At 42.1% G+C, this 57,671-nt stretch carries 37 protein-coding genes (1 of these 37 running past the window's edge); 13 read left to right on the top strand and 24 right to left on the bottom strand.

The genetic code is table 11. The annotated features are described in order from the left end of the window. Positions 1 to 111: 111 nt before the first annotated feature. Positions 112 to 1,434 carry an NYN domain-containing protein gene (locus B3H30_RS22640; protein ID WP_070569629.1) on the top strand — a complete coding sequence of 441 codons (1,323 nt, stop codon included), beginning with the start codon at positions 112 to 114 and terminating at the stop codon, positions 1,432 to 1,434. A gap of 110 nt (positions 1,435 to 1,544) precedes the next feature. Here B3H30_RS22640 and B3H30_RS22635 read toward each other — a convergent pair whose 3' ends face one another. Continuing rightward, a complete protein-coding gene (locus tag B3H30_RS22635) occupies positions 1,545 to 2,210 on the bottom strand; it encodes a DUF2625 domain-containing protein (protein WP_070569625.1) in 666 nt (221 codons plus the stop codon). A gap of 201 nt (positions 2,211 to 2,411) precedes the next feature. Here B3H30_RS22635 and B3H30_RS22630 point away from each other — a divergent pair, with 201 nt between their 5' ends. Then, positions 2,412 to 2,942, top strand: coding sequence for a YfiT family bacillithiol transferase (locus B3H30_RS22630; RefSeq protein ID WP_070569622.1), 531 nt, complete (start codon positions 2,412 to 2,414; stop codon positions 2,940 to 2,942). A gap of 78 nt (positions 2,943 to 3,020) precedes the next feature. On the opposite strand, the gene B3H30_RS22625 is transcribed toward B3H30_RS22630, so the two are convergent. The 4 genes from B3H30_RS22625 to B3H30_RS22610 are packed head-to-tail and all read right to left on the bottom strand — an operon-like array spanning position 3,021 to position 8,298. Further along, positions 3,021 to 3,248, bottom strand: coding sequence for a hypothetical protein (locus B3H30_RS22625; RefSeq protein ID WP_070569618.1), 228 nt, complete (start codon positions 3,246 to 3,248; stop codon positions 3,021 to 3,023). A gap of 3 nt (positions 3,249 to 3,251) precedes the next feature. After that, entirely contained in the window at positions 3,252 to 4,586 is a 1,335-nt protein-coding gene (locus tag B3H30_RS22620) for a tetratricopeptide repeat protein (protein WP_070569612.1), read from the bottom strand. Between the two features lie 36 nt (positions 4,587 to 4,622). Then, positions 4,623 to 5,801, bottom strand: a complete 1,179-nt coding sequence (locus B3H30_RS22615; RefSeq protein WP_070569609.1) for a WG repeat-containing protein — start codon at positions 5,799 to 5,801, stop codon at positions 4,623 to 4,625. Between the two features lie 19 nt (positions 5,802 to 5,820). Next, on the bottom strand, positions 5,821 to 8,298 hold the full coding sequence (locus B3H30_RS22610; protein WP_070569605.1) for an SEL1-like repeat protein: 2,478 nt from the start codon (positions 8,296 to 8,298) through the stop codon (positions 5,821 to 5,823). Between the two features lie 174 nt (positions 8,299 to 8,472). On the opposite strand from B3H30_RS22610, the gene B3H30_RS22605 reads away from it, so the two are divergent. Then, positions 8,473 to 9,030 carry a hypothetical protein gene (locus B3H30_RS22605; protein ID WP_070569602.1) on the top strand — a complete coding sequence of 186 codons (558 nt, stop codon included), beginning with the start codon at positions 8,473 to 8,475 and terminating at the stop codon, positions 9,028 to 9,030. 60 nt (positions 9,031 to 9,090) lie between these two features. Then, the gene (locus tag B3H30_RS22600) at positions 9,091 to 9,651 is read left to right on the top strand and encodes a hypothetical protein (RefSeq protein ID WP_139145084.1); all 561 of its coding nucleotides are present in this window, start codon (positions 9,091 to 9,093) and stop codon (positions 9,649 to 9,651) included. Positions 9,652 to 9,787: 136 nt separating this feature from the next. On the opposite strand, the gene B3H30_RS22595 is transcribed toward B3H30_RS22600, so the two are convergent. The 5 genes from B3H30_RS22595 to B3H30_RS22575 all read right to left on the bottom strand — a co-directional run bounded on the left by B3H30_RS22595 (position 9,788) and on the right by B3H30_RS22575 (position 14,662). Continuing rightward, positions 9,788 to 10,492, bottom strand: a complete 705-nt coding sequence (locus B3H30_RS22595) for an NUDIX hydrolase (protein ID WP_070569595.1) — start codon at positions 10,490 to 10,492, stop codon at positions 9,788 to 9,790. 3 nt (positions 10,493 to 10,495) lie between these two features. Further along, positions 10,496 to 11,422 (bottom strand): hypothetical protein, encoded by a 927-nt coding sequence (locus tag B3H30_RS22590; RefSeq protein ID WP_201303504.1) that lies wholly within the window; start codon positions 11,420 to 11,422, stop codon positions 10,496 to 10,498. A gap of 154 nt (positions 11,423 to 11,576) precedes the next feature. Beyond that, positions 11,577 to 12,359 (bottom strand): NAD(+) synthase, encoded by a 783-nt coding sequence (gene nadE, locus B3H30_RS22585; RefSeq protein WP_070569592.1) that lies wholly within the window; start codon positions 12,357 to 12,359, stop codon positions 11,577 to 11,579. After that, a complete protein-coding gene (locus tag B3H30_RS22580) occupies positions 12,349 to 13,845 on the bottom strand; it encodes a nicotinate phosphoribosyltransferase (RefSeq protein WP_201649465.1) in 1,497 nt (498 codons plus the stop codon). The genes nadE and B3H30_RS22580 overlap by 11 nt, the downstream gene beginning before the upstream one ends. 4 nt (positions 13,846 to 13,849) lie before the next feature. Beyond that, a complete protein-coding gene (locus tag B3H30_RS22575; protein ID WP_070569587.1) occupies positions 13,850 to 14,662 on the bottom strand; it encodes a ribose-phosphate pyrophosphokinase in 813 nt (270 codons plus the stop codon). Between the two features lie 689 nt (positions 14,663 to 15,351). Between B3H30_RS22575 and B3H30_RS22570 the strand changes: the two genes are divergently transcribed. Genes B3H30_RS22570 through B3H30_RS22560 form a run of 3 tightly spaced genes read left to right on the top strand, consistent with a single transcriptional unit; the run spans position 15,352 to position 17,495 of the window. Then, complete coding sequence (locus tag B3H30_RS22570; protein ID WP_070569584.1) at positions 15,352 to 15,843, top strand: hypothetical protein; 492 nt, start codon at positions 15,352 to 15,354, stop codon at positions 15,841 to 15,843. Positions 15,844 to 15,896: 53 nt separating this feature from the next. After that, a complete protein-coding gene (locus B3H30_RS22565) occupies positions 15,897 to 16,802 on the top strand; it encodes a hypothetical protein (protein WP_139145083.1) in 906 nt (301 codons plus the stop codon). A gap of 15 nt (positions 16,803 to 16,817) precedes the next feature. Beyond that, positions 16,818 to 17,495 (top strand): YiiX family permuted papain-like enzyme, encoded by a 678-nt coding sequence (locus B3H30_RS22560; RefSeq protein ID WP_070569578.1) that lies wholly within the window; start codon positions 16,818 to 16,820, stop codon positions 17,493 to 17,495. 18 nt (positions 17,496 to 17,513) lie between these two features. On the opposite strand, the gene B3H30_RS22555 is transcribed toward B3H30_RS22560, so the two are convergent. Genes B3H30_RS22555 through B3H30_RS22545 form a run of 3 tightly spaced genes read right to left on the bottom strand, consistent with a single transcriptional unit; the run spans position 17,514 to position 20,167 of the window. Further along, the gene (locus B3H30_RS22555) at positions 17,514 to 18,485 is read right to left on the bottom strand and encodes a Gfo/Idh/MocA family protein (protein ID WP_236560163.1); all 972 of its coding nucleotides are present in this window, start codon (positions 18,483 to 18,485) and stop codon (positions 17,514 to 17,516) included. Then, a complete protein-coding gene (locus B3H30_RS22550) occupies positions 18,478 to 19,689 on the bottom strand; it encodes a M20 metallopeptidase family protein (RefSeq protein WP_070569572.1) in 1,212 nt (403 codons plus the stop codon). Before B3H30_RS22550 ends, B3H30_RS22555 begins: the two co-directional genes overlap by 8 nt. Before the next feature lie 40 nt (positions 19,690 to 19,729). Further along, positions 19,730 to 20,167, bottom strand: a complete 438-nt coding sequence (locus B3H30_RS22545) for a sodium:solute symporter family transporter (protein ID WP_070569570.1) — start codon at positions 20,165 to 20,167, stop codon at positions 19,730 to 19,732. Between the two features lie 225 nt (positions 20,168 to 20,392). Between B3H30_RS22545 and B3H30_RS22540 the strand changes: the two genes are divergently transcribed. After that, a complete protein-coding gene (locus tag B3H30_RS22540; protein WP_070569565.1) occupies positions 20,393 to 21,586 on the top strand; it encodes an MFS transporter in 1,194 nt (397 codons plus the stop codon). Between the two features lie 249 nt (positions 21,587 to 21,835). On the opposite strand, the gene B3H30_RS22535 is transcribed toward B3H30_RS22540, so the two are convergent. The 8 genes from B3H30_RS22535 to B3H30_RS22500 form a co-directional block, all read right to left on the bottom strand. Next, on the bottom strand, positions 21,836 to 26,020 hold the full coding sequence (locus tag B3H30_RS22535) for a hybrid sensor histidine kinase/response regulator transcription factor (RefSeq protein ID WP_083296097.1): 4,185 nt from the start codon (positions 26,018 to 26,020) through the stop codon (positions 21,836 to 21,838). Between the two features lie 62 nt (positions 26,021 to 26,082). After that, the gene (locus tag B3H30_RS24805) at positions 26,083 to 28,782 is read right to left on the bottom strand and encodes a glycoside hydrolase family 88 protein (protein ID WP_349682249.1); all 2,700 of its coding nucleotides are present in this window, start codon (positions 28,780 to 28,782) and stop codon (positions 26,083 to 26,085) included. A gap of 58 nt (positions 28,783 to 28,840) precedes the next feature. Next, on the bottom strand, positions 28,841 to 30,028 hold the full coding sequence (locus B3H30_RS22525; protein WP_070569556.1) for an alginate lyase family protein: 1,188 nt from the start codon (positions 30,026 to 30,028) through the stop codon (positions 28,841 to 28,843). 17 nt (positions 30,029 to 30,045) lie between these two features. Beyond that, positions 30,046 to 32,616 (bottom strand): glycoside hydrolase family 95 protein, encoded by a 2,571-nt coding sequence (locus B3H30_RS22520; protein WP_286710324.1) that lies wholly within the window; start codon positions 32,614 to 32,616, stop codon positions 30,046 to 30,048. A gap of 6 nt (positions 32,617 to 32,622) precedes the next feature. Further along, positions 32,623 to 35,094 (bottom strand): glycoside hydrolase family 2 TIM barrel-domain containing protein, encoded by a 2,472-nt coding sequence (locus B3H30_RS22515; RefSeq protein WP_070569553.1) that lies wholly within the window; start codon positions 35,092 to 35,094, stop codon positions 32,623 to 32,625. 37 nt (positions 35,095 to 35,131) lie between these two features. Beyond that, positions 35,132 to 36,577 carry an alpha-L-fucosidase gene (locus B3H30_RS22510; protein ID WP_070569969.1) on the bottom strand — a complete coding sequence of 482 codons (1,446 nt, stop codon included), beginning with the start codon at positions 36,575 to 36,577 and terminating at the stop codon, positions 35,132 to 35,134. Between the two features lie 24 nt (positions 36,578 to 36,601). Beyond that, positions 36,602 to 38,170 carry a RagB/SusD family nutrient uptake outer membrane protein gene (locus tag B3H30_RS22505; RefSeq protein ID WP_070569550.1) on the bottom strand — a complete coding sequence of 523 codons (1,569 nt, stop codon included), beginning with the start codon at positions 38,168 to 38,170 and terminating at the stop codon, positions 36,602 to 36,604. A 28-nt stretch (positions 38,171 to 38,198) separates the two neighbouring features. Continuing rightward, positions 38,199 to 41,288: a SusC/RagA family TonB-linked outer membrane protein gene (locus tag B3H30_RS22500; protein WP_286710323.1), complete on the bottom strand. Its 3,090-nt coding sequence runs from the start codon at positions 41,286 to 41,288 to the stop codon at positions 38,199 to 38,201. Positions 41,289 to 41,653: 365 nt separating this feature from the next. Between B3H30_RS22500 and B3H30_RS22495 the strand changes: the two genes are divergently transcribed. The 5 genes from B3H30_RS22495 (at position 41,654) to bglX (ending at position 53,213) form a co-directional block, all read left to right on the top strand. Then, on the top strand, positions 41,654 to 44,491 hold the full coding sequence (locus tag B3H30_RS22495) for a helix-turn-helix and ligand-binding sensor domain-containing protein (protein WP_175442036.1): 2,838 nt from the start codon (positions 41,654 to 41,656) through the stop codon (positions 44,489 to 44,491). A gap of 265 nt (positions 44,492 to 44,756) precedes the next feature. Next, complete coding sequence (locus B3H30_RS22490) at positions 44,757 to 47,858, top strand: SusC/RagA family TonB-linked outer membrane protein (RefSeq protein ID WP_070569539.1); 3,102 nt, start codon at positions 44,757 to 44,759, stop codon at positions 47,856 to 47,858. A 20-nt stretch (positions 47,859 to 47,878) separates the two neighbouring features. Beyond that, the gene (locus tag B3H30_RS22485; RefSeq protein ID WP_070569536.1) at positions 47,879 to 49,309 is read left to right on the top strand and encodes a RagB/SusD family nutrient uptake outer membrane protein; all 1,431 of its coding nucleotides are present in this window, start codon (positions 47,879 to 47,881) and stop codon (positions 49,307 to 49,309) included. Positions 49,310 to 49,385: 76 nt separating this feature from the next. Beyond that, complete coding sequence (locus B3H30_RS22480; protein WP_070569531.1) at positions 49,386 to 50,771, top strand: glucoamylase family protein; 1,386 nt, start codon at positions 49,386 to 49,388, stop codon at positions 50,769 to 50,771. A 165-nt stretch (positions 50,772 to 50,936) separates the two neighbouring features. Further along, complete coding sequence (gene bglX / locus B3H30_RS22475) at positions 50,937 to 53,213, top strand: beta-glucosidase BglX (protein ID WP_286834860.1); 2,277 nt, start codon at positions 50,937 to 50,939, stop codon at positions 53,211 to 53,213. Positions 53,214 to 53,313: 100 nt separating this feature from the next. Here the strand turns inward: bglX and B3H30_RS22470 are convergent, their stop codons facing one another. The 3 genes from B3H30_RS22470 to B3H30_RS22460 form a co-directional block, all read right to left on the bottom strand. Further along, the gene (locus tag B3H30_RS22470; protein ID WP_254667765.1) at positions 53,314 to 54,648 is read right to left on the bottom strand and encodes a sulfatase-like hydrolase/transferase; all 1,335 of its coding nucleotides are present in this window, start codon (positions 54,646 to 54,648) and stop codon (positions 53,314 to 53,316) included. Positions 54,649 to 54,721: 73 nt separating this feature from the next. Then, a complete protein-coding gene (locus tag B3H30_RS22465) occupies positions 54,722 to 56,332 on the bottom strand; it encodes a RagB/SusD family nutrient uptake outer membrane protein (protein WP_070569525.1) in 1,611 nt (536 codons plus the stop codon). A gap of 32 nt (positions 56,333 to 56,364) precedes the next feature. Next, a protein-coding gene (locus B3H30_RS22460; protein ID WP_070569522.1) for a SusC/RagA family TonB-linked outer membrane protein crosses the window boundary here: on the bottom strand, positions 56,365 to 57,671 show its end. 1,789 nt of this gene lie beyond the right edge of the window; the window shows 1,307 of its 3,096 coding nt (coding positions 1,790-3,096); the start codon falls outside the window, past its right edge — the gene reads right to left on this strand; it ends in the stop codon at positions 56,365 to 56,367.

The raw sequence follows: 57,671 nt of genomic DNA, 5'->3' as shown, positions 1-57,671 counted from the left end.
TCAAGATATTCTTTAACAATACTGTATTTTTAACGAATATATTCGGATGAGAAAGGTCACGCGAATAGAAAAGAGTTCAAATATTATATTGAAAAAATAATCTAAACATATATGGCAGAACATGGGGATTTGCAAATCGCAATACTAATCGATGCGGACAATGTATCTTATCGAAAGATCGAAGAGATTTTGAATGAAGTCAAAAGATATGGAATTCCGACCATCAAACGCATCTACGGAGACTGGACCAACCCATATGTTGAAAAATGGAAGGATAAACTCCTTACCCATGCAATTACCCCCATACAACAATACAGTTATACACAAGGCAAAAATTCTACTGACTCGGCATTAATTATTGATGCCATGGATATTCTGCATTCAGACCGAGTTGATGGGTTTTGTATTGTATCCAGCGACAGCGATTTCACCCGACTGGCTACACGTCTTCGAGAATCCGGTAAACTGGTCATCGGTATCGGCGAGAAAAAGACCCCCAAACCCTTTATTGCCTCCTGCGACAAGTTCATCTACGTCGAAATTTTTGAGAAAAATCAAAAGAAAGAAACGGTCGCAAAGAAAAAGCAACAAAATCAGCCCAAACCTGCTCCCGTTGACAATCCAACAAGTATTGCCGTATTGGACGAGGAGACTTTGGAACTTTTAAAGGACACGGTGGATGATACTGCAGATGAAAATGGCTGGGCATTCCTGGGTGAGATCGGAAGTCTTTTCAACAAAAGAAAGCCTGATTTTGATGCGCGCAACTATGGATACGACAAGATGTCTCATCTTTTCAAAGCTTACAAAGAAGATTTTGAAATTGAGGAACGAAACACCGACAAATCGCGCATAAAACACTATTACATCCGTAATATTATTAAACGGCCTTTAGCAATGGCCAGCCCAGCTACAGCAGTGGACACCGAGCACAAAACTCCTGCTACTCCTACTCCTTCCGTACCCTCTACAGAAACTACGGAAAAAACTGCAAATCAAAACACCAGAAAGAAAGGGCGGCAAGATAAGAAACGTCAGGATAAAACAAACTCTGAGCCGATACAAAACGAGGCTCCAAAAGTTCAGGAAATTCAGGAACAAAAAACAGAAACGCCCCCCCCTACAGCTGACACTCCGCCCACGAACATGTTGTTTCCTTCTGAAGGTAACAAGATCACTACAGATGACGTAAAAAAATCGCAAATACGGATCACGAAAGAATTTAAACCCCTATTCCCAACCAAATCCCAAAAATTAAGGATTATGATCAACGCTGGAGAATATGAATGTAATTTTACCTATCGCGGCAGAGGGTTTCATGTGCTTAAATTAGGAAAAGATGCGGCGACCAAACTTGGCCTTTCCGAGGGGATACAAATACAAATAGTCAGACTGAACGAAGTTAGCTTTAGCCTTCAAAATAAATCAGTTTAATATCATTCAGCGGAATTATCTTCTGTATCATACGATAATAGGACAACAATACATTGTCCTATTATCGTATTAAAGCCTTATGCAGGAGGTTTGTCGTATTGAAATAACAATTAGCGTCCACCAGCAAATTCCATCGTAAAATGGTAGTTCTCATCGATGGCCATTGGCTTACGATCCACTTTACGAAAATCGCGTGCTTCTTCAGTCCACAGGAAAGGGTAAAATGAAAAAACTTGATTGCCGCTCAGGAGTTTGACCTCTTCGCTCCAGTCTTTCCATTTAAATGTTTCGTAAAACTGTCTAATATCCCCTTTCAATGCCCAAAAAACAAAATCTGAATAACCACATTCCAAACTTTCCCATTGTAAGGTATCTTGTGCGAAATAATAGACCTGTCCAATAGCATCTCCCAGCGCACCAGCATTAATAGCGAAATAACCACCTAGAACATCGTCTGCAATCAGCAAAAAACCACCTTTTTCGCCTTCCTTGTCAAAACTTTTCCCTTTATTCCATTCCATAATCCCTCGGTCCAACTGCGACGAGCCAGAGCCTAAAATACGTAACCAGCCCCCATCGATTAAAATACCACCAGTTTGATGAATAATGGCTCCCATAGGCGATTTTGTGGTAATTTGGGCCCTTAAAAGTTCCTCATCAGCCCGCTTAGGGTTTCGAGGAAGCACTTCATAAGCATTCGTCGCTTCTTTCATCCAACTTTCTACCAACTTCCATCCTGAATTACTTGTATCAATCAGTTCTTTTAGACTTTTCATTTCCTATGTGTTTTATGCAGCGACCAGCTAGTCTACCGGTCGAATTCGAACGCTATCCAGCTATTCATTGTGCCGAAATTACCATAATTCTTTATCGCATCCAAATTACAGCAGACCCAAGAGCAAATCGAAGAAAATATTCTTCGAAAACATACACCTAAAGATTAGGAACCTTGTGTCTATTTTAACTAATTTTAAGTCATGCAACATGAATTAGAAAAACTCAGATACCCTATAGGTCGCTTTGCGATACCCGATGTCATCAACAAATCCCTGTTGAATGACTGGATCAAAACAATTGCCGACTTTCCGGCCCGGTTAAAATCCGAAGTCGGCGATCTAACAGACGACGTACTGGAAAAACGCTACCGTCCCGAAGGCTGGACGATTCGTCAGGTCGTTCATCACTGCGCCGACAGCCACATGAACAGCTTTGTCCGTTTTAAATTAGCCCTCACAGAAGAAGACCCAACCATCAAATTATATGAGGAGAAATTGTGGGCCGAGCTTCCCGACGCAAAAAATATTCCAATAGAAAGCTCGATCAAATTGCTCGAAGGTCTACATGAACGCTGGGTTATTTTGTTGAAAAGCCTGACTGGCGAACAGCTTGAAAGAGGTTTTATTCATCCTGCGACCAAAAGGTTGATTTCTTTAAAGATCAATATTGGCCTCTATGCCTGGCATTGCAATCACCACCTGATGCACATTGTCAATGCTAAAAACCATTGATGGGCATCAAATATCGCAATGATCATTTCACTTAAAGTCAACAGATCATTGCGATAAATTTACTCTATTGCCGTCACTTTACGATAATGACATCGCCCATATAAAGGCCAGCAATCCGGCGGCAACCAGTCCAATAACACCCGATACCACAAAGGATAGGAAATAATATCCTACCGTCCGTGTTTGCTTCTTTACACGATGAACAATGCCTGCAGATAACGTATAAAGTGTTCCAAATCCAAAAAAAACAATCAGGATCAAGTCGATCAGAATGCCACCAAAATCTATATTTGCTGATGATAACATAATTTACTTTTTCTTTTTAAACAGTTTGCCAAAAAAGGACGAGCTAGCACCTGAGTCTTCAGACTGATTATCCCATTGCAATAAATCCAGTTCGATATCCAGTTCATTGTTTTTTGCAAAATCAAGCCAATGGACATATTTTTCCTGATTTCTAAATGTAGGATCATTCTTGTAATAATCCAATAAGCGAGCAGTGGCACTTTCGTAAACACCATAGTCGTTGGCTCGTTCAAAATAGTGGATCGCCTTTTTACTGTCCTTTTTAAATTTAAGTCCCTGATCATAGAGCAATCCATAATAAATATTGGAATAACTATTTTCTTTATCCCTTTTCAAATAAACCAATAGACGATCGTAATCCTCCAAACTGTAATAGATAGAAGCTATATTGCTGGTGTTCTCAACTAATTTTAATTCAGCTTTCTGATAATAGCTGAGGGCTTTTTCCAGATCTTCTTCGACATAGGTTCCACTTGAATAAAAGTAGCCTAAATTGGACAAAGCATAGCCATTACCCAACTCTGCTCCTTTCATGTAGGCATTAAATGACTTTTCCAGGTCTTTTTTATAGCCGATGCCATACTGAAAGAGGTAGCCGATTGCATTCCATGCAGCGGAATAATCTTTTTGGGCCGCTTGTTCATAATATTGAATTCCTTTGTCCAAATCTAAAAAAGGATTGTCTTCGCTATCAGTATCCGTATAGATATTCCCCAATTCATGCATGCTGCTTTCATTATTCTGGTCAGCAGAAAAGGTAAAATAGCGTATCGCCATTTCGACATCGCCTTGTCGGCAACAGTCCAGGGCCATATGATATAGCGTATAACTATCATAACTGGATTCAAAATTATCGCCCTTCGCAGCCTTCCACCCTTCAAAAAAACGATTACATATTTCAAAATCTTCTCCAGACAATTGATCCAGCTTCTTCAGAAACTGACCATATTGATCTTCCTGAATTACTTCCACACCATCGTAGCCCTTTTTATACAACAGGTCACCTTGCAATAACATCAGATCCTGATAGTGATTAACGCTTGCACAAACATAATCGTAGGCGGAACTGAGCGTCCTTTCCACTGCGTCAAAATAGTAATATCTTCCCGCATGGTCTTTCAGAATAAAATAATCCATCACAGCAGCATATACAATTTTCACATAGTGCGTTGAGAGCGGGACCAGCCACACCTTTTCAGCAGCCTGATAAATTCCCCTCCCGGTTGCTGTTTCGATAATATAGCAATCCCAGGCGCCATTACCAAAATCAGTCCCCCCTTGAATGGACCGAATTGCCAAATCTTGCAGTACAAAGGCGCGGGCTTCCAGGTCATACAAACGGATGCCGCCGGAATCAGCAAAAAATAATGCGCTTCAGCCATTTCCGGCATTAAGTACAGCAACATCTTTGACCAAGATAGTTCCATCGGGAGACAAAACTGATTTTTTCTTTTTATTATTCAAATTGACTGCATAAAAATCAAACAGTAATTCGCTCAGTGCACTACTGGCAAAAGCGCCAAGCAAAATACCGCTATTGGAATAATAATGACGCAGTTTATTTCCCCCAATCTCTTGATAGATAAATCCATCATAATCAATTTCAAACGGTTTGTCCGCACCGGCAGCATTGAACAGCTGGCCTTGAGCATCGATGATATAATATTGCTGATCTTTCTTCCCCTGATAATAACCGTAAGCAAAATCTTCGAGTTCATCATATTCAAGTGGTATGATTATTTCTCCGTTCCCGACGTTGACTAATCCATATTTTTTAGCTAAGCTCACCTTACCAACCGTTGATCCGGTTCCATATTGGGCTGGCGCCGCCGATGAATAAACACAGGAAATAGCTTCTTCTCCACCCCTATTCAAATAACCGAACAGCTCATTTTTCTGTATGACTGCGATCCCTTCACACTCAAAAGTACCAATTTCCTGATAGCTAGCTTCGACCTTCACCTCCCCTTTTGCATTGCGTATCCCCCAAAGCCCCTGATCTTCAAAAAATTGATTATCCAGACGATCAATCGCGTCTCTATTCCACCAGCCTAAGCCATAGTTGCTCCATTCCAGTTCGAGCATCGCTAAAAAAGAAGTATAACCAGCGGACACCAAAATAAACTCAAGCTCAGCTAAGGATTGTTTTTCGATTGCTTTTTCATAGAGCAAATTCTTCTCAAGGATTTCAATTGCAAAATCTTTGGCCTGTTGGCTATGTTTAACATCGCTCATGTTAAATACATCACTTGCGTTCAGCTGGAAATAATCGAAGGGTAAACCGTCCAAAAAATCGAACAGTTTCCCGATAGCTGCCATGGCCAGCGCATCGGAATTTAACCCATATTCATGAATGAGCAAATCATACAACGCACGAAGCTTTCTGACTCCCGGTTCCTTTTCGGAGTAAACTAAGGTACCTTTTGCTTTCGGATTAGCAGCAAATAGGGGTAAAAAAAGGGGTGGAATCACATAGTTCCATTCTCCTAAATAATGAGGGAAGTAATCTTGATCCTTCTTATCTGTATTGTAAATATATATGCGATGAGCCATTTTCTATGCAATTTCCTTACTATTGATCAATTTCAACAGCATTTTCTTTAGCAAAATTGAACCAAAATCCGTATTTATCCGCGTCTGAAGCCGCTCCATGCGCTCCATAGAGTTGTAGCAAACGATTAACGGCATAGGCGTACACGCTATTTTCATTGGCTTTTTCATAGTAGCGGATCGCTTTTTGTAAGTTTTGCTTTACACCAAAGCCTTCCTCATAAAGAATCCCATAATAAATAGCAGAAAATTGATTGGTTGTATCCTTTTTCAAATAACGCAATAAGTTCGCATAATCTTGCCCTTGATAGTAGATTTCTGCGATTTGAGCATCATTATAAATCCCCGCTTTCTCTGCTTGTTTAAAATAATCTAGGGCTAAGGCATAATCTTGTTCCACATATTCACCCTCGTAATACCAGTTACCCAGGTTGCTCATGGCCTGCGCTTCCCCCAGCGCAGCAGACTTTTGATAGGCCTTTAAGGCTTTAGATACATCAAAAGCTACACCATGGCCTGTGGCATATAAAAATCCCCAATTGTTCCATGCCTGCGCATGATCATGAGCCATGGCCTTTTCATAAAAAGACTTTCCTTTTTCGATGTCCATCCCCTCGTAGTCATCATCCGTAAAGATGTTTCCAAGCAGATATTGACAGTCCGCACTACCCCGATCTGCTCCGAAGCTGAACAGTCGAATGGCATCTGAAATCTTTCCCTCCGCTTCCAGCTTCTTACCATTTTCCAACAGCGTTTCATTGTCAAAATACTGTTCGTAGCCGTCGCCCTTACGCCTGATCCATGCCTGATAGAACTGTATAAAATAACTTTGATCACGCCCCCGGAGCTGGTATCGCTCGGAATACAAATAGCCATATGCTGTTTCGGGAATCTCGACAACATTTCGATTTATATCCAAATTAAACAACTTATCCCCTTTGAATAAAAGCAACAGTTCACCTTCGGCCGCTTCTGGTCTTGGGTAATGAAAAGGCGAACAAATATAATCATACAGCGCACTACGGACGTTAAGCTTCGTATCGAAGCAGTACATACCCTGTGCACAGTGTATGCGCATAAAATCCAAAAAGCAATGTTCGATTTTTTGATAGGCAATAGCAGGTTCAAGTAACCATTCCCCTCGATGAGCGTCATAAATCCCCTGTCCTTGGGCACAACCAACGACAAAGATATCTTTACGGTACTGCTGTATATGATCGACTAGAACCTGATCAATCGTTAAATCAGCCAATCGGAATAAGCCTAGTTCAAGCGAATAGATCTGCCATCTTTTATTTTTGAGATACGCAATACTTCGATAGTCGTCCAACACTATAATCCGGTCAATTCCTTCATCCAAAATATTACCATCGGGTTGAATGACGGCAATTTTTGACTGTAGCTTATTGGGTTTAATCCAAAAATAGCGATTGGCTAGCGGCTCCAGGCTACCTTCCAAAAAGGTCCCTAAAAACTGACCATCCATTAGGTAATACTTCCTTTTTATCGTTCCTTTTTGCCGGCTATAGAACAACTTGTTATAGTCAAACATAAACGACTCGGCTGCGGGATCTGAAATAATCAATCGTCCTTCAGCCGAAAGGAGCATGTGGCTATCCCCCTGTCTTGCATTTAAAAAGCCATAGGCGATCCAGTCGAGTTCATCATATAATGCAGGTATGCTCAGCTGTTTGGTATCAATATGCAATACCCCACGTTTCCCTGCCACTTCCACTTCAGCGTAATTGTTCCCATTGATATGTCGGGCATCAAAGGCCTCCACATATTGACATGGAATTAGTATAGTGCCACTCGTATCAACATAACCAAAAAGGCCATCGCGTTCAACAACAGCGATCCCCTGTTCATTGAATTCGAATATTTCATCGTAAATCGCCTCAACCAAAATATCCCCCTTGGCATTCTTTAATCCCTGCTTTCCTACTGCCTCAAAAACTTCAGGGTCTGGCTCTTTCAGAACGTCTTCTTCCCATAAACCCAATCCATAATCAATCCAATCGGTTTGAAGGGCATCTAAAAAAGAAGTATAACCAGACGCTTTCACAAGCGGGTCAAGCGGATCTAAGGACTGTTCTTCGACAGCTTGTTCAAACAATAAGGCTTGCATTTTAATTTCTTCCACCCAATCTTTGGCTTGCTCCACATCTTTTTCCGCATTCATTGTAAAAACATCGCGTCCATCGATCTGCAAGGTATCAAAAGGTAGCGCTTCCAAAAATTCAAACATGTTGTTGACAGGCTCATAATAGCTTTTTTTATAATGCAATTGATACCTATCAGCCAACAACGCATAAAAATAGCGAAGTCTTGCGATCCCATCTTCCTTGTTGGCATAAAGCTGAGAACCTTTGGAACGGATATTGGCGGAAAATAATGGCCGCATGAGGATGGGAATTTCATAATTCCATTCAGCCAGGTAAGTGGGATATGTTTCTTTGGTCCTGAGATTTACATTATAAATATAAATACGATGTGCCATACTTTATTTCTTCTGTTTTTTGTTGTATCACATTGATCCGTTCCATACGACAAGAATCATGCGAATGCCGTAAAAATACCGTATTTATCGATTTTTTCGATTAGCGGAAAACAGGGATTTTTTTCTCCCCCTATTTTCGGCAACTTTGGATTGGATTTTGTAACAGAAAGAACAATGAATCATTTCAAATACAGTTATTATAGCAGTGCATTAGCACTCCTCGCGTTACAAATCGCTTGTCAGGAAAAACCAAAACAAGCTGAAGCACCTGTAAGTTCAAGCAAGGCCATGGAAAAAGCTGCCGAGGATACTGCCCCCAAAAAAAGTATCTCGTTAAAAACTTCCAAACTGGATAGCATTGACCAAGCAAATGCACAAAGCGTACTGGAATCTGACGAAATCACCAAAGCTTATGTAAACTTAAGTGCTCGAGACAGTATGATCCGCTTACATGCCAATATACGTATCGATCATCGCTTCTTTGGATACGAAGAGGCAGATAAACAGGCTACGAAGTTGCTTTTGTTTTCCATCTTTACAAATGATGTGGAACACAATCCATTTCAACTCAAATTGGGTGCATACTATGATACCTCCGACTTAGAAAGTAAAGGTTTAAAACTAAAATATGCTGGCCTAAAGGGCGACTTTGTAGCAGCGAAAATCATAGACGCCACCGATACACCGGTAGGCACCGTCTACTTCGAAAGAAAATGGGTTGAGATTGAATAACAAAAACCGTTTCTCAATCTATATGTTTATGAGTAACAACAATAATTGCGAAAAATAACGATGAAGGTAATCTTAAAGACTATGTTTCTGTCCTGCATGGTATTGTTTTTCAGCTGCCAGCAAAAGAATGGAGCCAAAAAATCAGCTGCCGCATTCAGCAGCACCGCCAGCATAGACTCCATAAAGAAACAAAAAGAGCTAACATCCATATCCGATGATAACCTTTCGCTCTTTAAACAGCTGTATCCTATTGCTATTCTTCGACCGGAAAGCAACGATAGTTTTAAGAAGTATGGCATCGAATTCTCAGGAATATGTTATGCATGCGATCTTGCAGAAATCAAAATGAATAAAAAACAACTGCTTTTGGTCAATGTCTGTGATTCCAATGAAATCTATCAAATCAAAGATTTCACCTATAATTTTCGTGACAGCGGCCTCACGATGAAGACTAAAAATAATGAGTTTTACTTCAAGAAAATAGAGAAAGAGCCCATTTTCGAATTAAAAATTAAGGGGGATTCTCTTTTGTTAAAAAATAAACGTGTCGCAAAATACTATACACAGAAAGCTTTAGTCGATCAGTTCGAAGTCCATGATTGTGGTGATTTTCAGGGTTAGCCCAAACGCGACTCAGCTTGAATTAGTGTATTAAGACAGCGCTGCACCGGACATTAACGTAAGATCTTAAAAAGACCAGACAGCAATGAAAGCAGGCAGAAGCCAATTTCATGGTTGCCTGCTCCGTTCGTTAGACCTATACTTCAAAATAAAACCCCGATTCAGTAAGTTCTTTATATTTTACCCTGTCAAAACTATAGATCTTTGCAGCCCTGGCACGCCGGTCTTTTTGCTTATCGCTGTGGTCGATCAATAAACCCATGCTGAGAATTTTTTTTCGAAAATTCCCACGGTCAATTGACCGCTGCAGAACGGTTTCATACAAATTGTGTAAATCGGGCAACGTAAACTGTTTGGGCAAGAGCTCAAAACCGATTGGTTGATAACGAATTTTACCCCTGAGCCGTTGTATGGCGGTGTTCAAGATCTGTTTATGGTCAAAAGCGAGATCCAACTTTTCGTCAATACCAAACCATTGCACCGCATCGATATCAACCCCTGCTTCCAACGTATAAGCATCGGGCCTGACAAGTGCATAATAGGCAATACTAATGACTCTTCCGCGCGGATCACGAGCTAAGTTTGAAAATGTATAAAGCTGTTCGAGGAAAATATCTTTGAGACCGGCCTCCTCCTGCAGTTTACGAATCGCACAGTCGTCGGCGTTCTCATCTTCCTGAATAAAACCGCCAGGAAATGCCCATTTTCCCAAGAAAGGCTCTATTGCCCGTTTGGTCAATAATACCTTAAGCTGGTTTTTATCAAAGCCGAAGATTACACAGTCAACCGTAACAGCAGGTCTTGGGTAATCATATGTGTATTTTTTTTCTGAGGCTGTCATCTGCTACAAAGTTACTTCGGTTGACAATTTGATCTGGATTCCATACTTCTCCTTTAAAGCCTCAAACTGCTGTAAAGTCTGCGCTTCAAATCCAGCGATGGGCGACATACAGTCGATCAATAAGGTGATTCGTGACGTAATCGCTCGATCTTGTTCAAAATATTCCAAAATCTGCACGGTTGATGCTAAAACACAATGACTGGAAGCTTCACCGGCGATGTATATCGCATCGTAATCGCGAATTGCATCGAGCACAGCATGATTTACGAATTTATTATCGTCATATTCCGCTTTGATAATACCGTACATTTCCGTATTTGGATCTTGCCCCTTATAAACCAATATCGGTTTGACCTGACGTGCTGCACTGTGAAAATAAAGCATATTGGTAAATTGACTCTCCAGCTGCGCCCCCGAAGTCCCTTCCAGACAATGGTATGGCCAGATACACAATTGTTTTTTTCCCTCAGCTTCCAAATGCTGGAGATAATCCAGCGCTAAGGCTGTATGGTCATTCGCAGCACGCCAGATACCATCGCGGACATCGGCATGGCGAATAACGGTGAATCGCTCCGGATGATTTCCCGCACTGTCAAGCCACCAAGCGGGATGGAAAATCTGCCTTATCGAGTGACAATCGAGACTACACATGACTTGCGTTAAGGCCTCAATATTACGGTACATCCACTGCGTCAGACGTTGTACATCGGCCTTTGAACCGTTGACGGCAAGACTACCGATGGATTCCATAAAATCATTTTGGACATCGATCGCCAATAGCAAGGTTCGTTTTTTATCCAAGGCTGCTGGCTGTATATTTTCTTCCTGTGCCAACATCAACATGTTTGGAATATTATCCTTTTTGCCGCTGGCAATCTGTTGGACATCTACAATCTGATCAAATTGTGTTTTTATGTTATTCAGTTTCATAACATCTATATTTATTTCAACGCAGCCTTCATTTCGCAGAACGATGAAGCCATTAAAGCCTTCTTCCAGTGAAAAATCATCTTCACTATAGTACTTTTTTGTCCCTTGTTGCCTGTTATGAAGTGCTTGCGTCGACTTCTCGAACCATTTAAAATTAACCTTTGAATGTAGGCACCGCTGCAAACTTGTGGGCAGATTGTTGTATACGTTTACGAATAATTTCGTCTATAACCGGATCGCCCGATGTACCTTTTAAAATAAACCCATCGATTTGCGCATAGGTCATACCCAATTCCTCTTCATCGGTCTGCCCCTCCCAAAGACCAGCAGATGGACTTTTATACTGAATAGATTCGGGCACCCCCAAATATTTGGCTAAGGTATATACTTCCTGTTTGGTAACCATTGCCAGCGGGTTCAGATCATAGGCACCATCGCCCCACTTCGTAAAATAACCTACAGTAGCTTCGGCCATATTCCCCGTACCAATAACAAATCTACTACCCAATTGTGCTAATTGATACAAATACGTCATACGAACACGTGGACGAATATTAGCAAGGCTCAAAGCGCGGTTAGTGGCGGTAGCTTCTGCGATAAACTTTTCTTGATGAATGGCCAACGCATCCACCGCGGGTTGAATGTCAAATACATGAAATGGAAAATCAAATTTCTGAATAAGCTCCATGGCATGTTGATGGCTTTTACTTTTGTTCATATCACTGCCATACGGCATCAACACCAAGTGGACATCCACCTGTGCCAGCCGGCATAGGCAAGCGACAACACTGCAGTCTATTCCACCACTCATACCCAATACAAGTCCTTTGCGGTCGGCCGATTTCACCTGTTGGGCAATCCAGGATGCCATCAATTGTGCATACTGTGCAACGTTTTCATCCTGGATGAAAAACGGTTTGTTTACGCTATTTTCCATATACTCGAATTGTTTCAGTTCTTAATCTATTCCTTATTTCTTCAAAACGCGTTGTGCGTATAAATTCGCCATTCAGATAACATGTTTCCAGCAGATTTCGTTCACCCAGATCGGCGACCGTTTGCGGTGTAAGATCGTCTATCAAACGAAAATCGTCATTTTCAAAGACCACAGCGACCATCCCCTTTTGCGACTTTTTAAAGTTGCCAGTATCTGTAGCGGGACGTTTCTGTATCGCTTTAAACTCACCATTGACAATCTCAGCCGTCCCTTTTAACGCAAAGCCAAAGGTATCCCGTGTCACATACTGATAGGTATACGAACCTATGCCCAATATGGTATTCGTCGAGGCAAAACCCTTATCCAGCAAACCTTGACAGATCTTATCCGCTCGATCGACTGTAATGGAATCACCGTACACTACGCCAATATGGGGATCCAGCTCCTTAAAGCCTTTGCTGTTGGTCGTACCACCAAAAAGTTCAAACAAACGTTCGACGATACCTTTCTGCACAGTACTGCGATCAGATGCAGCATCGCCACAGATAATCTTCACAGGATCGCCACTATCGGGACGAATAACAACCTTCCCCTCCCTAGCCATAATAAGATCTTTCAATTGCGGCAATACATTGTCAACTACATTCCAGAGGTCGTAGGTATCCGATACGATGGAGATATTTCCACTTGGATACACCGTTGTGATTAAATGTCGAAATGCTTCTACCTCGTCCTCTCCGTACGAACACATTACACTGTGCTCCGTCGATGGGGTGTACATCATTACATCACTTTTTGCATGATAGTAGGATTTCAGATACTCCCGAACAGACAATGTAGCAGAGACACCGAAGCTCAACAGATGTCCCCCAGCCGTACGATAAGCCGTTTCAGGAGAACCCATACCACGCATGGAAAAATCTCCGGCCTGCGTAAAGACTTTATTGACGTCGCCCGTTCTCTCGGCAAACCCCGTCAATAACCTTTTATAGCGATCTGCGATTGTCGCTGCAGTCATCGGTGACCAGATAAAAGCCGATAATTGTGTTTCCAGGTAACCCGGAAGCCAGAAAAAATCGGGATGTGTATTTTCAATCGTAAACATTGGTACGCCGACAGGAACCAAGCTTCCTTCCTGCAACGCATTTACCTTGATTGGAAGATACCCCAGCCGATGTAAGTCGCGAATATGTTTCGAATCATGCGTCGCCGCAAACTTCGCGTTTGTATTTTCAAAAACAGTTGCAATTGCCTCTTCGTAAGCCGCCACGACCTCTTCTTCCGGTTGAGCAAAAAAGTTTGCATCAAATGAATTGGTGATTTCGGCCAAGGCTCCCTGTAATCCAAAAAATACAACATGACTAATACCTTCTATGCGAGACATGCGTGGCGTCCAAGTCTCATAAACCCATTCCGTATGTGTTGGATATTGATCCTTATGACACAATTTATAACCATCTGTCCAAAGTATTGGATTCTTGCTCATTGATTTAAACATAACTTTCAGTCGTTAAGTTGATATAATTTATTTTTGGGTGCTCGGTATCCATCATGGAATTGGTGGTAAAGACACTGGTTATTGGTGAATCATCATCCAACAGGGTCCCTTTAAAAATTCGGGCTTCACAATGTGTGACCAAAAGATAAACTGCACTGGCTCCCATTTCTTTCAATATTTTCCCGGCCCAAAGAAATGTGCCACCTGCAGAACAGAGGTCATCGACAATAATACATTTTGCGCCGAGCGGAATATCTCCAGCCTTAAGTTCCATCCCTTCGATCCGGCCTGTTTGTGGATTTCGCTTTTTCTCAAAAACACAGCTATTTTCATAGCCGCTGTTGATGTAACGTGCCGCCGCTCCTTTATCCGGGAAAACAATCCGATCATTGTCCGAAAAATCAAGCTTTTCCATCAACTGTGGCAACCAGTCCACTGCCGGATAAACCCCAACACTGTTCACTAAAAGTTCTAGGGTAACGTGGGAATGCGGTTCGACCACAAACACCTGATCAAATTGCAAACTGTTGATAAACTCCGCCACATAGTTCAATGTGAATAAATCACCTTCTATTTTGCGATCCATACGGCTATAGGGCATATAATGGATCAATAACCGACAAGTTTCAGCTTCGGTTTCATCCAACCGCTTCTTGACAAAAAGCAAGCGGATTAAGTCTCCATCTTCTTGATATGTAAATTCGACAAGGTTGTCTTTTAAGATCAACTGATCAAAATCTTTCACTTTTGTTTCCCCGTTTGGAAATTGTTCTGTGACTACCTGTTGCTTATTTAATACGATCATAGCTTTTAATTTTACTTTGTACTATTGAGTATTTTTTACTCAACAAATATGAGGATTAAATTTAAGCGCGCAAAATATATTGAGTACTTTTTACTCATAAAATCACAAAAACACCATAAAACACTATCAATCAATCAAATAATTTAGAGAAAGTTAGTTTACTTAAAATTCATCCCCCATTTCTAACTATTGGTCCTAAAGCTGATCTCCTGATTCACCTATATTAAACCAAGCATACCTATACCAAGTCGTATCTCATAACAATTTTTAGTCACTATTTAGACAGTGATCATTCATTAATTATACAGTCCACACTGAGTCATCACTGAACGAGCACTGAACAATCACTGAACAAGCACTGAACAAACAATGTTAAAAGGTAGAATTTGATAGCTCGCTCATCCCCGTTTGGCTACACGGCATCCCGCTCTCCGTTTGATTGACGGGCAGAAAGAAAAATACGTGCGACAAGACAGAAAAATGCGATGGAAATATGGACTGCACAGGTCCTATAGGAGATGCTCAGGTGATAAAAAACTGCTGAGCGACAGTCTCCATAAAAATTAGCTGATTATAGGGATTGAAATTTTGCGATAAAACAAGATCTTTGTCTATACCAAAGTCAAAAAATTCTTTGTCAGCAAATTTGTGAGCCGGCGGGGGACTTTAGATTACTTTAAGCATAAAGCATGGAAATAGCCAATCTTATCAAACAGGATATTGAGTCAATCTTACAGATTGAATCTCAAGACATCAAACAGTTGGTCGAGGACTATCGCGAAGACTTAATGGATTCGGAAACCTATGACGCCATTGATGCGTACAATATGCTCTATTCGAATATTTATGAAATGTCCGAGGAAGAATACCTCGATGCTTTTCGCACGTTGGGAGAGGCCTATCCGAACTTTGGCAAGGCCGATGAAAATGACGTCCAAAAATCAATCGCTGAATTGAAACGATTAAAACATGCCTTTAATGAACTACAACTCCATACTACAGAAGGCAAACAGCTGCTCGCACTACAATTAGCCGTTTTGGAACTAGATATTCAGGTCTATCGAAAGCTTACCTTGTCGCCGACTACAATGGAGATACAAGCTGAAATCAATTTATTGGAATCCGAATCGTTTGGGTTAACCAATCAGATCAATCAGTTTTTAGAGCTATACCACGATTAGTCATGCGATCATTTTATACCATGAATCGCTTAGGGTTAAAAATAGGTCTTTGCATGCTTTGCTTACTAGCCGGTCTGGCAACATCGTTATTTGCCTACCAAAACAAGATCGTTTTTCAGTCACAGCAGCAGCCGGGGAGCAGAATACCCTTTTACATCACAGAGCAAGGAACACTTTGTTATAATTTGCATGCAGACAAGTTGGGCGTATACGCCATACAGATCAATCTCAACAGGCTCTTTCCCACCGCAACGACAGCGCATCTTCGTTCAAAACATTATGAATTATCAGACAGTACAATAACAATAATCAACTATGCTGAACCAGCTATCTCTATCAACTATAGGATTGCTAACAACACCTTTGTAATAGCCAAATCCTCCAATTGGCTCGCGGACTATCAACCCGAATTTCAATTTATCGCTTTGGACAGCCTCAGATACATGGAGAATTTATTCGACACGAACGATCTGAGCGGCCTCATGCAACTGGAGGTAGCCAAGCTCCCTTTTGAAAATATACTTTTATTTTTTAGTCAGCTGCATGGATTTTCCACAGTAGAGGAATTTAGCAGCAATGCCATTCATCGGATTTTAGAAAAGGGACAGTACGCTATCGCCAAACAGTTTCACCATTTATTTCTAGCTAAAAACAGACAATTCAATGATTTCGAAATCCTGAAGATAGCAATAGAAAAAAACGACATGGATTTTATCCGTAAAACTTGTTTAAATAGCCTGAACCGACTGGGTATTGATGAAATTAAAGCTGATTATAGCTTTACACAATGCACATTACTTGGAAAAGCTATCTTAATAAAAAACAAAATAATCGTAGATTATCTTTTGCAGAACGGTGCAAACACGGAGAAAGTATACCAATATGAATCCGACGTATTATCTGCTTTTCAACTTGCCGAAAGGACCAAGTCAAAGAAAATCATGAAACTATTTCAATAAGTCATCAATAAAACAATGAAAAAGACATTTATATACCTGCTATCGCTGATTAGCTTGATGTTAGTCACACTGATCTTTGCTGAGCCAATACATGCTCAACCAAAAAAAGTGGCCCCCAAACACGCAAAAGATAATGCGAAATTGCCCCCACTCAAAGATGGTGATATGATCTTTCAGTCTTCCATTTCACCGCAATGTAAAGCGATCCAATTAGCGACGCGTTCTCCGTATTCCCATTGTGGGATTATTTTTTATGAGAACGGTAATCCTTATGTACTGGAAGCCGTACAGCCCGTAACTGTAACTAAGTTAGAACACTGGATTGCGCGAGGGGAAAAGCAGCATTACGCGGTCAAGCGCCTCAAAAATGCAGATCAGGTACTGACCAATTCGACGCTGGCCAAAATGAAATCAATCGGCAAAAATTTTCTCGGAAAAAATTACGATGCTACATTCGAATGGTCGGACGATAAAATATATTGTTCGGAATTGATCTGGAAAATATACCAACGTGGAGCAGGCATCGAAGTTGGGAAGCTGGAAAAGCTGAAAGATTTTGACCTAAGCAGCCCCGAAGTAAAAACCAAATTGAAAGAGCGTTACGGCAACAGCGTCCCGCTAAATGAAACGGTCATATCACCAGCTTCGATTTTTAATAGTGCGTTATTGATCACGATTGCGAATACGTATTAAGCATACCTACATAGTTTTTTATTTTTGAAGCAGAACCGTCTTGCCGCCGTTTAATTTACTTTCTTCGGCGGCGTCTATAAATGCGCATATTGCCAGGGTTTCCTTTTCGTCAACCGGACTTACACCCGTTTCGAAAAATGGAAGGATCTTATCCAACAAGGGACCGTATCCCATAAATTGCCCCAAATGGACAATCTGATCTTTCAAAAAAACCGTTCCACCAAAATCATCCTTCCCCTCACGAATGCCCCGAAGTGAGGCAATTCTTCCATCCGCCCAGTTCCCAACATAAAACGAGGTACCCTGTTCCTGAACAGTCTTTACCGAAAGACACCCCGATCCCATCAACGCAAATAACATTTCAACGCCATGAATGCCGTACCAATATAAATCCTTATGTGAAGGTTCCGTTACTGCCGGACAATAGACATCTGCTCCGATAACCTTAGTCCTATCCACTTCCTGAAGACCGGTAATATAACGCAAGGAGCTTGACGAAAAAATAGGGCAACCATACTTTCTTGCAGCTTCAAAAATTTTGAAAGCGTCCGCATAGGAATTCGCTATTGGTTTGTCAATAAATAAAGGTTTCTTTGCTTTAATCACTTGAAGTGCCTGTTCCAAATGGAGATTTCCATCATTTGTCTCCAAAAGTACATAATCTACTTTCTTCAATAGTTCGGCAATACTTGATACGATCGAAACCCCGAGCTGTTGCACTTCCGCTGTAATTTTCGGAATACGCTCGATACTTAAAGGGATCGTTTTGCTTCCATAGGGGTAAGCCGCAGTAACCCTGAATTTTCCATAGGGATGATTGCTGGCAGCCGTATTAATCGCTCTTGTAAAAGCAACAGCGTGCGTAATATCCAGTCCAATGATCCCTATTTTTTTTACCTTCTCTTGCCTCGAGGACAGCTTGTTATTCGCATTAACGGCATAGGATAGTCCAAATGCAAAAGAGGACATCAAGAATTTCTTTCTATTCATTTGATTCATTCAAAAGAGAAATAGCTGCATTGACCAAAACAGCCATGGATGTTTCGAAAGCCTTTTCATCCAGATTGAACTGTGGATTGTGAAGACCATATTGCGTGGTGGAATCGTCGTTATTTGTCCCAATCAACATGAACAACGCCGGATAACGATAAGAATAATAAGCAAAATCCTCGGCCGCCATCCAGATTTCGAGATCTTGTGGCACACTATTCCCCATCGTTTCCGCAATAATTGTTTTGACTTTTTGCGTTAATGCGGGATCGTTATAAAGTGCGGGGTAACCATGCCGTACTTCAACTTCCACCTTTGCACCCAGCGATACGGGAAGCGTTGCCGCTATTTCAGCAACCATTTCCAGCGCCTCCTTGCGCCATACCTCATCCATGGTACGAAATGTTCCGGCTAATTTGACTTCCTCGGGAATAACATTGGCAGCACCATCCCCAATGAAACGACCAAAGGTCAATACAGACGGCACATCGGGGTTGGCTTTCCGGCTGACAACTTGCTGTAAGGTGGTGAGTAACTGCGCGCCGATCATAATGGGATCAACAGCCCGATGTGGCTCCGCAGCGTGGCCACCACGTCCCTTAATGGTGAAATAGAACTCGTCGCTCGAGGCCATAAATCGTCCCGAACGTAAACCGACTTTTCCTACAGAAACACGGGGACTTACATGTAACCCCAGCACAGCTTTAATCGTTCCACCAAAAGATTCCAGAATCCCGGATTCCAAAACCTGAATCGCTCCGCCCGGAATCTTTTCCTCAGCAGGCTGAAATAGTAGTATAATTTTACCAGAAAACTCCGTTTTATAATCATTTAATATGGACGCCGCCCCCAAGAGATTAGCCGTATGAAAATCATGGCCACAAGCATGCATGACACCGCTATTCCTCGATTTATAGTCCACATCATTTTGCTCATGTATCGGCAAAGCATCAATATCAGCCCGTAATACCACAATATCATCGCTCGCCGATTTTTGTCCGGTCAGTACAGCCACAACACCTGTCTGAGCGACAAGCTCGAATGGTATACCCAGTTCGCGAAGTTGTTGCTGAATATAGGCACTTGTCTCGTATTCTTGAAAAGACAATTCAGGATGCTGATGGATATGTCGGCGCATTGCAACGATTTTTGGAAAAACAGTCGCTATCTTGGCATTTAATTCTTTCAATATTGGGTCGATCATCTGGATAAGTTTTAAGAGTATAACAGGTCAACAAGTTAAGCTAAAAATAACGTACATAAAAATAAAGCACCAACACCGTTATAATAATCCACCATAAGGTCGGATTTCGAAAACCACGGTAAGCGGCTTTATCCTGATCCGGTACCTGAAAAGAATCGCCCGTCAACACCAGATTTTTTAATCTTGCTTCGGCGACCGCTGGTGTCAACAAACTGACCACAGCACAAGCAAGCATACAAGTCCAGAATACAATGCCTGTTCTATTAAAAAACGGCATTTCAGGTAAGGTGTATTCCAAAAGTAAAGAAAGGGGAATTGTCAGTAAACCTGCTGTTAAAGCACCCTGAGATGTGGTTCTTTTCCAAAATACCCCCATTAAAAACATTGTTGCGATGCCTGGCGTGAAAAGACCATACAGATTCATCAAATAAAGGAAAACCGGCTTATCCGAATAACTGATCAGTACAACCGCACTCATGGAACCCGCAAACTTCAGTAATTATTTCAAAAAACATGCGGGTATACCACCTTTAGCCTACCGCAATAAGCCTGTTTGATTTTCACAATAATTTGTTTGAATTCTATATCTTTCGAAACAGGCAATGAAGCTACTTTTGTCCACATCATATTTAGCAGGTCAAAGAGAAAAAAGTGGCTGGCTGCATGAACGTCCATAGAGACGCGAAATTTAAAAAATTAAAGGATGGAAAAAAACACTAAACCACAGCAATCTTTTATCCCGACGATACTAGCATTTGCACTTGTTCCAATTACGGGACTTGCGACCGATATTTATCTTCCGTCGATGCCACAAATGGCTCAGGAGCTTGGCTTGAATGAAAGCAAAATCCAGCTAACCCTTTCGCTTTTTCTAATCAGCTATGGTGTTGCTCAGTTCTTTACAGGAGCGTTGGTTGACGCTTGGGGAAGATATCGCATCAACCTGATATCACTTTTCCTTTTCATTGTCAGTTTCTGGATTACAGCAAGCACGCAAGATATTTGGGTTATTTACCTGATGCGTATTCTACAGGGCATCTTATCGGCATTTGTGGTCATCTCAAAAAGAGCCTATTTTGTGGATGTCTACGAAGGTGAACAGCGCAAGCACTACCTCAGCATTATGACCATCGTCTGGTCGATCGGTCCGATTGTCGCTCCTTTTATTGGCGGCTACCTTCAGACACAATTTGGTTGGCGTTCTAACTTTATGGTTCTGGCCGTTTACAGTGCTGTACTTTTCATCCTTGAACTGATCTTTTCTGGCGAAACAATCAAACAGAAGAAACCTCTCCATATCAACTACCTGATTGGCGAATTTAAAATGATGCTTAAAAGCAATGATTTTACCTTCGGTATAGTCATGTGCGGTATATCCTACGGTCTTGTCATGTTCTACAACCTCAGCGGTCCCTTTTTTATTGAACACCAGCTGGGCTATGGCGCAATCACAACCGGTTATACCTCGCTAATTATGGGCTTAGCTTGGATGTGTGGTGGTTTTATTGGTAAAGCCCTTATTAAAAGAGCCTTGGTTCCGAAGTTGAGAATCGCCAACTTCATTCAGATCAGCCTGATTGTATGTATGCTCTTGGTTTCACCTTACCTGTCAAATCTCTATACATTGACATTTTTCGCATTTGCTGTACATTGTACAGCAGGATTTATTTTTAACAATTATTTCAGCTACTGTTTAGGGAGGTTTCCATTGTCGGCAGGTATCGCCGGCGGATTGGTTGGCGGAATTACCTACCTGCTGACCTCTTCACTCAGTTACATCACGGTAAGCTTGGTAAACCCTTCTTCGCAGTTTCAGATTGGATTAGGTTATGGCATATTTGCGCTGTTGGGATTGACCACTTTATACGTTATTCATAAGTTGGTCAAAAGCGTATAAGCTATGGGCAGGTTCTTTCAGCGACAGGGCAATATTAACCTGTAGCTGGACAGCTACAAAACTATACTTAAAAGTTGAATTATTTTTAAAATAGTATTAAAAACAACTATATTTGTTGCATCATAATTTAGGTTTATAATTGGTTATTTAAGGTTTTCATTCTCCCCGTTTGAAAACCTTTTTTTTTGACCGAAAAAAAATTCAGTCTGCTGTCCTCGCTGCTGCTGACCAAATCACGAAAACCCTTGCTTATTTTTCTAAATTGCTACTTTCCTTTACACCGAATTTTTCAACATAGGTACGTGGACTCTCCTTATAGAATTTCTTAAATGATTTGCTAAAATACTTTGGATCATTGAACCCGACCTGATAAGCCACCTCGCTGATACTCAAACCTGTATCGTTCACCAAAATATAGGCTGCTTTCTTGAGACGGACCATATTAATAAATTCAACCAGATTCAGTCCCGTTTGCTGCTTAATCTTGCGGTACAAAACAGAGCGGCTCACACCGATGGCTTTTGTAAGATCAAGCACGCCAAAATCTTCGCAGCCCAGATTTTCTTCAACAATCTTCAACACCTGATCCAAGAAACGAGTTCTTTCGGGCAGATCTGTTCCCTGCGCTCCAAGAAGATAATGCTGTACAAATTTTTCCTCCAACCTTTTCCGCGTCTGTAAGATGTTAGAAATTTTCTGAATGAGGTGCGGCATACTGAAGGGCTTGGTAATGTAATCATCTGTACCGATTTCAAATGCCTCTGTGATATAAGGATCAGCTGTGCGGGCTGTCAAAAGAATCACCGGAATATGATTTGAACTGCTATCATTTTTAATCTGCTGCAAAAGTGTGATTCCGTCACAGTTGGGCATCGTTACATCCGAAATGATAATATCGGGCTGTTTTGTTTGCACCAATTCCAGGGCCTCAATACCATCGTTGGCTTCCAAAACAATATATTTTTTTCGTAAATTTTCACATATAAAACAACGTAGCTCCACATTGTCCTCGGCAACAAGTATGATGGGTTTATCTTCCTCCGCCGCAGGACGCTCAATTGCTGTTTTTGTAGTATCCACATAGGGCATACCGGCATCTGCTGGGTCAGCGCATATCATCCCTGGAGTATCCGTTAAGACCGGTAGCTCTTCGATGACGACAGCGCTCTGGGGCAGGCTGATCCGAAATACCGTATTGTAGTCTGTCGTTTCCTGTGCCATATTGCTTTCAACAGTGAGTTTCCCGCCGTGCAACTGGACAATGGAACGGCAAAGTGCCAAACCTATTCCACCGTTGGTAGCCGACAAGCCTTTTGTATTGGCCTGATAAAATTGTTCAAATACAAAAGGAATATCTTTGGGTGGGATTCCACGCCCGGAATCCCAAACGGAAACAAGCAATTTCTCCAACTCACCTTCCACTTCTAGCTCAACCTGTATCTTTATTTTACCTCCCTTATCCGTAAATTTAAACGCATTATAAATCAAATTGACAAGGACTTTTTCAAATTGTTCCGGATCGAAACCTGCAACGTAATTAGGACTTACCTTATTATCCAGAAAAAACTGAATATTATTTTTTTCGGCAATAAAGTGAAAATTCTGGCGAATGTTTTCCAAATACGTAGCAAGATGAACCTTTTGGCAAAACAATTTCATCTTTCCGCCTTCATGTTTTCTGAAATCAAGCAGCTGATTGACCAGATTCATCAACCGATCGGCATTTCTCGTCGCATAACCAAGGTGCTCCTGTGCATACGCTGAAAGCGATCGGTCGCCTTTTAATTGATTTAACGGCCCGATAATTAATGACAATGGCGTACGGAATTCATGGGAGATATTGGTAAAGAAATTCAGTTTTGCTTCATGGAGCTCCTCCTGTTTTTCCGAATCTATTTGCCGAATCAAAAGGTCCTGTTTCAATTTATTCCGGCCGTGGAAAAATCGGATAACCAAAAAACCGGCCGCAGCAAAAAGAAGAAAATAGCCGCTATAGGCCCACCATGTCTTCCAGGGTGCTGGCAGCACTTTAATCTTCAAAACCGTTGCCTTTTCGTTCCATACCCCATCGTTGTTAGCCCCCTTTACCCAAAGCTCGTAGGTACCAGGGTCTAAATTGGTATACGTAGCCACGGGATTGCTCACATAATTCCAGTCTTGATCAAAACCTTTCAGATAATACGCGTATTGATTTTTCTCCGGATGGACATAATTAAACACACTGAATTCGAGACTAAAAACATTTTGATTATGATCAAGTATCAATTCATCCATCATGGATATATCTTTGGGAATAACAGCATCAATACCTGGGAGAACTGTTTTATTGAATAATTTCAGCTCTGTAAACTGAATGGGGGGAATATAATTATTGACACTTAAACTATCCGGATTAAATAGGGTGAAGCCGGAGAAACTTCCAAAGGCAAGTTTTCCGTCCCGCAACATTGCTGCTGCATTTTGAATATATTCGTTGCCAGGAAGACCATCGGTCTTCGTATAGGTGCGTACATGACCCGATAGGGGGTCGAAACAAGAAATCCCTGTATTTGTACTCAACCACAATTTGTTTTTCAGATCGCTCAACATCGCAAAAACATTGTTGATCGGCAATCCATTTCGTTCATTGAACCTTTTGAACGCTTTCTTCTCCGGAAGATAGCGATTGAGCCCGCCCATATAGGTACCGATCCAAATCTGTCCTTTTCGATCTTCATGGATACTCACAATATCATTTCCGCTAATTGAAAGAGAATCTTTCTTGTCATTTAGAAAGGAAACAAATTTATCGGTACCGGCTAGTTTTAGATTTAACCCATTGGAAGTACCGATCCATAGATTACCTTTTGAATCCTCTAGCAAAGCGCGCACCATATTGGAGCTCAATTGCTTTCCTGCAACATCAAATGTCTGGAAAGATCCCACTTTCTGGTTTTTACGAAGCACCTGTAGTCCGCCACCGAACGTGCCAATCCAAATATCGCCATTGCGATCCTCTAAGATTGCATAGACATTATTGTTTGCCAGGCCATTACTTACATTGGGATCGAAACGAAAATGTTCATAGCCTTGTTGCCCCTTTCGTCTTAAATTCAATCCACCGTCATAGGTACCTACCCATAAGTTCCCTCCCTTATCTAGACAGATGGACTTCACATTGTTATGACTTAGGCCATTCAGGTTATTTTTATCGTGACGTTCACTAAAAAACGAATTCGTACGCCGATTAAAATAATTCAATCCTCCACCCTCAGTTCCGATTACAAGTTCTCCCATTCCATTTTCAACAAAAGCGCTCACCACATTGTAACTTAAGCTATTGCGTTTAGCTTGATGGGTAAAATTCTGAAAATTGGGAATATCCTTGTCATAGATATTGACCCCTCCAAAATAGGTTCCGATCCAAATAGATCCCCTCTTATCTTGAAATATAGGACGAATGGAATTATTGCTTAAGCTATTGGGATTTCCATCGTCTGCCTGAATAAAAAGCAGTTTTCCATTTTGATAAACATATAGGCCATTGAATGTTCCGATCCAAATCTTTCCATCAACTGTTTTTTTTAAGGACCGTACATCTTGACTGGCCAAACCTGTATGATTGCCCGCTTCAGTTAACGAGGATATTTCGCCTGTATGCTCATTGATAATCCGAATCCCATTATATTTCGTGCCTACCCAGAATATACCTGGACTAACCTCCAATACGGCCTGAAACCGTTGATTAACTTTATTATCTACTGATTTCTCTTTGAAGTAAGTCCGTAGAACCTTTAAACTATTTCCATCTTTCGATGCGGCCTGCATGAGTACAATGGCATCATCAGTACAAAACCACAATCGCTTTCTGCGATCCTCATACACGGTTCGAAAATTACGATAGTATTCTTTTCCCTGGCTTCTTTCAACGGTAATCTCATTGAAGACCAATTCCGCTTCGAGATGCCGGCCCTCTTTAATCTTATACAAGCCTATATTTGTCGCAATCCAAATCTTGCCCTTGGAATCCTGAAAAATCTGATGAACGTTGACATCCATTTTTCCACTGCTACTCTCCACAGTAGGTAAGGGTATACGGATGAAATTGTCTGACGCACGATTGTATAAATTCAGTCCTGTCATTGTCCCTATCCAAAGCCGCCTTTTGTTATCTTCCGTAATCGTTTGAATAAAGTTGTGCTCTAAGGAAAGGCTATCTTGTGGATTGCTGCGGTAAATCGTAAACTTTCTGGCGTCGTACTTATTTAAGCCATCACGGGTACCGATCCACATAAAACCCAAATAATCTTGAGCAATAGCGAAAACGCTGCCCTGAGACAAACCTTCATTGACATCCAAGTGTAAAAAACGATAGTTTTTTTCCTGCGCATGCAAAACAGAAATTAACGCTAAAGCACAGCAAAAACAGCGCACAAAAACACGTAGTGGCATCATAAGGTATATAATTGAAATGGATGATAAAAATAATCATTCCATTGAATAAACACGAACAAGAATCACTTTAATCGATCTTTTAATTGTTGCTCATAAAGCGAGCCGATCGACATTATCCGGTTTTGATTTTCCCAATAACCAGCGTTTCTATTTTTCAATCTTCCAGCTACTTTCTCTCCCTTTACGCCTATGGCAAAATTTTGCCCAGAAGTCCAGGGCTGTTGTACTGCAGCACTTTTGACCGTACAATTCCATAAGACTTGTGTCACCCCAGCCCAACCGTGTCCACTCCCCCAATTACCCCGATCCTGCACATTAATTTCACCATCCGTTACGATTTGATCGTATAAGGTTCCAACAGCCCATCGATGATGTGGACCAATATCCGCATGTGTTCGTTCCGCGCTAGAAAGGCTAAAAACGTTCGGACCGAGGGTCCTGGCCCCTGTTACGTAATCATGACGACCTTGCGTCGTATAAAGTTCTTTAAATAAATTAAGCTGACCGTCATTATTGAACGAATACCTCCGCCCGCCTGTAATTTGAGATTTTCCATCCAGACACCGCGACTTCATTACTGTAATCTGTTTGGCAAAAGCACCAAGACTCACCGCCGCATAGCCAAAATAACGCGCGGTGATATTGCGCACCCAACCATTCGTTATTTTATCCATATCAATTGCAATCCAGCCGTGATTTTCGTCCGTATCACTTACAAAATCAGACTCGAACCGTATATTTTCGATCCCAACTTCACTTATACGCCCGTCGAAGGTGTAGGGAATGACGGCCACTTTTGCGTACCTCGGATCAATCGCCATCACCAGGGGATTATCAAAAAATACAGAGTCACCTCGAATGGCTAAAATAGTACGTTCAAAATTTAGCTTGTATTCCCGCGCTGTCCACTGTTTCGTCCCTTCTCTTTTTTCAATCTGGTTCATTCGAAGCGCTTCAATCCAGGCATCGTTCATTTCATACGAGAGGAGGACCTGCTCGCCCACTCTCCATTCCTTCGGACGATCGACCAGAACATAGTTAGCCCCTACAGGTCCATAGCCAGGCTTAACAAACTGTTGTCTAGCCTGATCCACTGTATAATTACCCGTACCGGAAACTTTCAATAAGCTCCGTTGGTGCTGGCCTGCTGCTTTAAGCAGGGTTTGTCCTTCGGCATCCCCCTCACCTCTCAACACCACACCGCTGGCATGAATTTCCAAACTCCCAGGTATAGTGTATAGGCCTTTTTTTAACAAAACAGCACCTCTATAACCGTTTTTATCAGGTGGTTTTGCTGCTACGGCATCGATAGCCTGCTGTATAATTTGCTGATCATCGCCATTTACGCTGGGTTTTACCGTAACCACGACAGGAACATTGGGCAGCTTTTGATCACCTTGATGATAGCCCACATGGCTAAAGTCGGGGATGACGTTTCCTTGTGCATCCGGAAAATAGATCAATTGTCCCGTAGGATTTTTCCGGACCAGATCCGATTGCACTTTTCCGGACTGCAGCTCTTCTTGTCGATGCAGTGCTTCCAAGAAATAATAATCGGCGTAACTCAAAGGTTTATCCACTTCGGTATTGGAAGGTTTCGATCCCGTACTGTGTAATAATATAAAACCGCGATTTTTATTTGGTGGCGACATGTAATGGTCTATCAAGTTAGCCAATATGGTCTGTGCTTTTGCACGATAATCTTTCCCTTGGTTGCTATACGTGCTTAATTCCAACAGCCCCGATGCAATGACTGTCGCTGCCGACACGTCCCGTGGTTCATTTGGTATATGAGGTGCATCGAAATCCCAATAAGGGATCAAGTCTTTCGGCATATTAGGATGTGTAAACAGCCAATGCGCAACTTTTTCGGCTTGCTGCAGATATTTCGGATCGCCGGTTTCTCTGTAACACATCGTATAGCCATAGAGTGCCCAGGCCTCACCCCGCGACCAGGTCGATTCGTCACTTAAGCCCTGATGGGTGTTTTTATGCTGCACAGCTCCTGTTTTCGGGTTGTAGTCTATCACATGATAAGTGCTGTAATCCGGTCTAAAATGATTTTTTAGCGTTGTGTTGGCGTGGCTCACCGCGATCTGATAATAAGTAGAGTCTCCAGTGAGTTTGGTTGCTTCAAACAGCAATTCTAGATTGAGCATGTTATCAATGATAACCGGAAAGTCCCAGCGGTGGCTATTGTGGTCCCACGAACGTATACAACCGACTGTTGGATTGAAGCGGGTTGCCAGCGTTTTGGCTGCCTGTACAAGCACCTCCCGGTACTGTGGATCTGCAGTTAAGCGATAACCATTTCCAACGCTACAGTAGATCTTAAAGCCCATATCATGGGTCTTACCATTAAATTGCTCCGCCTCGATCGACCTTGTTGTTTCCGAAGCGAGATCCTTCCATTGTTGTTTTCCCGACTTTTCGTAGAGAAACCATAGGACGCCAGGAAAAAAACCACTGGTCCAGTCCGCCCTTTTCACAGCAACCAGTTCGTTATCTGTGGAAAGCGTACGTGGCGAAACCAAGGATGAATCCCTTTTTTTCAAGAGCTGCAATTCTTTATAAAGTAGTTGAGCTTGTTGATCTGCAAGGCCCCACGCTTTTTGCAGCTGCCTGGTACTCTGTGCCTCAACGTGTTGAAAAGCGCACAGAATTCCCGTCAAAAATAGTGCTTTGGCAATAGATGGCCTTTTTAAATTTCGAAAGCGCAAAAAGAGGGTATATCTTCGCAAAGACGTCGCATTAACATTCATGTTATCTGTAGGTTTTTAAGGTGAAATGGTTAAGTTATTTTATAAAGAGCCAGGAAAATCAAAGCCATATAATCGGGTTGCGAATGGGTAAATTTCGAACAACCTCTTCTTGTTCAGGTGCATGATCAAGCTTTTTCCAAAGCTGCAGATAGTCTTTATTCTGGTAAGCTTCTGCCGAAAATACGAGTGCCGGATGCGCAATTGGCCACTGATCCCAATACATGACATCTTTCGGATACGGCCATTTTTCTTTATCTGCAATATAAGGGACCATAAAATCAACACCCGTTTTTATTGTCCGCCCATCTGACAATGTATACTGCCAAAGGGAGGTGTTGGTCTTGGACAAAATCTGGCAGATCATGGTCATCGCATCCAGATTAAACAACGCGTATCCATAAGGTTTTGTCCGCTGCAATTCTCTCGGAAAACTGCCATTAGACTCCATTTGATTCGGCAATAACACGTGCGCATAGCGATCTGCACATCTGTTGAGTAATACCGTGTCTTGCACCAAACTCGAAAATGCAGCGACCTGCATCACCCAACAGGTACCATGGTTATTGGCAGCATTCATTTCATCGATTCCATATTGATGCGTTGTAAGCCAGCGTAGATAGGTTGCAAACCAGCGATGTATGGCATCCTTAGCAGCCTGTGGAAAATTGGGGTCGTCTTCAAATATCTTTACGCCCTGTGCAACTTCCATCAGATGAATGGTATCAATAATGCCTATTCCTCGCCCTGTAAAACGCCCTTGTATAGCCTGAGCATAAAGAAGATTCGGATTCATCATCGTCTCTGCATCCACGAACCAAGCCTTTAAATGGCGAAGGGCCTGCTGTACGTATTTTTTATCCGGATTCAAACGATAGGCTGAGGCCAGTGCCCCCACGATTCGGCTGAAGCGGATCATCGCTTTACGATGTTCAACGAAATTGGCTGGATTAGTCATCCCATCCCGTTGAATATAGGGCGCAGCGGGATCTTTGGGATCGGGCCACCAATAATCACCTTCAGAATAAAAATCATGAATACCCCCGGCACTCCGAACTGCCTTATAAGCTGTCACAGTCACTGGCTTCTGCTTCATCGCCCACTTGGACTGCTTTAGGATAACAGGGCGCAGCGTCTGGATGATCTCCTGCTCAAAAACACCTTCCTTCATTTTTGCCCTCAAGAATAAAGGGAAAATTGCGATCCCAAGGAGACAGCCCATGACGCGAACAATTGATGTAAATTTCATTTTTCCTGGATTTTGATTTATAGCGGAACAATACGGTACCGTTTACCTTTTATGGTCTTAAATTGAACTTCAAACGTTTTTGGACCAGCTAAAAGGGGCAATTTGGAAGAATCAGCTACCGTATATGGAAGTTGTTCCGGTTTATATAATAGCGCATTGTCTGTGACAGCTGCCTGATTTGATTCGACACCGACAACTTTAACGGGTAAAGGTGTACGCAAACGACAAACACCACCAATATTGGACACGATCATTGCTTCGGTCAATACGTTATTTTTCCAGGCAATATCTACGGTAAAGTTTCCTCTGGCCTTAATTCCTTTTATCGTCCCAGCAGACCATTCATCAGGTAGGGCCGGTAACAAGTGGACGGCTCCATCATGACTCTGCAGCAACATTTCAGTCATTCCCGCCGTAGCACCAAAATTCCCATCTATTTGAAAAGGTGGATGTGCATCAAATAGATTCGGATAGGCTCCGCCACCGCTCATCTGCGCACGGTCCAATTTGGGATCAATAAAATTTAAGGCATCCTTGAGGATTTTATAGGCATGATTTCCATCCTGAAGCCTCGCCCACCAATTTGTCTTCCAGGCCATCGACCAGCCCGTACTCACATCGCCCCTTAAAAGCAATGAACGCTTGGAGGCCGCAGCCAAAGCCTTGTTTTCTGCAATGCTGATCTGATTGCCCGGGTATAATCCAAATAGGTGGGAAATATGCCGATGCTGGTCCTTTGGATCATCCCAATCTTTAAACCATTCCTGCAATTGTCCATATTGCCCCACCTGATAGGGATAAAGCTTTTCCTTCGCTTGTTCTAGTGCTGATTTAAATTCAGGATCAACGTTCAGTATAGCACAGGAGTGAATAACAGCTGTGAAAAACTCCCGAATGATCGCCATGTCCATGGTAGAGGCCATGGTCAATTGATATTCCTTACCTGCTATTTTAATTGTATTTTCAGGTGAAGTGGACGGATTGGTGACGAGATATTTATTTCCGGGATCCGCAATCAGCCATTGCAACATAAATTGGGCAGCCCCTTTCATCAAGGGGTAGGCCTTCTCCTTCAAGAACGTTTTGTCACCCGTAAAACGGTAGTGTTCCCATAGATGTGTGCTCAACCAGGCTCCTGCCATAGGCCATGCCGACCAGCGCGGCATTCCTTTGGGATCCCAATCGTATCCGCCCGGAGGGGAAGTTTTGGCCCATAGATCGGAATTATGATGAACAACCCAGCCCTTATCGATATTGTAATTTATCGATGCTGTTTTGGCCCCATTGATAGCCAGCTCATCCATAAAATCAAACAAGGGTTGATGACATTCTGCAAGATTGGTATTTTCCGCGAGCCAATAATTCATTTCAGTATTGATATTGGTCGTATAATTACTCCCCCAGGGCGGCTGCACATGATCATTCCAAATCCCCTGTAAATTAGCTGGTCTCCCTCCTTGTCTGGAACTGGCAATCAACAAGTACCGTCCAAAATGATAATACAGTGTCAGCAGTCCCAAATCGGCCGGTCCTTTGGAAAACTGTATGATACGTTGATCTGTAGGCAATTTATCATGCGCAGAGGTACCAGCCAGCTCAAAGGCTACTCGATTGAATAGTGCTTGATAATCTTTTTGATGATCGGAGAGTATGGTCTGAAAATTCTTTTTGGAGACAGTATGCATGCGGTTTTTTGCGAGCAGCGTGGCATCTTTACCTTCCTGACTCGGCGACTTATCAAAACCGTTAAAGCTTGTCGCTTCCGTCAAAAATAAAATCACCTCATCGGCGCCTATGATCTTAAGCTTATCCCCCTCTTTTTTTACCACACCACCGATATTCTTTACGCTTACCTGCATCGCAAAAGCCATCCCTTTTCCGCCAATACTGTCGTACACGACTTGTTGGGGTTCATAATCCCTATTGGCAACAAAACTTGGTGCTTTACCCTGCAAGGTCAGCTGATTATTCCCTTGCGCTGAAACACTGTATTTTAGCTTACTGGTTAAGGAAAGGTCGAATGTAATTGATTTTTTCTTATTTGCCTTCAACCGAACGACCAATGCTTTATCCGGAAAACTGATAAAACTTTCCCTTTGGTATTGAACGCCTTGATAGGAATAGCTGACCCGATTGATCGCTCGCTCCAGATCCAGCTCCCGTTTGTAATCTTTTATCTTTTTTTCGTCCTGGTGAAAATCCAACCATAAATCGCCCATAGGTAAATACCGGGCAGAATAAGGTCCTTGCATTTTCTTCCAAAGAACTGCTGCCTCTTCATATTTTCCAGCAAAGATGGCTTGGCGCACCTGGGGTAAAACCTGCGGGCCGTTTGCATTATTGCCCACATCGGGTTCACCCGACCATAGGGTATTATCATTAATTTGAAACCTATCTTTACTTAGCCCACCAAAGACCATCGCTCCTGTAGTGCCATTGCCTAGCGGTAGTGCCTCCTCCCAGAGCGCGGCCGGTTGATCATACCAAAGCTTGAGCTGCGGCGAATTGCCTTGTGCACGGCATGGCGCAAGCGATCCCATAAGGCCGAGCAGTAAAAAGAAGTTCAAATGATTCGTTGCTTTTAACATCTTGTGTTATTTTTCTATCGTTAACAAGGTACTTTTTGATCCTTCCATCCGGCCTGATACCACAGCGCTTCCCGAAGGCAGTCGAAGCTTAATCAATGCACGACCATTGTAGGCCTGCACTTTTTTCGACCCCGTAGAAGTGCCTTGGTCGACGATCAACTGACCATCGCCGGTCGAACCAAAATAGATCCAATCCTTTGCATCGAGACAGGGGGTATTGGTATTATCCACAATTTGAGCTTGCACAGTGATCATATCGCCTTCCGTGGCAATTTTTTCCACAAGAAGTTTTGCCGGTTTACCCCACTTTTTTGTCTGATACTGCTGTTCAATTTCATCCACGAGAATTTCCCGGCCGTTTTTCGCGACAGCTTTAATCTGATTGCTTCCTTCGTTCAGTTTCACCATCCAGCGCAAACCTGCCGCTGGAAAATCTTGGCTATTTCTTTTCTTTAGTCCTTGACTTTTGCCATTGACAAAAAGCTCAACCTCCTTGGCATTGGAATACACCTTGATCATTTTCGACTCGTCTTTTTCACCCCAACGGACCGGCCAGCTATGGCCATAAATATGCAACATTGGCTTCTCGGTCCAATACGACTGGAATACGTAGTACGATTCTTTTTTGGTAAAATCCCGTTCAACAACACCCTTCTGATTGACATAAGGCACAGGATTGTCTGGCCGGACCGGAGTTGAAAAATCTTTAAATGGCCAGTAGGCTGTTCCCGTGAGCCAAGGCATGGTTTCCTGTTCCTTTAAGTGCCAATCGATGAGATTACAGATGTAGCTTTCACTCCAATCGCCATCTTTAGAAACGCGTGCTGCTCCACCAATGAGCGACGCATCGCCTGCCCGTTCATCTGTTGTACCATCACCTTTGATTTTAGCTAGAGCACGGTCAGGGTCCTCTGCATGTCGTCTTGCATGACTATCCCCGCCCCACTCCACATGAAGGAAATGCTTTACCTTTTTCATTTCTTCCTCGGAGGCTGCTTTATAGTCGGTATAAACGCCTCTATACCAACCCGCCCAAATGGACGGAGAATAAACATCAACAATATCTTTACAGAAATCACAACGTCGTATCGCTGTTTTCCGGCTTGGGTCCAATTGATGAGCTAAGCCATTGAGTTCACTCATATAAGCTCTTATCTTCGCCTGATCAAACTCCGTAAAATCACCGGGCCAATCATTTTCGTTGCCGAGGCCCCAAATAATGACCGATGGATGATTATAATGCTGTTCAATCATATTGGTTAACATCCGTTTTCCCTGAAGCTGATAGACCTCTCCACCCAATCCACCTCTGCACCATGGAATCTCTTCCCAAACCAAAATACCCAGACTATCGCAGGCCTCAAGCACTTTACGACTCTGCTGATAATGTCCCAAGCGTATAAAGTTTACACCCATCTCTTTCATCAGGGTCATCTCCTGTAAGATCTGATCGTCAGTCATTGCTGCAGCAACTCCGGCATGGTCTTCATGACGATGGGTACCGCGAAGTAAAAGTCTTTTCCCGTTCAGCAGAAAAGGACCTTTTTCTTTAAACGCTACATGTCTAAAGCCAAAGACACTCTCTTCCTTAAATACTTGTCCATTGCTTTTGATTGTCGTAACTAAACGGTATAAAGCCGGTTGATCAGGGCTCCAAAGTTGTGGCTTCTTGACCATGAATTGTCCAAATTCAAGATTTAATACGCCCTTATTAACCTGTGGTTGCTGGGTTTGCACGATTTTTCCAGCGGGGTCGTAGAGCTGCATTTCGACTTCAAAATTAGTCTGAGCCGAAAATGGCATCAGTCGTCCACGGACGTTGGCTACCCCCTGCCTGCCATCAGCCCCTACTGACGCCTCAACAAATACACGTTCCAAGGCTGTCTGCGGAACATATTTCAGGTTTAGATGTCTGTAAATACCGCCATAGACGTTAAAATCAGACAGATTGGAGGGGATCATTTCTAAATCACGCGAATTATCCACACGAATTGAAAGCGGTATTTTACCCTTAAACTGTTTTTTAAAAGCAGCTGTTTTTTTAAACTTTTCAACCGCATCCGTAATGTCCACAGTCCATTCGTCGTATCCACCAACGTGCTCCCCAACTTTAACGGTATGGATATAAACAGCTGTCTTTTGTCCGGCTCCTTCAAAATGAAGGAGAGTGTGACCATTTAAATAGGGGTTGTCGATCTCCAGCGATTTTCTATACCAACTGGGTCCCTGATAATAATTGATAGCTGGATCAACAGCGTCCAGCGCATTATAACAATGCGGTAGATCAACCTGCTGCCACAATGGAACAGATTCGGGATTACCGACTCCCACCGGCCTTACAGCTTCCCAGATTCCACCCAGATCGCTCTTTAAGAAATCCCAGCCATGATCAATCCGCTTAACTTCCTGAGCGTGGAGCTGAGCAACTCCAAAAGTCAACAACAACGCAACTATTTTATTCAATCTACTTTTCTTCATTATGCTATTTTAGTATCTGCTTTCCATCTTATCGGCCTTACTCGTCCAAAGCTCCAGTTTTCATGTTCTTTGCTCCGGGCCCTTTTTCGCGCTTAAATTTGCCAGCCACTTCGATCTTAATCACCGTAGCAACAGAATCAATGGCCTGCTCAGGCACGGCAATCTGAATACCATTGGCATTCGATTTTACCTTTAACACTTGATTATTGGCTAAAAGACTAGCTTTTAAAACTTTATTTTCAATCGGAAGTTCAACTATTCCATTTTTTGGCCAGTCAAATACAGAGACATACAAATAAGTCCGCTTTCCATCTTCCTTTAGGGTACACCGCCCCCATTCAAATGGCTGTAAAGGACTACTCTTGGTCGCGTAGACTGCTTCACTATTGGCTTTCATCCATTTGCCAATTACAGCCAAACGTTCTATACTCTCCTGTGGAAAGGATCCATCGGGTTTTGGACCAACGTTCAACAGGTAGTTTCCACCTTTGGAAGCAATATCAACGAGATTGCGGATCAAGGTTTCGGCAGACTTCCATTTATGATCCGATGTGCGGTAGCCCCAAGTACCGTTCATGGTCATACAGGTTTCCCAATGTTTGCCTTCGAGTTCACTCCAATCTGGAATTTTTTGCTCCGGCGTTTTGGTATCGCCGGGGAAATTAGGCCGTTTCAATCGATCATTCGTGATAATATTGGGTTGTAATGCCAATTGGTCCTGAAGCATATTTGCGGCTTCGTCGGTCATATTGGTTGGCGTATCCCACCATAGCACAGCAATATCGCCATAGTTACTCAACAATTCTTTGACCTGAGGTACAGATACATTTTTAATATAGTCACTAAAACTCGCTGTTTCTTGTTTGGGATCCCAATGGCCATGATGTGCTAGCGTGTAGTCATCGATACGGGTTGAATCTGGATTAGGCCAGCCTTCTCGCATTAACTTACGAGCAGCCGACCCACCAGGGTTATTCCAATCCTGCGCCTGTGAGTAATAAAAGCCAAGCTTCAGTCCATATTTTCGGCAGGCATCGGCCAAAGGTTTCAAGACGTCTTTGCCATAGGGCGTAGCGTCCACCATATTCCACTTACTCGCTTTTGTTTCAAAGAGTGCAAAACCATCGTGGTGTTTGGCAGTGATAATCAAATATTTCATGCCCGCATCTTTCGCCATGCGTACCCATTCGTCTGGATTATAGGCGATGGGATTAAATTGTTTCGCCATGGCCTGATATTCATCAACTGGAATTTTTGATCGGTTCATAATCCATTCTGCTCCACCACGTGCCTGTTCGTGTCCCTTATAAACACCGCCGAACTGTGCATATACTCCCCAATGGATAAACATACCAAACCGGGCTTCCTCCCACCATTTCATGCGTACACTATCTGGTAAGCGATTTACTTGCGCATACAATAATCCCGTGCTCATTCCCACGATGAGGATAAGTGCCAGCAACATTTTATATATAGCTTTCATACCTAAATTTTCACAGTTCTTCATTTAGAAACCTGGTGTTTGTTTAAAATTGTCATTACCTAAACTTTTGGCCATATCTACCTCAGATTGAGGGACTGGCCATAAGGTATCTCTTGCCATAAATAACCGTGAAGCGCCATCTGGATCCTTGGTTTTATCCATCACCTCTTTGATTATCCCCCAGCGTTTCAAGTCAAAATAACGTTGACCTTCCAAAGCCAGTTCAATCCGCCGTTCATGACGGATAATATCGCGGAATTCATTTTTTGTCAAGGAACCACTAAACTGTACGAGCGGCATTTTCACATCAGCCCTAGATCTTACCTTATTTAATGCATCCACAGCTGTTTGATCAGGCCCTGCACTTTCATTCTTCGCTTCTGCATACATCAATAAAATATCGGCATAGCGCAAGAATACCCAATCCTGATCGCTTTGTGTCGCGTAACTTGTTGGCCATTTCGATTCGTTGATATACTTTCTCGGTAAAAAACCACCCAACACGCCCTCGGCAACGGGATCAAAAGCGGAAGATGCTGTAGTTCCGCGCCATACACCGCGGTACATAATTGTTGACTTCAACCGTGGATCTCTATTTTCGTAAGGATTTTTAGCATCGTAAACTGTCGATTCTTTAATATCCTTTCCATCGATGGCATAATAAGAATCAACCAGATAACCCAGCGGTTGTATGGTCTTCAGATAAGAATACATCATATCTGCCGGACTATACATATTGGGTGGTAAAAATCGAGCGGAAAACATGATTTCGGGATTATTATTTTGTCCCGGCTTTCGGAACAGATCGCGGTATCCACCCTGATAGATCGAAAACTTGTTTTCATCCATAACAATCTTCGCTGTTGCAGCTGCCTCAGCCCATTTTTTCACCGTCAACAACACCTTTGTTTTGTACCCCAGTGCAGATCCCCGCACAGCATGTCCTTTATACCCTGTATTTGGCAGTTTTTCACTCGCATAATCTAAATCTGCCAAAATCGCTTCGATAATGTTGGTTTTAGGTGTTCTACCGAGCCGAATACTCGCATCGTCCATGCCCAGAGGTTCTAAAGTCAATGGCACATCACCGTACAGATTGGTCAACAAAAAGTAGTAATGGGCGCGGATAAAACGAGCCTCTGCTTTATATCGGTCACGGTCCTGCTGGCTCATGCTTGTAATACGGTCAATATTGGCAATCAATTTATTGCATGCTGCAATGGCCTGATACGAAATCTCATAGCCCTCAGATTGCATGCCACCCGTTGTCGAGGTGATTCCGGATCGCGAAATAATATTGAAGTTATTGGAGGTACTGGACACAAAAGCATCGTCTGAAAGCCCATCCCAAAACATACTTGCTCCACCCCAACCACCACGTGCATTGGATGAAGACGTCGAATTGTATCCTCGGCAAAGAAATTCATAACAGCCCGAGAGTGCCAAATCAGCATCAGTCTGCGTTTTCCAGAAGGTTGACTCCGAAATTTTATCCGTTGGATTTTTATTTAAAAAATCTTTTGTACAGCTACCCAATGCAGCTAAGGCTGCTAAGCTTAAATATAGATATGTTTTTTTTACGCTCTTTTTCATCTGTAATTTTTTTTTAGTTACCACTCGATTAGAATGTGATGCTCGCCCCAAATGCGAATACTTTATTCTGCGGATGAGTCACATAACGTCCTGATGTTGCACCACCGCTTGATGAAACACCACGTTCGGGATCTAAACCAGGGAACTTGGAGAATGTGAGCAGGTTATCCGCCGCAAAATAAATGCGAAGGCCAGAAATACCAGCTTTGGACAAGGTGCTCTGTGGAATAGCATAGCCTACCTGAATATTTTTAAGGCGCAAGAAGGATCCATCTTTTAAAAAGAAAGTCGATGCAGTCCGTACATTATTTGCCGCAGGGGTATTTTCAGCACCCACTATTGGAAGCGATGCATTCGGATTCTCTGGAGTCCAAGCGTTCATCCAGTCGCGAGTGAACGTTCCGCCTTGCCTAAAGGGCACGATTCCCCACTCACTCACAAATATTTTTTGTCCCTGGGAACCAAAGAAAAAGGCTGTAAAATCAAAATTCTTCCAAACAGCCGTCGCATTAAAGGAGTAATCGAAATCTGGATACGCTCCAGGCACGACAATTCGATCATTATTGTCCACAACTTTATCGCCATTAACGTCAGCAAATTTCAGATAGCCCGGTTGTGCCGGAATCTGTTGCACTGGAGAAGCTGCCACCTCTTCCTTTGAACGGAATATGCCCGTGTTCTCCAAAAGGTAAAAACTACCATAAGGTAAACCTTCCCGGATAATGGTATTGCCCGAGATACGTTCGGCCCCATATTTCATCACCTTGTTGCGATTGGCCTGAATATTTCCATTGAGGGTCAAGGATACCGCTCCAATTTTATCACGGTATTGAAGGCCGAGCTCTATACCTCTGTTACGCAATTCACCATAATTTACGGTCGGTGCAGTCAATCCAATATAAGAAGGGAAAGCTGTAGATGCAGATAAAATATCGGATGTTACTTTGTTATACCAATCGAAAGAAGCGGTCAATTTGTTGTTCCATAAACCGATATCTACACCGAAATCCAAGACTTTGGTACTTTCCCATTTGATCCGGTCATTGGCCATGGCTACCTGACGAGCTCCCTGTTGGAGCGTTTCATCAAAAGGATAAGCAAAAGAGGAATTGTAAACAATCTGATATGGGTAGTTACCAATATTTTGATTACCCAATGTTCCAATGGAGGCTCTTAACTTTAGTTCATTAACAACTTCTTTCAATTTCGGACCAAAAAAGTTCTCATCCGAGACTTTCCAACCACCAGATAATGAAGGGAAAAACGCCCATTTTCTATTTTCAGGGAAACGTGAAGAGGCGTCATAACGTGCATTCCCTTCGAGTAGATACTTGCCTTTATAGTCATAGTTTAACCGACCATAATAAGACCTCAATGACCACTCATTGGTGACACCATTATTTGATTGTTGTCCAGCTCCGCCACCATCGAGCTCAAGCAGGTCATTGTTGGGAAATTGCAACCTACTTCCGAACAATTTTTGTGTTTTATTATATTCTGCCTGGGTTCCTGCCAGTACTTTCAAGTTATGATTTCCAAAAGACTTATCGTAAGTCAATTGCGTATACCCTACTGGATATACATTGTTGTCGTCTGTTACTTCTAGCCCCTGACCACCTACATCAAGTTGTCTGGCGGGTAGGTCATCCGGTTTGGCGAACCACATGTATTGATTAATCACAGGTTTGTTGGTATAATTTTTTGTAAAACCATACGTCAACCCGCCGCTCGTCTTCCAATCCAGTCCATCCAATATTTTCACATTTAAAAAAATATTGCCTTGCATAAAATAATTGTTCAGCCTTGTAAATGCATTTTCGGCAACTGCAACAGGGTTTTTATTTGGGGATTGAAAAGGATATGCCCTAGACGAATAACGACCACTACCATCGGGTAATACAGGTCCATAAAGTGGTGATTGACTAATGGTAGACAAAAACTGATCTTCACTACCGTTTCTAGGATATTTCCGATCCCCATAATTCAAGGTGATACTTGAACCAAAACTTATCCGATCATTTATTTTAGAGCCTAGGTTAAGCTGTAGATTATACTTTTTAAAAGAAGTCCCGATCATAATATCAGGCTGATTGACGTAGCCCAATATAACGTTGTAATTTGTTCCTCCGGCACCACCGCTTAAGCTTAAATTGTGCGTTTGCACCGGGACAGTTCTAAAGACAGCATCTAACCAGTTAAAATCGGGATATAATCTTTTATCTGTTGCATTTTTGTAGGCATCAATCATCTCCTGGCTAAAGGAAGCATTTGGATTTGTGACACCCGAGTTTTTATTTGCCTGATTATACAAGGTCATGTAATCAACGGAATTATATACGAGGTCTGGAAGAGCTGAGGCCTTGGTAATTCCGACATTATAATCGTAGCTCAGTTGTGTTTTTCCAGCTTTACCCTGTTTTGTCGTCACAAGAATGACTCCATTTGCTGCTCTTGCCCCATAGATAGCAGCTGAAGCGGCATCTTTCAATACGGTGATATTCTCGATTGCTTGGGGATTCAAATTTTCCAAACTACCGGGGATACCATCTACGATAACCAGTGGAGCAGAAGAGGCGCCGTAGGAACCCAATCCCCGTACCTGGAGATTCACATTTTCATTCCCCGCTTCTCCCGATCCTTGGGTAACACGAAGTCCGGGCATGCGACCTTGCAGTAACTGCGTTGGATTTGTAGCGATACGTTTGTTAAGCACCTTTCCATCGACAGCAGCAACAGCACCCGTTAGATTACTTTTTTTCTGGGTACCATAGCCTACTACAACCACTTCGTCAATCAGGCTACTGGACTCCTGCAGTACAAGATTAATGTGATCTTTCTTATCGACCTGGACTTCGGTTTTCTCTTTGCCTACCAGCGAAAATATCAGGACATCAATATCTCGCGCAAGAATCTGATAATTGCCGGCCCCATCGGTTACAGTGCCGTTTTTCACCCCCTTTATTTGTACGGTAACCCCCGCAAGAGGCTCGCCTGTTGAGGAGCTTACTTTTCCGGATATCTTTATTTGCGACTGGGCAAGCACCGCCGGTGCAGACATGCTCATCAACGAAAATAAAAGCAACCCCTTACCTACCGTTTTGGTCATCGGTGTTATCATAGTTGTTTTGGTTTATTTGGTTATTTAACGAAGTAAATGAACTCAAATATCAAAAATCGTTTACAGCAAAAGGAGTATTTTTTGTTCAAATTAGTGGAATAAATGGCTTCATTCCTGATTTTCAACACAATTAAATGGTTTTTTAAAAAAAAGAAAAATAAACCCCTTGGCAGCTGCTAATTTTTCTTCCAACAATCGATCGGTTGATCTTCAAAATAAGCTAGCGATCTGCCAGAGCATCCTACAACGCTAGAGATTATCAATTTTGCAATAAAATCGATATATTGCCCACAAATCAATTTAAAGTGAGGGAGTCGATGACAACAAAAAAATATAGGAACGTCTATATCTTTTGGTTTTGCAGCATGTTATTTTTTTTACTGCCCGAGGGTTACTGTCAAACAATCATACCCACAGGTACGCCTTTTGTCAAACAATACAAAAAAGACCAATACAAGGCTGGAAATCAAAACTGGTCTTTGGCAGTCGACAAAGATGGTCGTATTTATAGTGCCAATACCGAAGGTCTATTGCAGTTCGACGGACAATATTGGCGCATCTTTCCGCTTCCTAATCATTCCACGGTACGAAGTGTCGCAATCGGTAAAGATGGCAAGATTTACACCGGTGGAAGAGGTGAATTTGGCTATTGGACTTCCAAACCCTTTGGAAACTTGACTTATCAGAGTCTCTCTAAGCTGGTACAGGACAAAACCTACTTTCCAAACGAAGAAATCTGGAAAATCATTGTTGAAGACCAACGGGTATTTTTTCATACATTTTCGAAATCCTATATCTGGGAAAACAATCGTATACGGCAATTAACGGCTAAAGGTGAGCCTTTTTTATTTCCACATCAGCTCAACAATAAATTATTTTTTGAACAACTACCAAGTGGTCTGCATGAATTTAAACAGGATAAATTAATTCCTGTAAAAGGAAAAGATGTCTTGAAAGACAAAAATGTACTTGCCATCTTACCTTACGACGCAACGACTTCGCTTATTGCGACCTCGCGAAACGGCCTCTACCTGATGAAAGCCGATGGAACAATCCTACCCTGGGCTGCTCCGGCAAATCAGCTCTTAAGCCAGTCACAAATAAACAATGGCTTATACCTCTACGATGGACAATATGCTTTTGGCACCATCCAAAACGGTGTTATTATCATCAATAAAAATGGGCAGGTCATTCAACATATCAATAAAAACAATGGTCTCCAAAACAATACTGTACTCAGCATTGTCAAGGACAATCAGAAGAATATCTGGGTGGGACTTGATAATGGCATTGACCGCATTGAAATCAATTCCCCATTATCATTTTACACTGATTTTGTCGGAAAAATAGGTACCGTTTATACATCGATCATCTATCAGGGAAAAATCTATCTTGGAACTAATAAGGGCTTATTTTCAAGTGAATGGAAGGGATTGACCAATTACAATTCATTAAATTTCTCTCAGATTCCAAATTCAAATGGTCAGGTTTGGACATTAGCACAATTTGGTGATGAGTTGATCTGTGGACATAATGACGGAACCTTCAAATTAGATAACGGGAAGCTTGAAAAGATCTCGCAGATTACCGGAGGATGGGTTTTCAAACCTATTTTTGGAACAAAAAATATTCTTCAGGGGAACTATACAGGCTTATCGAAATTCACGTTCGATGGTATACACCTAGCGTTCGTTCAGCAGTTCACAGGCGTTAAAGAACCGGTTCGATTCTTGGCGCAAAAAGATAACCATGCCTTTTGGATTGGCGATTGGGGACAGATACAACTACTCGGACTTGATGCGAATTTCCAGCAGGCAAAGATTTTATTTTCCTCCAAACAGGATAGTATTGCTTCAAAGAGGCAATTTACGGGGATTTATCCCTTAGAAAATAATCTTGTATTTGCTACAGACAGCGGATTTCTCCAATTCGACAATATTGTGAAAAAATTCAGCTATGCCAATGAATTAAACACAGCGTTAGGCAGCTATAAAAATTCAAATAAGGTCATACCGATCAATACAAACAGCTACTGGTTTATTCAGAAGACTAAAATTGCTAAAGTAGATTTTGACAGTAAGGGCGAACTACATATTGACTCCAATCTGCTCAGTCCCTTACAGGATCGAATGATGAATAACTATGAAAACATTCTTCCGATTGAAAACCAATACTATCTCATTGGTTTAGATGATGGATTTGCGATCTACCGTCATGCCGATAAATCACAAAAATACAGGTTGCCACTTCCGCAAATAGCGCAACTTGTCAACTTGACAACAGGCCAGGCTATTATCCCAGATTCAGCGTTTAAACTATCATCATCGGACAATAATCTTAGAATTAGCTTTTCAAGTCCATATTATTCGACTTCGCCACTTCAATACCAATATTATCTCGAAGGTTACTCAGACAATTGGTCCGAATGGAGTGAAACTGCCTATCAAGATTTCACAAATCTACCTTATGGAGAGTTTCAAATTAAAATCAGGGCGAAGGACAATATGGGGTCAGTTTCGGAAGTCCAGACATTTTCATTTACCATTCGGCATCCATGGTTTCTTTCTTGGTGGGCGAAGTTATTTTATACACTCGTCCTGATAACGCTCATCTATTTAGCTTACAGGTTTAATCTTCAACGGGAGCGCAAGCGTCAGTTTCAAATACGGCGAAAATGGCTAGAAGAGAAAAAGATTGCCTTGGAACGCGAAACAGAGCAAAAAGAAAAGGACTGGATTAAACTTAAAAACCAGCAATTAGAAGATCAGCTTCAATTAAAAAATAAAGAACTTGCCAATGCGGCACTCAATATCGTTTACAAAAATGAGATGTTGAACAATTTACACGCCGAGCTCAAACAGCTTAAAGATGCTGATGGCAACAAGCTGAGTTCGGATGAATTGAAAAAGATAAACAAGCTTATCGATGATGCCCATAACGACGATCGTGACTGGCATATTTTTGAAAGAAGCTTTAACGAATCACATGAGAATTTTTTCAAGAAATTGAAACAAGAGTTTCCTGATCTCGTCCCCAATGATCTGAAACTATGTGCCTATTTAAGGCTCAATATGTCGAGTAAGGAAATTGCCTCATTACTCAACATTAGTACACGCGGTGTCGAGATTAGACGCTATCGACTACGCAAAAAGTTAGGCATTCCAACAGACAAAAACCTTTCTGAATTCCTGATGGAACGTTAAATTTTCATCACAGACACTACATCATTACCACACACGAGCTTTAGTGTATAAAACACACTAAAGCTCGTATTATTTCAGCAAAAACAACAACACAAAATACTGATTATCAAAAATATAAAATACAACAAAAGGTAGCCTGAGCAAGCCGAAATTTCATGTAGTAGTGATGTGAATATGTTAAATTTTGGCAAAGTTGTACTACATCAACATATTTGCTTCAGGGAAATAACCAACGTATTTTAAACAAACACCAAAAATTAACGATATGAGGAATCTATCCGCATTATTTTTGACATCCATGGTCGTATCGGTTGCCTATGGACAAACTTCGGTACAAGGAGTGGTCAAAGATGGCACAAGCATGATATCCATGCCTGGCGTCACCATTAGTATCAAAGGGAAAGCAGTATCTACAAAAACCGACGCAACGGGGAAATTTCAAATCAATGCCTCTCCTACCGACTCACTGGTCTTTAACTTTCTGGGTTATCGCACACAAACGGTATACATTGGTAATCAAACGCAACTCAATGTATTCTTAGAAAATCAAAATCAAGCATTGGAAGAGGTTGTTGTTATCGGTTATGGTACACAAAAGAAAGCAGATATGACCGGATCGATCAGCTCCTTGAAATCATCTGATATCACGAAGCAACCTGCCATGTCGGCCATGCAATCCATCCAAGGTAAAGCTGCAGGTATCAATATTATTGCAAATGAAGCTCCGGGGTCATCACCCAACGTTATTGTAAGAGGTCTGGGAACAGCTCTAGGCGGAAGAAATCCACTCTATATCGTTGACGGTATCGCACAGACGGACATCAATAATATCAATCCGTCCGATATCGAATCCATGGATGTTTTGAAAGATGCATCTTCGGCTTCAATTTATGGTCTTCGGGCCGCAAACGGTGTGATCCTCGTGACCACGAAGAAAGGTAAAACTGGGACTCTTAGTATTAATTATGAAAGTTATGCTGGGATGAAGAAGATTCTTAACCGGGTTAAGATGGCTAATGGAGAACAATTCCGGACTTTCTTTAATGAAAGTCAAAAATATCAGGATCAAGATAAAAGATGGTTACTGTCAGAAAATCAGCATAATGATACCGATTGGTATGATGAATTAATAAAGACGGGAACTGTCTTTAATAATGCCGTCAATATATCGGGAGGAACTGAAAAAGTAGATTACTTTGTTTCAGCAAACAACTTTACCGAAAACGGTATTCTAGATGGCTCAAAATATGTTAGAAATACGATCCGAAACAACAACATCTACAAGTTTTTGGATAATAGACTTAAGTTTACCCAAAACTTGAATCTCACCGTTACAAATGCTACACCAAAACCCAATGGAGCTTTCACAACAGCCTACAAACAATCCCCATTGGTTCCTGTAATGTATGATAACGGGCGTTATGGAAAGGGTATTGTAAATCAAACTACCGGTGTTGTTGGCTATGAAAGAAATCCCGGTGAGATCGTTGGTAATATAAACTCTATTGGAAATCCGGTCTACGAAGTACTTAGAAACAATGAGAAAATCAATACATTAAGACTACAAGGTAGTTTCGAAGGTGAGTTTAAAATTACAGATTATTTAAAAGTAAACTCCCGTATTGGTGGAAATAAATTCTACTCGAGAAATAGAGTTTTTTCGGATATAAAGGATGCATGGCTCAATGGTGATCCACTTCGTACAGCGCAACAATTTGAAGAGTTTAAAGCGAAAAACACCGAATCCTTAGAGTATGCTAATAATAGTTTGAGTTATGAGACTCTGGAACAGTTCCGTTGGTCTTGGGAGAATTTCTTAACATTTAACAAGAAATTTGACAAACATAGTGTCGAAGCTGTCTTAGGTATGTCGCGTGAAAAGTATGACATCAACAGCATGATGAGCGACAAAGGTTATGATGTCCCTCAAAAACCACAATACTGGAGTATAGATCATGGTTCGGGCGCATATAAAGTGGAAAGCAGACAAATCTATTATACCCCGCGTGCCTTGGCATCTTACTTCGGTCGCGTTCAATATAATTACGACAGTAAATACTATTTAACAGCTACTTTACGTCGTGACGGTTCAAGCGTATTCCGTAACACCGGAAAATATTGGGGTACATTTCCATCCATTGGTTTAGGATGGACAGTAACAAATGAAGGCTTCATGAAGGATGCTACATGGATTAATTTGTTGAAAGTTCGCGGAAACTGGGGTAAATTAGGTAATCAAGATATCCCGTTAAATATTTCAACCATATTAACGAGCCCTACAAGTTCTTCTTACAACTATGTATTTGGTCCTGAGCAAAATATGGTATTTGGAAGTGCGTACGGCACACCGGCAAAAAACTTAAGCTGGGAGGTGACGGAAGAAACTGGCGCCGGATTGGATTTCGCATTTCTAAACAACCAACTTTCAGGTTCCATAGACTATTATCATAAGATGAATACCAATGCGATCTTGTTGGTCACACCGACATACACCTCTGCCTATGAAGATAAGTTTTATGATCATGGCGCAAAAATCCTAAATCAAGGTGTGGAAGTCGCCTTAAATTGGAACAAATCCATTTCTCCAGAATTTAGCTATTCCGTCGGTGTAAATTATTCTTACAACAAAAACACGGTTAAGGAGGTTAAAGCGGCTTACGATGGGGACCAAGGTGGAAGTCTTAACAATGGTGAGCTTACAAAACAGCTTCGTGTTGGACAGCCAATATACGGATGGTGGATGTATGAAATGAACGGTGTTTGGCAAAATCAAGATGAAATAAATTCAAATGCGCGACAAGGATCTCCAAAACCAGGATATTTGCGTTATACAGATGAAAACGCTGATGGCGTTATTGACTCCAGAGATCGTAAATTTTTCGGATCGTTTCTACCTAGTTCTACTTACGGTATTAATTTAGGAATTAATTACAAAGCGATCGATTTTAACGTTTCAGGATATGGGGTAGCGGGCAATAAAATCTACAACGGGATGAAAAGTACGCGCATCAATGGCGGAGAAAACATCGCTTTAAGTACTTTTGAAAACCGCTGGACAAAAGAAGGTTCTACGAACTCACATCCCGGAGCAGAAAGAGATTTTCTACCTTCCAACTATTATCTAGAATCAGGCAGTTATTTTCGTATAAATAACATCACATTGGGCTATACTTTTAATAATCTTTATAGTTCTAAATCAAAGCTACGTTTGTATGTGACTGCACAAAATCCGTTTATCTTCACCAATTACAGTGGTTTCTCTCCTGAAATTGCGGGAGATGGTAGTCCAAATCTAACTTCTGGCATAGAGCTATCAGCCTATCCTACAACGCGTAATTTCCTATTCGGACTTAACATGCAGTTTTAATCCTTTTAAAAATCAACGTAATGAAAATCAATAAACTTTATATAGCAATTCTACTTAGTGCGGGGATCGCACTACAGGGTTGCAAAGACAATAATTTTTTGGATGTTCCTTCTAGAGAAAGGGTTGAGGCCGATGATAGCGAAACTCCTTATACCCCAGAGCAATTCGTAAATGGTATCTACGGTATGTTTACGGAGTGGGACTATAGCTTCTCTTTCTTAGGAATCACTGAAATCATATCGGATAACGCTGACAAAGGCAGTTCATCCACTGATGCGGGAGGTGATAAGTTGCTTTTGGATAACCTGACTTATACCTCAACAGCTGGTTCGTTCCAAGCCCTTTGGGTTAGATGGTACAAATCAATCGGTCGTGCTTCTCAAGCAATTGAATTTATTGAAAAAGCCGGACTGACAGATGCTGCTTATAAAAATAGATTAATTGGTGAAGCTCGGTTTCTTAGGGCGTTAAATTATTTCTACCTTGTACGTGGATGGGGTGATGTGCCTATCCAAGACCGTGATTTGATAAAGAGAGAACCCGCAGCTGAAGTATACGCCTACATTGAAGCAGACCTACAATTTGCTATTGATAACTTGCCCGTCAAATCTGCCTATGCAGCAAAAGATTTGGGCCGAGCAACCAAAGGTGCTGCACAAGGGCTGCTATCGAAGGTATATCTGTACCAAAGTAAATGGCAACAAGCTGCTGATATGGCAAAAGCTGTTATTAATTCTGGGGGCTATAGCTTAGAAACTGATTATGCAAAAATCTGGCGATTAGAAGGGGAAAATGGTCCCGAATCGCTCTTTGAATGGCAGGCCCGAGGTAGTTCAATTGCCCATGGCATCCAACAATATAGTCAAGTGCAAGCGCCTCGTGGAGGAGCGGTCAACTTAGGCTGGGGTTTTAATATCCCAAGTCAAAATCTATTGGATGCATTCAATGCCGAAAAAGATAATATCCGCCGGGATGCTACAATTATTTTCAGAGGTGAAACCCTCTATGATGGCCGTCTGATTGACAATGGTGTAGAAAACCCAATGTATAATGAAAAAGCGTATTCCTCAGCAAATGGAGGTGCCGCTGACGGTGATAAAAACGTACGTTACCTCCGTCTGGGTGAAATTTATCTTATCCTGGCCGAAGCCGCAAATGAGGTTGGCAATAGCAGTGAAGCGCTGAATGCATTGAATACCGTGCGCACACGTGTAAAATTAGCCAATGTAACGACAACCGACCAAGCGCAGCTCCGTCAATTGATCTGGAAAGAAAGACGTCTTGAATTGGCATTTGAACACGACCGTTGGTTTGATTTGGTGCGTACAAAACAGGCAAAAACAGCCATGGCTGCCAATGGAAAAACTTTCCAAGATAAAATGTTGCTTTTTCCAATTCCGGAGAATCAACGTATCCAGACACCAGAAATGCCTCAAAATACCGGTTGGTAATCATTTATACAAAATAACTCCGTTCAAACGACCTATGGTCGTTTGAACATTTTTTCAAGAATTAAACAAGATATCCATGAGAAAACGAATAGCATATCCAGCGCTTAGCGGTATAGCTTTGGCGCTTATTCTCAGCAGTTCGTGCCAAAATACAACGACGAGCAGTCCAGAAAGTTCCTCAAAAATTGATTCAACCAGCGGAAGCAAGATCAATGAAGATTCGCTATTGACCACTATTCAGCAACATACATTTCAATATTTTTGGGAGGGCGCCGAACCAACTTCTGGTCTCGCTAGAGAACGCATCCATATGGATGGTGTATACACCCAAAATGATCGTAATGTCGTGACCATAGGTGGTAGTGGCTTCGGACTCATGGGTATGATCGTCGCGATGGAACGTGGTTTTATCAGCCAGGAACAAGGCATTCAAAAGTTGAATCACATCATGGATTATCTAGGCAAAATCGAACGGTTTAAAGGAGCTTGGGCACACTGGTACGATGGAGAACTGGGTACAGCGAAACCGTTCAGTGAAAAAGATAACGGTGGCGACATTGTTGAAACGGCTTTCTTAGCGCAGGGATTAATCGCAATTCGGGAGTATCTAAAAGATAAAGGTGATTCCGCCCAACTAATCGCTCAAAAAGCAGATAAGCTATGGAAAGAAATCAATTGGAATCACTATACAAACGGACAAAATGTTATTTATTGGCATTGGAGCCCTAAATTTAACTTCCAGCAAAATCATCCCGTCAGAGGATATGACGAGTGTCTTATTACCTATATTTTGGCAGCCTCTTCCCCTACTTATCCGATTGCACCCCAGGTGTATCACGAGGGATGGGCAAGATCTGGTGCAATTAAAAGCTCCGCTAAAAAATATGACATTCCACTCGTGCTAAAGCACAATGCCAAAGAAGGTGAAGTGGGCCCGCTCTTCTGGGAACATTACTCCTATCTAGGATTGAGCCCCAAAGGATTAAAAGACCAATACGCAGATTATTGGGAAGCGACAAGCAATCATGTTAAGATCAATTTGGCATACGCAGATCTGAACCCAAAAGGTTACAAAGGTTATGGTTCAACGAAAGGTTGGGGCTGGACGGCCAGCTATTCCATCAACGGATACGATGCACATCATCCAGACAACGATCCTGGTGTGATCTCCCCTACAGCGGCTTTATCGTCTATGCCCTACGCCCCACATGAAAGCATACAGTTTGCACAATACTTAAACAATCAGCTCGGCAATAAAATCTGGGGTAAATATGGCTACTATGATGCCTACAGTGAAACGGCAAATTGGTATCCACAACGTTATTTAGCCATCGATCAGGGGCCTATTATTGTCATGATCGAAAACTACAGAACCGGAAAAATCTGGGACCTATTTATGCAGGCTCCAGAAATTCAACAAGGACTAAAGAAACTCGGTTTTACCAGTCCTTATTTAAAGTAGTGGCCTATGGAATCATTTTCAATCCGTCACACGTTGAAAATGGTTCCTTCCACGAAAAATAACAGGACATCTGATCAAGAAAACTCAGGGATCATCTTGAGCACTTGACATAAACTTACCCTATTGCGCGGAAAGCAAAATCCACGCGCACAAAAAAATAATACGATGAAAAAAGTAGTAGGTACTTTCCTTCTTGCATTGCTCGCCTGGCATACAAGTCCAGCGCAATCCAATCCGAAAATGGACACATTCATTGATCAGCTTATGGCTAAGATGACTGTCGAAGAAAAGATTGGACAACTTAATTTGGTAACCGGTGGCGAAGCGACAACTGGAACCACTGTATCCACCGATGTGGATACCAAAATTAGAAACGGCCAAATCGGTGGTATTTTCAGCATGAGCACACCAGCGAAAATTCGCAAAACGCAAGAAATAGCCGTCAAGCAATCCCGCTTAAAAATACCCATCATTTTTGGAATGGATGTCATTCACGGTTATCGTACGGTATTCCCAATTCCCTTAGGTCTTGCTGCTACCTGGGATATGAACTTGATTCAACAATCGGCACGTATTGCCGCCGAAGAAGCTACCGCTGATGGAATTAATTGGGCATTTTCGCCCATGGTCGATATCTCGCGCGATCCACGCTGGGGCCGTATTTCCGAAGGTGCGGGTGAAGATACCTATCTAAGCTCGCGAGTTGCAGAAGCCATCGTCTATGGCTTCCAAGGGGATAACCTGGCAGCACATAACACCATGATGGCCTGTGTCAAACATTTCGCCTTATATGGTGCAGCCGAAGGTGGTCGTGATTACAATAGCACGGATATGAGCCTTCACCGCATGTACAACGAATATCTACCTCCTTATAAAGCAGCGATAGATGCGGGAGCAGGAAGTATCATGACTTCTTTTAACGATATCAATGGTGTCCCTGCCTCGGCAAATAAATGGTTAATGACGGATGTGTTACGTAAGCAATGGGGTTTTAAAGGATTAGTCGTAACTGATTACACTGCTGTAAACGAATTAACAGCACATGGCCTCGGTGACCTCCAACAGGTCTCGGCCTTAAGCCTGAATGCTGGCGTTGATATGGATATGGTTGGTGAAGGGTTTCTGACGACACTAAAAAAATCTTTAGATGCGGGCAAGGTCAAAATAGCAGACATCGATAGGGCCTGCCGGTTTGTTTTGGAAGCCAAGTATAAATTAGGCTTATTTGACGATCCCTACCGCTATTGTGACGAAAAACGGGCAAAAACTGTAATCGGATCGGCTGCCAATCATGCCAAAGCCCGGGAAATTGCAGCAAAATCTTTTGTCTTGCTGAAAAATGAAAACCAAGCACTTCCATTAAAAAAAACAGGTACAATTGCTGTCATTGGTCCATTAGCCAATTCAGGTCCAAATATGCCCGGAACATGGAGTGTCAGTGCTGAATTGGACAAAACAGCCTCTTTAGTGGAGGGAATGAAAGCCGTGTTGGGTAATCAAGTCAATATCCTCACACACCTGGGCAGCAATCTGTTGGAAGATCCAATTTACCAAAAGCATGCAACCATGTTTGGCCGTACCATAACACGCGATTCCCGAAAAGAAGAGGAGATCATCGCAGACGCTGTAAAAGTTGCTCAACAATCCGATGTGGTCGTGGCTGCCCTTGGTGAATCATCAGAAATGTCGGGTGAAAGCTCCAGTCGCTCCGAATTGGACATCCCGAAAAATCAACAGAACCTATTCAAAGCATTACTGGCAACAGGAAAACCAGTTGTATTGGTGTTATTTACGGGTAGACCACTTACGCTTACTTGGGAAGATGCTCACGTACCAGCCATATTAAATGTGTGGTTTGGCGGAACGGAAACAGGAAAAGCAGTAGCCGATGTCTTATTTGGGGACGTCGTTCCTTCAGGTAAGATTACCGCCACCTTCCCACGCAATGTTGGTCAGATTCCGATCTATTATGCGCATAAAAACACCGGTAGACCCTACGGAAACTCGGGCGATTTTGAAAAATTCAAATCAAATTATCTCGATGTAAGCAATTCCCCACTCTACCCTTTTGGTTATGGATTAAGTTATACGACGTTTACCTATGGTGAAATTCGTCTTGACCGCAACACAATTGACGATAAAGGTACGCTACAAGCAAGTATCGACATCCGCAATACAGGAAACTATGATGCGGAAGAAACCGTGCAGCTCTATATCCAGGATGTTGTTGGTTCTGTCACGCGTCCTGTAAAAGAATTAAAATGCTTTCAAAAAATATTCCTCAAAAAAGGAGAGCAAAAAACGGTAAACTTTAACATCAAAGTAAATGATCTCAAATTTTTTGACAACAATCTGAATTACGTTGCCGAACCAGGAACTTTCAAAGTCTACATTGGTCCCAACAGCCGTGATGTCAAAGAAAAAGAGTTTGAATTGCTTTAAATCTATTGCATCTCTATAAAAAAACAAGGCGACACTTCGAAAATAAGTGCCGCCTTGTCTATGTTTAACGATGTCTATGTTTAGTCATTGCTATTTCTAGCTACTTCATATTCCCATCAAAGCTTTCAAACAATAAACGCAATTCCGCCGCTTTTTCTGGATATTCCGTTAAAATATTGGTTCTTTCACTCGGATCCCAGGCAATGTTATGTAGTTCTTCAATAGCATCATAAGGTTTACCCGAAATCTGATTGACTCCACCCGCTATCCGACGATACTTCCAGTCACCTGACCGAACCGCCTCAACATGTCCATAATTCACTAAAAATATTGGTCTATGTGCTGTTTTTAAATCTTCCGATTTGCCGTTCAATAAAGAATCGATCGCTTGACCATCGATAGATTTCTTCGGCAATGATGCACCGGTCCATTTGGCGATGGTCGGCAACACATCCAAGTTGCTAATTGCCTGTCGAAGAACTTTCCCTTCTTGGGCATAACCTTTTCCATAAATAATGAACGGTACACGGACGCCACCTTCTGTTGTTTCGGCTTTCGACCCTTTGAAGACACCTGCAGTACCCACATGCCAGTTCTTTGTAGCGTGATCGTCAGACATTCGCGATGGATAAGCTATCCAGGGACCATTATCACTTGAAAAAATTAAAATGGTGTTATCGGCGAGGCCTTTTCGCTCAACCGTTTTCCAGAGCTCCGAAAAATTATGATCCAGCTCCTGCATCACCGCACCCAGAGGGCCTGCATTTTGCTGATCTGCAAATCGGTTCTTTTTGTTGGCAAATGCCAAAGGAAGATGCGGAAAATTATGCGCATAGTATAAAAAGAATGGATGATCTTTATCTTGATCTTCGATAAACTTCACTGTTTCTTTGTGATAAAGTGCGCTCAGATCCGAATCGTCGGGTGCCACGACTTCAGGTTTCCGATTCCGGAAGATCTTAATGACAGAGTCGGTCTTTACATAAGGATCGCGGTAATCGTGGCTATACAGCATGCCATAAAAAGAATCGAAGCCTTGCTGATTAGGATGATGGTAAGTTTGTTTATCTCCTAAATGCCATTTTCCGACCAATGCTGTCCGATAGCCTACCTTTTTTAATAATTCGGCAATCGTTTCCTCTTCATCAGGCAAGCCTAAATCTGAGCCTGGACCGATTGGTGCTGGAAGATTATAACGTGAAGCATATCTCCCGGTTAATAAAGAAGCTCTTGAAGGTGTACACGAGGGCGTAGAAACCATAAAGTTTGTTGCTCTCACGCCCTTACTGGCGATCGAATCCAAAAAGGGGGTTGAAATATTCGGACTTCCATAACAGCCAATGTCGCTATATCCGAGATCATCGGTCAAAATTAAGATAATATTAGGCTTTTTTTGCTGGGCATTGGCAAAAGCCACCAGTAAAAATAAAGCCATAGCGGTCATAAATTTAGTGTATCGCATCATAGTTGTATGAGTTAATTGGATTCGTGCCACAAGATAACAATTTTTACCAATTTGGATTCTGTTTTAAATTCGGATTGAGGTTAATTTCCCGTTGTGGAATGGGCCAGAGATAATGCTTTTTCGCATCAAAAACACGGCTTTCGGAGGCTGCTTCAACGACAACTGCCTCTCCGTTATTATTTTGATAGGTGATGCCATACACTTTACCGGGAACAACCTTTTCAGCAGTTTTCCATCGTCTTATATCCGCGAGATGCAACCCCTCAAATGCCAGTTCCACTGTACGTTCCCGACGAACCAGCTGACGAAGTTGTTCCTGATTTGCTTGATTACTTGTTATTGGAAGCTTTACATCCGTTCGTGAATTTCTAATTTGGTTGATGGCATCGTAAACACTGCCATCAATTTCGCCGAGCTCAATTTTTGCTTCCGCATAGGTCAATAATATCTCAGCATAACGTAATAGTATAATATTCAAGCCACTTTTAGAAGGGTTTGCCAAATCCTTTTTATCGATATACTTCTTTATATTGAAACCTGTTGTAGAAGCAATATAGGTGCTCCCCACAGCATCGGCAGTCCCACTATTTGGTGCTGGATGAAAAATTGCTCCATTTGGAAGTGGATCGCCATCCAAAAAAATTGAGAAAGCAAGCCTCGGATCGCGATTTTTATAGGGATTTTTGGAATCATAACCACTATTAGCATCCGTAATTAAATCCCCTTTAGATGTGGTATAGCTATCGACCAAGGCTTTGGTAGGCACATAGGTACTCTGCCCATTTTGCTGGCTATAGGGGGCCAAGAGGTTAAAGACACTTTGGGTGTATATATTCTCCAGAAATTGTTTATCCAACAACACCTCTTTGTTATTTTCAGCTGCATACGTAAACAGATTTGCGTACGAAGGGTAAAGCTCGAATCGTTTGCCCTCGATAATCGTTTTTGCTGCCTTTGCTGCTGCTGCAAAACGTCCTGCATATAAATCCGACCGGGCTTTCAGGCCCAATGCGGCCCAACGGGTTATGCGTCCGATATCGTTATTGGAGTAGCTTTCAGGCAAACTTGCCGCAGCCAGTTCCAATTCGCTGTCGATAAAATCATAGATTTCAGATAGCGTCGCTTGTTGTACTTCTCTTCCTTCCTGTAGTGTCAATGGTGCCTTTACCAGAGGAACTGCACCGAATAAATAGGCCAATTTGATATATTGATAGGCTCTTAACACGCGCGCTTCGCCGATATATCGAGCAATCAATGTTTCATCTTTGCTGCCCTCGATTTTACCAACATTCGCCAAAAAGTAATTGGCTGCACCGATTCCTTTATAGGCACTGCTCCAGGTGTTGTACAACCGAGAACTTGAAGCATCATAGGTACCCAATTCAATATAGGCATCCACAGCGAAAGGCTGATTGACATGGGCTATATCCGTCAATGCATCGGAATAGAAGATTTCTGCTCCATCCAGGTCGTTGTAGAGCGCATTTACAGCGAGCTCCGCATCGGCTTGGCTCTTCCAAAATATATTTTCCGACAGGCGGTCGGTAGGTACAGCATCTAACAGATTCTTATCACAGCTAATCAGCATAAGCGAAAACAGTCCGAAACTGAAAATCAGGTTTCTTTTTTGATATAGATAGTTGTAAAATTTCATTCGTTTTCAATTATATATTATTAACAATCACACTACAGCGTCAAATTGACGCCCAGTGTATAAAGGCCGGTTTGCGGATAATATACCGCTCGTCCAGATTCCGCTTCAGGATCCAGGTTCCATTCATTCAATTTTGAAATTGTCCATAAATTCGTCGCGGATAGGTATACCCGAAGTTTGTTGATTGCTGTCTTTCCGATAGCATGTAGTGGCACTGTATATCCAACCTGTATGTTTTTCAACCGCAGGTAAGAACCGTTAACCACTAAACGGTCCGAGGTTGCGACATTACGCAAATCATATTTGACCACGCGCGGAAAGCGTGCATCCGTATGTGTTGGTGTCCAATAATTGTTTGTAAATATTTCGTGTGTAAAGCCTTCCTGATTTCCCATCTCAGCCAATGCTCCTGACAATCGGGTATCGACTTTTGCTGCACCTTGAAAGAGCAGATCAAGATCAAAATTCTTAAAGGTGAAACTCCCATTTATTCCGAAGGTATATTTGGGGAAAGAGTTGCCAATAGCGGCCATGTCATTTGCATTGATCACCCCGTCGCCGTTCAAATCCACATATTTCACATCTCCGGGCTTCGTATTTGTAGCATACGTAGCGCCATAAGCTTGAATTTCCTCCGCAGACTGAAAGAGACCATCGGTCTTATATCCCCAAAGTGTGTTGATCGGAAGTCCTTTAGCAATAATATACCTTGGGTCAATATCCGATCCGGCAATGTAGGGTCCAGTACCTTTTAGATCGGTTACTTCATTATGGTTGATACTTAAATTTCCATTCAGCTGGTAAGCAAAAGCCCCAGGCGCACTTGGTCTTTTCTGATAATTTGCGCTGAATTCCCAACCGCGATTCAGTACTGTTCCCGCATTTTGGGGTGAAGGCTTTAATCCCAAAACGGCAGGAATATCCAGATTTAGTAGAATATCGTCAGTTACCTTTTTATAGTAATCCAGGGTAAAAGTCAAGCGATTGTTTAGGAAAGCGGCATCCAAGCCCAAATCATACTGCATCGTAGACTCCCAGCCCAATTGCTGATTGGCATAACTGTCCAGTCGATACCCCTGTACAGATTTACCCCCAAAATCATATCCTGCCGCAATGAGGGCAGAATAATAACTATACAAATCTACCGATTGGTTTCCTGTCTTGCCCCAGGAAGCACGCACTTTGAATTCGTTCAACGAATTTCGAATAGGTTCCCAAAAGTTTTCCTTGGATAAGAGCCATCCTGCTGATGCCGAAGGGAAAAAACCATATTGCCTGTCGCCCGCAAAACGGGATGAACCATCGTAACGCCCATTCACTTCGAGCAGATACTTGCCAT

The organism is Sphingobacterium sp. UBA7038, assembly GCF_002494055.1.
GTDB classification, from domain to species: Bacteria; Bacteroidota; Bacteroidia; order Sphingobacteriales; family Sphingobacteriaceae; genus Sphingobacterium; species Sphingobacterium multivorum.
This window is presented reverse-complemented; position numbering and strand designations above follow the sequence as displayed.

Excerpts from the sequence above, each read along its gene's own strand:
- B3H30_RS22640 (WP_070569629.1), top strand. The coding sequence starts at position 112 with ATGGCAGAACATGGGGATTTGCAAATCGCAATACTAATCGATGCGGAC.
- B3H30_RS22635 (WP_070569625.1), bottom strand. The coding sequence starts at position 2,210 with ATGAAAAGTCTAAAAGAACTGATTGATACAAGTAATTCAGGATGGAAG.
- B3H30_RS22630 (WP_070569622.1), top strand. The coding sequence starts at position 2,412 with ATGCAACATGAATTAGAAAAACTCAGATACCCTATAGGTCGCTTTGCG.
- B3H30_RS22625 (WP_070569618.1), bottom strand. The coding sequence starts at position 3,248 with ATGTTATCATCAGCAAATATAGATTTTGGTGGCATTCTGATCGACTTG.
- B3H30_RS22615 (WP_070569609.1), bottom strand. The coding sequence starts at position 5,801 with ATGGCTCATCGCATATATATTTACAATACAGATAAGAAGGATCAAGAT.
- B3H30_RS22610 (WP_070569605.1), bottom strand. The coding sequence starts at position 8,298 with ATGGCACATCGTATTTATATTTATAATGTAAATCTCAGGACCAAAGAA.
- B3H30_RS22605 (WP_070569602.1), top strand. The coding sequence starts at position 8,473 with ATGAATCATTTCAAATACAGTTATTATAGCAGTGCATTAGCACTCCTC.
- B3H30_RS22600 (WP_139145084.1), top strand. The coding sequence starts at position 9,091 with ATGAAGGTAATCTTAAAGACTATGTTTCTGTCCTGCATGGTATTGTTT.
- B3H30_RS22595 (WP_070569595.1), bottom strand. The coding sequence starts at position 10,492 with ATGACAGCCTCAGAAAAAAAATACACATATGATTACCCAAGACCTGCT.
- B3H30_RS22590 (WP_201303504.1), bottom strand. The coding sequence starts at position 11,422 with ATGAAACTGAATAACATAAAAACACAATTTGATCAGATTGTAGATGTC.
- nadE (WP_070569592.1), bottom strand. The coding sequence starts at position 12,359 with ATGGAAAATAGCGTAAACAAACCGTTTTTCATCCAGGATGAAAACGTT.
- B3H30_RS22580 (WP_201649465.1), bottom strand. The coding sequence starts at position 13,845 with ATGAGCAAGAATCCAATACTTTGGACAGATGGTTATAAATTGTGTCAT.
- B3H30_RS22575 (WP_070569587.1), bottom strand. The coding sequence starts at position 14,662 with ATGATCGTATTAAATAAGCAACAGGTAGTCACAGAACAATTTCCAAAC.
- B3H30_RS22570 (WP_070569584.1), top strand. The coding sequence starts at position 15,352 with ATGGAAATAGCCAATCTTATCAAACAGGATATTGAGTCAATCTTACAG.
- B3H30_RS22565 (WP_139145083.1), top strand. The coding sequence starts at position 15,897 with ATGCTTTGCTTACTAGCCGGTCTGGCAACATCGTTATTTGCCTACCAA.
- B3H30_RS22560 (WP_070569578.1), top strand. The coding sequence starts at position 16,818 with ATGAAAAAGACATTTATATACCTGCTATCGCTGATTAGCTTGATGTTA.
- B3H30_RS22555 (WP_236560163.1), bottom strand. The coding sequence starts at position 18,485 with ATGAATAGAAAGAAATTCTTGATGTCCTCTTTTGCATTTGGACTATCC.
- B3H30_RS22550 (WP_070569572.1), bottom strand. The coding sequence starts at position 19,689 with ATGATCGACCCAATATTGAAAGAATTAAATGCCAAGATAGCGACTGTT.
- B3H30_RS22545 (WP_070569570.1), bottom strand. The coding sequence starts at position 20,167 with ATGAGTGCGGTTGTACTGATCAGTTATTCGGATAAGCCGGTTTTCCTT.
- B3H30_RS22540 (WP_070569565.1), top strand. The coding sequence starts at position 20,393 with ATGGAAAAAAACACTAAACCACAGCAATCTTTTATCCCGACGATACTA.
- B3H30_RS22535 (WP_083296097.1), bottom strand. The coding sequence starts at position 26,020 with ATGATGCCACTACGTGTTTTTGTGCGCTGTTTTTGCTGTGCTTTAGCG.
- B3H30_RS24805 (WP_349682249.1), bottom strand. The coding sequence starts at position 28,782 with ATGAATGTTAATGCGACGTCTTTGCGAAGATATACCCTCTTTTTGCGC.
- B3H30_RS22525 (WP_070569556.1), bottom strand. The coding sequence starts at position 30,028 with ATGAAATTTACATCAATTGTTCGCGTCATGGGCTGTCTCCTTGGGATC.
- B3H30_RS22520 (WP_286710324.1), bottom strand. The coding sequence starts at position 32,616 with ATGTTAAAAGCAACGAATCATTTGAACTTCTTTTTACTGCTCGGCCTT.
- B3H30_RS22515 (WP_070569553.1), bottom strand. The coding sequence starts at position 35,094 with ATGAAGAAAAGTAGATTGAATAAAATAGTTGCGTTGTTGTTGACTTTT.
- B3H30_RS22510 (WP_070569969.1), bottom strand. The coding sequence starts at position 36,577 with ATGAAAGCTATATATAAAATGTTGCTGGCACTTATCCTCATCGTGGGA.
- B3H30_RS22505 (WP_070569550.1), bottom strand. The coding sequence starts at position 38,170 with ATGAAAAAGAGCGTAAAAAAAACATATCTATATTTAAGCTTAGCAGCC.
- B3H30_RS22500 (WP_286710323.1), bottom strand. The coding sequence starts at position 41,288 with ATGATAACACCGATGACCAAAACGGTAGGTAAGGGGTTGCTTTTATTT.
- B3H30_RS22495 (WP_175442036.1), top strand. The coding sequence starts at position 41,654 with ATGTTATTTTTTTTACTGCCCGAGGGTTACTGTCAAACAATCATACCC.
- B3H30_RS22490 (WP_070569539.1), top strand. The coding sequence starts at position 44,757 with ATGAGGAATCTATCCGCATTATTTTTGACATCCATGGTCGTATCGGTT.
- B3H30_RS22485 (WP_070569536.1), top strand. The coding sequence starts at position 47,879 with ATGAAAATCAATAAACTTTATATAGCAATTCTACTTAGTGCGGGGATC.
- B3H30_RS22480 (WP_070569531.1), top strand. The coding sequence starts at position 49,386 with ATGAGAAAACGAATAGCATATCCAGCGCTTAGCGGTATAGCTTTGGCG.
- bglX (WP_286834860.1), top strand. The coding sequence starts at position 50,937 with ATGAAAAAAGTAGTAGGTACTTTCCTTCTTGCATTGCTCGCCTGGCAT.
- B3H30_RS22470 (WP_254667765.1), bottom strand. The coding sequence starts at position 54,648 with ATGGCTTTATTTTTACTGGTGGCTTTTGCCAATGCCCAGCAAAAAAAG.
- B3H30_RS22465 (WP_070569525.1), bottom strand. The coding sequence starts at position 56,332 with ATGAAATTTTACAACTATCTATATCAAAAAAGAAACCTGATTTTCAGT.